This window comes from Alicyclobacillus suci, assembly GCF_017329615.1.
GTDB classification, from domain to species: Bacteria; Bacillota; Bacilli; order Alicyclobacillales; family Alicyclobacillaceae; genus Alicyclobacillus; species Alicyclobacillus suci.
On the sequence record NZ_JAFMTW010000002.1, the window covers coordinates 114,316 to 170,116 of the forward strand.

At 52.3% G+C, this 55,801-nt stretch carries 69 protein-coding genes (2 of these 69 running past the window's edge); 58 read left to right on the forward strand and 11 right to left on the reverse strand.

The window, feature by feature from the left end; translation table 11 throughout:
• From xseA to spo0A, 11 genes are all read left to right on the forward strand, one after another.
• A protein-coding gene (gene xseA, locus J3482_RS02075; protein WP_146822786.1) for an exodeoxyribonuclease VII large subunit crosses the window boundary here: on the forward strand, positions 1-96 show its 3' portion. It extends 1,245 nt beyond the left edge of the window; only the last 96 of its 1,341 coding nucleotides appear in the window; its start codon lies off the left edge, out of view; it ends in the stop codon at positions 94-96.
• Positions 68-307, forward strand: a complete 240-nt coding sequence (xseB, locus tag J3482_RS02080) for an exodeoxyribonuclease VII small subunit (protein WP_021295661.1) — start codon at positions 68-70, stop codon at positions 305-307. The genes xseA and xseB overlap by 29 nt, the downstream gene beginning before the upstream one ends.
• Before the next feature lie 17 nt (positions 308-324).
• Complete coding sequence (locus J3482_RS02085) at positions 325-1,197, forward strand: polyprenyl synthetase family protein (RefSeq protein WP_146822594.1); 873 nt, start codon at positions 325-327, stop codon at positions 1,195-1,197.
• 735 nt (positions 1,198-1,932) lie between these two features.
• Positions 1,933-2,508 (forward strand): CNNM metal transporter family protein, encoded by a 576-nt coding sequence (locus tag J3482_RS02090; protein WP_223204105.1) that lies wholly within the window; start codon positions 1,933-1,935, stop codon positions 2,506-2,508.
• A 12-nt stretch (positions 2,509-2,520) separates the two neighbouring features.
• A complete protein-coding gene (gene dxs / locus J3482_RS02095) occupies positions 2,521-4,401 on the forward strand; it encodes a 1-deoxy-D-xylulose-5-phosphate synthase (protein ID WP_146822592.1) in 1,881 nt (626 codons plus the stop codon).
• Entirely contained in the window at positions 4,401-5,243 is an 843-nt protein-coding gene (locus J3482_RS02100; RefSeq protein ID WP_206921990.1) for a TlyA family RNA methyltransferase, read from the forward strand. Before dxs ends, J3482_RS02100 begins: the two co-directional genes overlap by 1 nt.
• 11 nt (positions 5,244-5,254) lie before the next feature.
• Entirely contained in the window at positions 5,255-5,779 is a 525-nt protein-coding gene (locus J3482_RS02105; RefSeq protein WP_146822588.1) for an SAM domain-containing protein, read from the forward strand.
• A gap of 15 nt (positions 5,780-5,794) precedes the next feature.
• A complete protein-coding gene (locus J3482_RS02110; RefSeq protein ID WP_146822586.1) occupies positions 5,795-6,655 on the forward strand; it encodes an NAD(+)/NADH kinase in 861 nt (286 codons plus the stop codon).
• A gap of 27 nt (positions 6,656-6,682) precedes the next feature.
• Positions 6,683-8,371, forward strand: coding sequence for a DNA repair protein RecN (gene recN, locus J3482_RS02115; RefSeq protein ID WP_146822585.1), 1,689 nt, complete (start codon positions 6,683-6,685; stop codon positions 8,369-8,371).
• Positions 8,372-8,456: 85 nt separating this feature from the next.
• Entirely contained in the window at positions 8,457-9,731 is a 1,275-nt protein-coding gene (gene spoIVB, locus J3482_RS02120) for a SpoIVB peptidase (RefSeq protein WP_206921991.1), read from the forward strand.
• A 196-nt stretch (positions 9,732-9,927) separates the two neighbouring features.
• Entirely contained in the window at positions 9,928-10,731 is an 804-nt protein-coding gene (spo0A, locus tag J3482_RS02125) for a sporulation transcription factor Spo0A (protein ID WP_146822782.1), read from the forward strand.
• Positions 10,732-10,915: 184 nt separating this feature from the next.
• On the opposite strand, the gene J3482_RS02130 is transcribed toward spo0A, so the two are convergent.
• On the reverse strand, positions 10,916-11,242 hold the full coding sequence (locus J3482_RS02130; protein ID WP_146822583.1) for a winged helix-turn-helix transcriptional regulator: 327 nt from the start codon (positions 11,240-11,242) through the stop codon (positions 10,916-10,918).
• 199 nt (positions 11,243-11,441) lie between these two features.
• Between J3482_RS02130 and J3482_RS02135 the strand changes: the two genes are divergently transcribed.
• Positions 11,442-11,789, forward strand: a complete 348-nt coding sequence (locus tag J3482_RS02135) for a hypothetical protein (protein WP_146822582.1) — start codon at positions 11,442-11,444, stop codon at positions 11,787-11,789.
• 86 nt (positions 11,790-11,875) lie between these two features.
• Here the strand turns inward: J3482_RS02135 and J3482_RS02140 are convergent, their stop codons facing one another.
• Positions 11,876-12,253 (reverse strand): hypothetical protein, encoded by a 378-nt coding sequence (locus J3482_RS02140; protein ID WP_146822581.1) that lies wholly within the window; start codon positions 12,251-12,253, stop codon positions 11,876-11,878.
• A gap of 224 nt (positions 12,254-12,477) precedes the next feature.
• On the opposite strand from J3482_RS02140, the gene hemQ reads away from it, so the two are divergent.
• Together hemQ and J3482_RS02150 are read left to right on the forward strand one after the other, a co-directional pair.
• Positions 12,478-13,236 (forward strand): hydrogen peroxide-dependent heme synthase, encoded by a 759-nt coding sequence (gene hemQ / locus J3482_RS02145; protein WP_146822580.1) that lies wholly within the window; start codon positions 12,478-12,480, stop codon positions 13,234-13,236.
• Positions 13,237-13,416: 180 nt separating this feature from the next.
• Positions 13,417-14,574, forward strand: coding sequence for a M20 family metallopeptidase (locus J3482_RS02150; protein WP_236017806.1), 1,158 nt, complete (start codon positions 13,417-13,419; stop codon positions 14,572-14,574).
• Between the two features lie 357 nt (positions 14,575-14,931).
• Here J3482_RS02150 and J3482_RS02155 read toward each other — a convergent pair whose 3' ends face one another.
• Positions 14,932-15,708 carry a M48 family metallopeptidase gene (locus J3482_RS02155; RefSeq protein WP_206921992.1) on the reverse strand — a complete coding sequence of 259 codons (777 nt, stop codon included), beginning with the start codon at positions 15,706-15,708 and terminating at the stop codon, positions 14,932-14,934.
• Positions 15,709-15,815: 107 nt separating this feature from the next.
• Here J3482_RS02155 and J3482_RS02160 point away from each other — a divergent pair, with 107 nt between their 5' ends.
• Positions 15,816-16,334 carry a hypothetical protein gene (locus J3482_RS02160; protein WP_146822578.1) on the forward strand — a complete coding sequence of 173 codons (519 nt, stop codon included), beginning with the start codon at positions 15,816-15,818 and terminating at the stop codon, positions 16,332-16,334.
• A gap of 111 nt (positions 16,335-16,445) precedes the next feature.
• Here the strand turns inward: J3482_RS02160 and J3482_RS02165 are convergent, their stop codons facing one another.
• The 3 genes from J3482_RS02165 to moaD all read right to left on the reverse strand — a co-directional run bounded on the left by J3482_RS02165 (position 16,446) and on the right by moaD (position 19,085).
• Positions 16,446-16,949 (reverse strand): permease, encoded by a 504-nt coding sequence (locus tag J3482_RS02165; protein ID WP_146822577.1) that lies wholly within the window; start codon positions 16,947-16,949, stop codon positions 16,446-16,448.
• 16 nt (positions 16,950-16,965) lie between these two features.
• Positions 16,966-18,309, reverse strand: a complete 1,344-nt coding sequence (locus J3482_RS02170; RefSeq protein WP_146822576.1) for a glycosyl hydrolase family 18 protein — start codon at positions 18,307-18,309, stop codon at positions 16,966-16,968.
• A 74-nt stretch (positions 18,310-18,383) separates the two neighbouring features.
• Positions 18,384-19,085: a molybdopterin converting factor subunit 1 gene (gene moaD / locus J3482_RS02175; RefSeq protein ID WP_146822575.1), complete on the reverse strand. Its 702-nt coding sequence runs from the start codon at positions 19,083-19,085 to the stop codon at positions 18,384-18,386.
• Positions 19,086-19,147: 62 nt separating this feature from the next.
• Here moaD and moaC point away from each other — a divergent pair, with 62 nt between their 5' ends.
• The 14 genes from moaC (at position 19,148) to J3482_RS02245 (ending at position 32,274) form a co-directional block, all read left to right on the forward strand.
• A complete protein-coding gene (gene moaC, locus J3482_RS02180) occupies positions 19,148-19,663 on the forward strand; it encodes a cyclic pyranopterin monophosphate synthase MoaC (RefSeq protein ID WP_146822574.1) in 516 nt (171 codons plus the stop codon).
• A gap of 157 nt (positions 19,664-19,820) precedes the next feature.
• Positions 19,821-20,909: a Leu/Phe/Val dehydrogenase gene (locus tag J3482_RS02185; RefSeq protein WP_146822573.1), complete on the forward strand. Its 1,089-nt coding sequence runs from the start codon at positions 19,821-19,823 to the stop codon at positions 20,907-20,909.
• A gap of 177 nt (positions 20,910-21,086) precedes the next feature.
• Entirely contained in the window at positions 21,087-22,082 is a 996-nt protein-coding gene (gene lipA / locus J3482_RS02190) for a lipoyl synthase (protein ID WP_146822572.1), read from the forward strand.
• Positions 22,083-22,094: 12 nt separating this feature from the next.
• The gene (lipB, locus tag J3482_RS02195) at positions 22,095-22,757 is read left to right on the forward strand and encodes a lipoyl(octanoyl) transferase LipB (RefSeq protein WP_146822571.1); all 663 of its coding nucleotides are present in this window, start codon (positions 22,095-22,097) and stop codon (positions 22,755-22,757) included.
• Between the two features lie 164 nt (positions 22,758-22,921).
• Positions 22,922-24,031 (forward strand): M20/M25/M40 family metallo-hydrolase, encoded by a 1,110-nt coding sequence (locus J3482_RS02200; RefSeq protein ID WP_188332215.1) that lies wholly within the window; start codon positions 22,922-22,924, stop codon positions 24,029-24,031.
• A 102-nt stretch (positions 24,032-24,133) separates the two neighbouring features.
• Positions 24,134-25,537, forward strand: coding sequence for an amino acid permease (locus J3482_RS02205; protein WP_146822569.1), 1,404 nt, complete (start codon positions 24,134-24,136; stop codon positions 25,535-25,537).
• Positions 25,538-25,606: 69 nt separating this feature from the next.
• Entirely contained in the window at positions 25,607-26,089 is a 483-nt protein-coding gene (locus J3482_RS02210) for an NUDIX hydrolase (RefSeq protein ID WP_236017810.1), read from the forward strand.
• Entirely contained in the window at positions 26,065-27,261 is a 1,197-nt protein-coding gene (locus J3482_RS02215; RefSeq protein ID WP_146822567.1) for an endonuclease Q family protein, read from the forward strand. Before J3482_RS02210 ends, J3482_RS02215 begins: the two co-directional genes overlap by 25 nt.
• A gap of 62 nt (positions 27,262-27,323) precedes the next feature.
• The gene (gene spoIIM / locus J3482_RS02220; protein ID WP_223204104.1) at positions 27,324-27,995 is read left to right on the forward strand and encodes a stage II sporulation protein M; all 672 of its coding nucleotides are present in this window, start codon (positions 27,324-27,326) and stop codon (positions 27,993-27,995) included.
• Positions 27,996-28,018: 23 nt separating this feature from the next.
• Positions 28,019-28,345, forward strand: coding sequence for an RNHCP domain-containing protein (locus J3482_RS02225; RefSeq protein WP_146822565.1), 327 nt, complete (start codon positions 28,019-28,021; stop codon positions 28,343-28,345).
• A gap of 23 nt (positions 28,346-28,368) precedes the next feature.
• A complete protein-coding gene (locus tag J3482_RS02230) occupies positions 28,369-28,602 on the forward strand; it encodes a hypothetical protein (RefSeq protein ID WP_146822564.1) in 234 nt (77 codons plus the stop codon).
• Positions 28,603-28,726: 124 nt separating this feature from the next.
• A complete protein-coding gene (xerD, locus tag J3482_RS02235) occupies positions 28,727-29,614 on the forward strand; it encodes a site-specific tyrosine recombinase XerD (protein ID WP_146822563.1) in 888 nt (295 codons plus the stop codon).
• A 79-nt stretch (positions 29,615-29,693) separates the two neighbouring features.
• Entirely contained in the window at positions 29,694-30,875 is a 1,182-nt protein-coding gene (locus J3482_RS02240) for a phosphopentomutase (protein WP_146822562.1), read from the forward strand.
• Between the two features lie 142 nt (positions 30,876-31,017).
• Positions 31,018-32,274 (forward strand): D-alanyl-D-alanine carboxypeptidase family protein, encoded by a 1,257-nt coding sequence (locus J3482_RS02245; protein ID WP_206915384.1) that lies wholly within the window; start codon positions 31,018-31,020, stop codon positions 32,272-32,274.
• A gap of 84 nt (positions 32,275-32,358) precedes the next feature.
• Here the strand turns inward: J3482_RS02245 and J3482_RS02250 are convergent, their stop codons facing one another.
• Complete coding sequence (locus tag J3482_RS02250) at positions 32,359-33,654, reverse strand: helix-turn-helix domain-containing protein (protein WP_146822560.1); 1,296 nt, start codon at positions 33,652-33,654, stop codon at positions 32,359-32,361.
• A gap of 174 nt (positions 33,655-33,828) precedes the next feature.
• Between J3482_RS02250 and spoIIAA the strand changes: the two genes are divergently transcribed.
• From spoIIAA to J3482_RS02350, 21 genes are all read left to right on the forward strand, one after another.
• Positions 33,829-34,173, forward strand: a complete 345-nt coding sequence (spoIIAA, locus tag J3482_RS02255) for an anti-sigma F factor antagonist (protein ID WP_146822559.1) — start codon at positions 33,829-33,831, stop codon at positions 34,171-34,173.
• A 32-nt stretch (positions 34,174-34,205) separates the two neighbouring features.
• A complete protein-coding gene (gene spoIIAB, locus J3482_RS02260) occupies positions 34,206-34,640 on the forward strand; it encodes an anti-sigma F factor (protein ID WP_206921997.1) in 435 nt (144 codons plus the stop codon).
• Between the two features lie 16 nt (positions 34,641-34,656).
• Complete coding sequence (sigF, locus tag J3482_RS02265) at positions 34,657-35,412, forward strand: RNA polymerase sporulation sigma factor SigF (RefSeq protein WP_146822557.1); 756 nt, start codon at positions 34,657-34,659, stop codon at positions 35,410-35,412.
• A gap of 181 nt (positions 35,413-35,593) precedes the next feature.
• The gene (spoVAC, locus tag J3482_RS02270) at positions 35,594-36,049 is read left to right on the forward strand and encodes a stage V sporulation protein AC (protein ID WP_146822556.1); all 456 of its coding nucleotides are present in this window, start codon (positions 35,594-35,596) and stop codon (positions 36,047-36,049) included.
• A gap of 15 nt (positions 36,050-36,064) precedes the next feature.
• On the forward strand, positions 36,065-37,087 hold the full coding sequence (locus J3482_RS02275; protein ID WP_146822555.1) for a stage V sporulation protein AD: 1,023 nt from the start codon (positions 36,065-36,067) through the stop codon (positions 37,085-37,087).
• A gap of 1 nt (position 37,088) precedes the next feature.
• The gene (gene spoVAE / locus J3482_RS02280; protein ID WP_146822554.1) at positions 37,089-37,451 is read left to right on the forward strand and encodes a stage V sporulation protein AE; all 363 of its coding nucleotides are present in this window, start codon (positions 37,089-37,091) and stop codon (positions 37,449-37,451) included.
• Positions 37,452-37,462: 11 nt separating this feature from the next.
• Positions 37,463-38,110: a stage V sporulation protein AE gene (locus tag J3482_RS02285; protein ID WP_146822778.1), complete on the forward strand. Its 648-nt coding sequence runs from the start codon at positions 37,463-37,465 to the stop codon at positions 38,108-38,110.
• A gap of 4 nt (positions 38,111-38,114) precedes the next feature.
• A complete protein-coding gene (locus J3482_RS21215) occupies positions 38,115-38,249 on the forward strand; it encodes a hypothetical protein (RefSeq protein ID WP_262927005.1) in 135 nt (44 codons plus the stop codon).
• Positions 38,250-38,424: 175 nt separating this feature from the next.
• A complete protein-coding gene (locus J3482_RS02290; protein WP_146822553.1) occupies positions 38,425-39,108 on the forward strand; it encodes a spermidine synthase in 684 nt (227 codons plus the stop codon).
• 57 nt (positions 39,109-39,165) lie between these two features.
• Positions 39,166-39,783 carry a site-2 protease family protein gene (locus tag J3482_RS02295; RefSeq protein WP_146822552.1) on the forward strand — a complete coding sequence of 206 codons (618 nt, stop codon included), beginning with the start codon at positions 39,166-39,168 and terminating at the stop codon, positions 39,781-39,783.
• 54 nt (positions 39,784-39,837) lie between these two features.
• The gene (locus J3482_RS02300; protein WP_146822551.1) at positions 39,838-40,590 is read left to right on the forward strand and encodes a segregation and condensation protein A; all 753 of its coding nucleotides are present in this window, start codon (positions 39,838-39,840) and stop codon (positions 40,588-40,590) included.
• A complete protein-coding gene (gene scpB, locus J3482_RS02305; protein WP_146822550.1) occupies positions 40,568-41,128 on the forward strand; it encodes an SMC-Scp complex subunit ScpB in 561 nt (186 codons plus the stop codon). Before J3482_RS02300 ends, scpB begins: the two co-directional genes overlap by 23 nt.
• 65 nt (positions 41,129-41,193) lie before the next feature.
• Positions 41,194-41,814, forward strand: a complete 621-nt coding sequence (locus tag J3482_RS02310; protein ID WP_146822549.1) for a DUF2953 domain-containing protein — start codon at positions 41,194-41,196, stop codon at positions 41,812-41,814.
• A gap of 2 nt (positions 41,815-41,816) precedes the next feature.
• Positions 41,817-42,248, forward strand: coding sequence for a GerW family sporulation protein (gene ytfJ, locus J3482_RS02315; protein WP_146822548.1), 432 nt, complete (start codon positions 41,817-41,819; stop codon positions 42,246-42,248).
• A gap of 93 nt (positions 42,249-42,341) precedes the next feature.
• The gene (locus tag J3482_RS02320; protein WP_146822547.1) at positions 42,342-42,935 is read left to right on the forward strand and encodes a nucleoside recognition domain-containing protein; all 594 of its coding nucleotides are present in this window, start codon (positions 42,342-42,344) and stop codon (positions 42,933-42,935) included.
• Entirely contained in the window at positions 42,935-43,486 is a 552-nt protein-coding gene (locus tag J3482_RS02325) for a spore maturation protein (RefSeq protein ID WP_146822546.1), read from the forward strand. Before J3482_RS02320 ends, J3482_RS02325 begins: the two co-directional genes overlap by 1 nt.
• 31 nt (positions 43,487-43,517) lie before the next feature.
• Positions 43,518-44,342, forward strand: a complete 825-nt coding sequence (locus tag J3482_RS02330; protein WP_146822545.1) for a pseudouridine synthase — start codon at positions 43,518-43,520, stop codon at positions 44,340-44,342.
• A 48-nt stretch (positions 44,343-44,390) separates the two neighbouring features.
• Complete coding sequence (locus J3482_RS02335) at positions 44,391-44,885, forward strand: YhcN/YlaJ family sporulation lipoprotein (RefSeq protein WP_021295609.1); 495 nt, start codon at positions 44,391-44,393, stop codon at positions 44,883-44,885.
• Positions 44,886-44,990: 105 nt separating this feature from the next.
• Positions 44,991-45,695, forward strand: coding sequence for a response regulator transcription factor (locus J3482_RS02340; protein ID WP_146822544.1), 705 nt, complete (start codon positions 44,991-44,993; stop codon positions 45,693-45,695).
• On the forward strand, positions 45,692-47,476 hold the full coding sequence (locus J3482_RS02345) for an ATP-binding protein (RefSeq protein ID WP_146822543.1): 1,785 nt from the start codon (positions 45,692-45,694) through the stop codon (positions 47,474-47,476). Before J3482_RS02340 ends, J3482_RS02345 begins: the two co-directional genes overlap by 4 nt.
• 7 nt (positions 47,477-47,483) lie before the next feature.
• The gene (locus tag J3482_RS02350) at positions 47,484-47,651 is read left to right on the forward strand and encodes a hypothetical protein (RefSeq protein WP_188332214.1); all 168 of its coding nucleotides are present in this window, start codon (positions 47,484-47,486) and stop codon (positions 47,649-47,651) included.
• Positions 47,652-47,728: 77 nt separating this feature from the next.
• Here the strand turns inward: J3482_RS02350 and J3482_RS02355 are convergent, their stop codons facing one another.
• Positions 47,729-48,151, reverse strand: a complete 423-nt coding sequence (locus J3482_RS02355) for a helix-turn-helix domain-containing protein (RefSeq protein WP_146822542.1) — start codon at positions 48,149-48,151, stop codon at positions 47,729-47,731.
• A gap of 121 nt (positions 48,152-48,272) precedes the next feature.
• On the opposite strand from J3482_RS02355, the gene J3482_RS02360 reads away from it, so the two are divergent.
• Positions 48,273-48,959, forward strand: a complete 687-nt coding sequence (locus J3482_RS02360; protein WP_236017815.1) for an SIR2 family NAD-dependent protein deacylase — start codon at positions 48,273-48,275, stop codon at positions 48,957-48,959.
• Positions 48,960-49,158: 199 nt separating this feature from the next.
• Positions 49,159-49,527, forward strand: a complete 369-nt coding sequence (locus tag J3482_RS02365) for a hypothetical protein (RefSeq protein ID WP_021295603.1) — start codon at positions 49,159-49,161, stop codon at positions 49,525-49,527.
• A 21-nt stretch (positions 49,528-49,548) separates the two neighbouring features.
• On the opposite strand, the gene J3482_RS02370 is transcribed toward J3482_RS02365, so the two are convergent.
• Positions 49,549-50,214: a PrsW family glutamic-type intramembrane protease gene (locus tag J3482_RS02370; RefSeq protein WP_146822540.1), complete on the reverse strand. Its 666-nt coding sequence runs from the start codon at positions 50,212-50,214 to the stop codon at positions 49,549-49,551.
• Positions 50,215-50,277: 63 nt separating this feature from the next.
• On the opposite strand from J3482_RS02370, the gene J3482_RS02375 reads away from it, so the two are divergent.
• From J3482_RS02375 to J3482_RS02390, 4 genes are all read left to right on the forward strand, one after another.
• Positions 50,278-51,093: a DUF2797 domain-containing protein gene (locus J3482_RS02375; RefSeq protein ID WP_206915382.1), complete on the forward strand. Its 816-nt coding sequence runs from the start codon at positions 50,278-50,280 to the stop codon at positions 51,091-51,093.
• A 65-nt stretch (positions 51,094-51,158) separates the two neighbouring features.
• Positions 51,159-51,335: a hypothetical protein gene (locus J3482_RS02380; RefSeq protein WP_188332213.1), complete on the forward strand. Its 177-nt coding sequence runs from the start codon at positions 51,159-51,161 to the stop codon at positions 51,333-51,335.
• Between the two features lie 113 nt (positions 51,336-51,448).
• Positions 51,449-52,168 (forward strand): S1C family serine protease, encoded by a 720-nt coding sequence (locus J3482_RS02385; protein WP_223204123.1) that lies wholly within the window; start codon positions 51,449-51,451, stop codon positions 52,166-52,168.
• A 131-nt stretch (positions 52,169-52,299) separates the two neighbouring features.
• Positions 52,300-52,617 carry a rhodanese-like domain-containing protein gene (locus J3482_RS02390; RefSeq protein ID WP_321198833.1) on the forward strand — a complete coding sequence of 106 codons (318 nt, stop codon included), beginning with the start codon at positions 52,300-52,302 and terminating at the stop codon, positions 52,615-52,617.
• Here the strand turns inward: J3482_RS02390 and J3482_RS02395 are convergent.
• Positions 52,569-52,946, reverse strand: a complete 378-nt coding sequence (locus J3482_RS02395; RefSeq protein ID WP_146822536.1) for a hypothetical protein — start codon at positions 52,944-52,946, stop codon at positions 52,569-52,571. The two genes, J3482_RS02390 and J3482_RS02395, sit on opposite strands and share 49 nt — an antisense overlap.
• Positions 52,947-53,072: 126 nt before the next feature.
• Between J3482_RS02395 and J3482_RS02400 the strand changes: the two genes are divergently transcribed.
• The gene (locus J3482_RS02400; protein WP_146822535.1) at positions 53,073-53,801 is read left to right on the forward strand and encodes a class I SAM-dependent methyltransferase; all 729 of its coding nucleotides are present in this window, start codon (positions 53,073-53,075) and stop codon (positions 53,799-53,801) included.
• A 343-nt stretch (positions 53,802-54,144) separates the two neighbouring features.
• Here the strand turns inward: J3482_RS02400 and J3482_RS02405 are convergent, their stop codons facing one another.
• On the reverse strand, positions 54,145-54,843 hold the full coding sequence (locus J3482_RS02405; protein WP_146822534.1) for a metallophosphoesterase: 699 nt from the start codon (positions 54,841-54,843) through the stop codon (positions 54,145-54,147).
• Between the two features lie 149 nt (positions 54,844-54,992).
• Here J3482_RS02405 and J3482_RS02410 point away from each other — a divergent pair, with 149 nt between their 5' ends.
• Positions 54,993-55,801 carry the 5' portion of a UvrD-helicase domain-containing protein gene (locus J3482_RS02410; protein WP_206921993.1) on the forward strand. The gene runs 709 nt beyond the window's last position, so only the first 809 of its 1,518 coding nucleotides appear in the window; the start codon lies at positions 54,993-54,995; its stop codon lies beyond the right edge, outside the window.

Sequence of the window (55,801 nt, forward strand, 5' to 3'; positions counted from 1 at the left end):
ATTCGCATCCGCGTGGCGGATGGGACGGTGTCTGCACACGTCAATGACGATGGAGGTACTTACGCGCGTGGAGAGCAAACCAGACTTGACATTTGAGGAAGCCATGAAGAGGCTGGAGGACATCGTCCGCCAGTTGGAATCGGGCGCATTGCCCCTGGCCGAGAGCTTGGAGCGGTATCAGGAGTCGATGCACCTGGTCAAATTTTGCCGTGAGCAGTTAGATAAGGCCGAGTTTAAACTGGAGCAACTTTCGATGGATGGTGATGAAGCGCCTTCCGAGCCGACTGAAGAAACTTCCATAGAATGAGGACCGGTGAAGACGAAATGTCCTACTTAGAGATGTGTAAATCTGACCTCAATGAATACTTGAAATCGGCCTTGGTCACAGACGGGCGAGCGAAAACGCTGTATGAGGCGATGAACTACAGTCTGTTGAACGACGGCAAGCGATTGCGTCCTGCGCTGTGTATGGCGACTGCGGAGACGTTTGGCGTGAGTCGCGAAGCGGTGTTACCGGCAGCGGCTGCGTTAGAAATGATTCATAGTTATTCTTTGATTCACGATGATTTGCCGTGCATGGACGACGACGACTTGCGCAGAGGTCAACCGACGAATCACAAGGTGTTTGGTGAAGCGATGGCGTTGCTGGCAGGGGATGGTCTGTTGACGGAGGCGTTTGTGCAGCTGTCGAGACCGCTATCCGGTGTCAGTCCAGAGCGGCAAGTGACGATGTTGCACACACTCGCCCTGCGTGCGGGCGCATCCGGGATGGTCGGAGGACAAGCAGTGGATGTCGAATTGACCGGGCAGGATGGTACACTCGACGATGTTGCGTTCATCCACCTGCATAAAACCGCACGGTTGATTCAGGCGTCTATTGAAATTGGTGCATTATTTCCGGAACTGCCGGATGAACACGTCCGTGCCTTGTCGGTGTACGGGGAGTCCTTGGGGCTTGCGTTTCAAATGATTGATGACGTACTGGATGTCGTCGGCTCACAAGACGAGTTGGGCAAAACACCTGGTAAAGATGTAGCGGCCGCAAAGTTGACGTATCCGAGATTCATCGGCGTCGAAGAGACGAGGAAGTTGGCTGCGCAAGTGATTGAGCGCGGCGAACAAGCGCTTTTGCGCGTGGGCATCGTATCGAGTAGCCTGCAGGAACTTCAATCGGTCGTGCTGGAGCGAACGCATTGAGGTTTCGATTGCGATTGACCTTTGTTATGTAAACTGCGGAACGGCTGCCAATAATGTATTCTGCGGGTGGGTGTCGAATATGATATAATGAGGACAGTTGAGATATTTATGATTGGGTGGCGCAGTATTCTAGTCAGCCGTCCGTGCCTGAAGGCGGGGCTAAAAATCCGTCAAAGGGCACATCGATGAAGTTCCTGGTGTTGGCTTGGGGCGCCCAGCCTTGGGCTTATGCTGGGAGTTAAGAAAGTTGGGTAGTCCGCAATGGCATGTGGAACCTAACCCAGCTTTCGCGGAGGCCCAAGTGCGTAGCTCGCAGTCTACAATTTTGTGGAAGGGTTATGGCTTGGGGTATGAACCTGCATGCGGAGGCAATCTGTGTGCAGTGTAGCCTGCCTTGAGTGGTGCTGAAGGATCCTAGGTATTCAGGCAAGTTGCCGCGGCCACGGCAACTTCGCCGGTGCTGGGTGAAATCCGTACTGCAAAAGAGGCTAGGGTGCGGTAACGGCTGCCGCGGAAAACGCCTAGACTGTTCACTACAACGTGAGACATCTTGAGGATTATAGTGTGGACTAAGTGGTAATCTAGTCCGACAGTCGGCGACGCTGTCGAGTTGTGCTTAAAGGGAAACCGCCGAAACGGCGACGTTTGGGTGCGCGACTGGGAAAACCTACTGGACCTAAGCCACAGCGTTTACTCAAGATGTTGCCACCCACTCTCACTACTACATATGGAGACATGATGAAGAAATCTTCGAAGTCGAAATCCAATTATAAATTTATTGTGTTTATCGCCGCACTGACTTTACCTATCAGTGCGGTTTTCGATACATCCACCATTTTTCTCAATTCGACGACCTGGTACATCGGTGCGATAATTGTGATTGGTATTGTCTTTATCGGCGCGTTGTTCGACATGATTGGCATGGCGGCTGCGGCCGCTCGTGAAACCCCTTTTCACGCGATGGCCTCTAAGCGCGTGTATGGCGCGCGAAGGGCCATCAGCATTGTTCGAAATGCCGAAAAGGTCTCTAGTATCTGCAGTGATGTCATTGGAGATATCGCCGGGGTACTCAGTGGTGCGGGTGCGCTGGCTGTGAGTGTACAATTGTTGCAGTCGATTCATGCGTCCGGTTGGAAGGATGAAGCTGTGAAAATCGCCATTACGGCTGTAATTACATCGTTAACTGTCGGCGGGAAGGCGATTGGCAAGACTGTGGCGATTCATTCTCCGACGCCCATTATATTGATGGCAGCCCGAATTTGGGAAACCGTGTCCTTTGTGGACCGCCGTGTACAGCGGCGAAAAAAGTGAGGCGAACATCAGATGAATTTACTGGATGAAATTAAGCAACCTGAGCAGTTAAAGCATTTGACAACTTCCCAACTCGTGCGGCTGGCAGAAGAAGTACGGGCATTTCTCGTCGAATCGGTATCAAAGACGGGCGGTCATTTTGGTGCAAACCTGGGGGTCGTCGAACTGACTTTGGCCCTACATCGCGTATTTGACAGCCCGACCGATAAAATTGTGTGGGATGTTGGACATCAGGCCTATGTACATAAATTATTGACGGGTCGACGCCCTGGCTTTGCTTCCTTGCGGCAGTTTGGTGGGATGTCTGGATTCCCAAGGCGAGATGAAAGCGAGCACGACCAGTTTGGCGTGGGGCACGCCAGCACGTCGATATCCGCTGCACTGGGGATGGCCGTTGCGCGCGACTTGCAAAAGCAAAACCATCATGTTATCGCCGTCATTGGGGATGGCGCGTTGACTGGTGGCATGGCGATGGAGGCACTGAATCACGCAGGCCATCTTGGCACAAATTTGTTGGTGGTGCTCAATGACAACGAGATGTCTATCTCGGAAAACGTCGGGGCCGTGTCCAAATACCTGACCAAGCTGCGTTCAGATCCGGCGTATGCCAGGGCGAAAGCCGATTTGGAGCAAATTCTTCGCCGCCTTCCGGCGATTGGCAATCGATTGACGAATACCTTGGAACGCTTGAAGGACAGCATGCGGAATTTGATTGTGCCAGGACAGTTTTTTGAGGCGTTTGGCTTTCGCTACCTAGGGCCGGTCGATGGGCATGATTTACCGACGATGATTCGCACGTTGGAAGATGCGAAGCGTCTCAAAGGCCCCGTCTTGTTGCATGTCATAACGCAGAAGGGCAAGGGTTACGCGTCGGCAGAACAGGCGCACGACAAATGGCACGCTTGGCCGACGCCGAAGGGGGACAAGTCGGTCAAATCCTATAGCCAGGTGTTTGCCGATACGCTGTGCGAACTCGCGGCCAAAGATCCGCGCATTGTCGCTGTGTCGGCGGCCATGCTGCCAGGGACAGGACTCACGTCGTTTCAGGCGGCATTTCCTGAACGGTGTTTTGATGTCGGTATCGCTGAACAGCACGCGACGACATTTTGTGCAGGACTCGCGACGCAAGGCATGCGGCCCGTGTTTGCCGTGTACTCCACCTTCCTGCAGCGCGCGTATGATCAGTTGATTCACGATGTCGCGATTCAGAATTTACCGGTGGTGTTCGCTGTTGACCGCGCTGGACTCGTCGGTGCAGACGGCGAAACGCATCAAGGCGCATTCGACGTTTCGTACATCCGCACATTGCCCAATGTCACCATCATGATGCCGAAGGATGCCGTTGAATTGCGGCAGATGATTCACACGGCGTTCACCATCGACGGGCCGTGTGTGGTTCGCTATCCACGCGCGGACACGCCGCCGTTTGATGTTGCGGGATCCATGACACCATTGCCTATCGGTCGGGCGGAGGTCGTACGGGACGGATCAGATGTGGCGATATTCGCTCTCGGCCCGATGGTGAGCGTCGCGCAACAAGCCGCGCAGCAACTGAGTGACGCGCACGGTGTGGCTGCGAAAGTTATCAATTTGCGTTTTGTAAAACCTTTGGATGCGGCACTCGTGCTCGAGTGTGGTCGGCAGATGCCGATTGTCAGCGTCGAGGAAGCGTCGGTGCCGGGGGGGGTCGGGTCTGCCATCTTAGAAGTGTTGGCGCAACATGACGTCCTGACGCCAGTGCATTGTCTCGGCTTGCCTGATGCGTTTATACCGCATGGCAGTCGCAAAGAATTGCTAGAGTCGATTGGCCTGACGGTCGACGGGGTGGTTGCCGGTTGCCTTCAGGTTTTACAGGCCACGAAGACAGACGCACAAGCGACGGTGGAGAAATAATGGCCCACATGCGGTTAGATGTGTTGCTCCACAGTCGTGGAATATATTCGAGTCGGGAGGCGGCGAGGCGGGCGATTATGGCCGGTCTCGTCAAAGTGGGCGGCGTGCGCGCGGACAAGCCTGGGACCAAAGTGAAAGAGGACGTCGTTATCGACGTCGATAAGCCCTTGCATCAGTTTGTCTCCCGCGGTGGGATGAAATTGCAGCAAGCGTTGGATGACTTCGCCGTCGACGTCTCGGGCTGTGTGGCGATTGACGTCGGAGCCTCCACGGGCGGCTTTACCGACTGCCTGCTGCAACATGGCGCGTCCCTTGTCTACGCCGTCGACGTCGGGTATGGACAACTCGCGTGGACCCTGCGAAACGACCCGCGCGTCGTGGTGATGGAACGGACGAACTTCCGCCATGTAGATGAGACGTTGTTTGATCCAAAACCGCGGGTTGCGGTGATGGATGTTTCCTTCATCTCGACGAAGTTATTGTTCCCGAAGCTCGCATCGATTTCAACGCCCAAGGCTGATGTGTTCAGCCTCGTCAAGCCGCAATTTGAAGCGGGGCGTGGCGCGGTTGGAAAGGGCGGGATTGTGCGTGATCCGAAGGTTCATTTGCAGGTACTTCTGGACATGCTGGATCATGTCACGTCCATCGGTTGGTCCTGCCACGGGCTTACGTATTCCCCAATATCCGGTGGGGATGGGAATATCGAGTTTTTGGCTTGGTGGAAGATGGAGCACAGTGCGTCGGCGACAGATTGGCGCACTGTGGCGAAATCTGTGGTCATAGATGCATGGCAGGCACTTCAAGGGGAACAAGTGGAAGACCAACTCGCTCCTCGCACCTGAGGGACAATCATGTGACAAGACAGGACGACGAATCCGTGATTGCGGCAGTAGGGCTGTTTGGCGCATTTTGGTGTATGTGGTGTGTTGCAAAATCCCTTGTCGGGGCGTGGCCGCGAAAGCAGAAGGAGGCTTCCCTGGATGGGCTTTTGCAGCGCGGCTTGCAGTGGCTCATGGACAACGGGTACGACGTGTTGAAAGTGGAAAAGACTGCAAAGTATACAGGGTACATCGATGAATGTTCAATTGGTTATCAAGAGGCTGCCGACTTTATTGCGCGAAAGAATGGTCGTGAGTACGCTGTGATTGTCGGTTTGGAGGACCTTTCACACGACGAGATCTGTCGGCGCTATTTTCCGCTATTTGCGATTCTCGATGTGCAGGAGTTGATTTTTCTCAATCTGCGCGACGAGTCCGTTCATTATGTCGACTTTCAGCTTCACCGGCCCAAGCGTTATTACGTTCGGCACTTGGTGTATCGGGGTCTTTGGTTCTCGGGCGGCATCCTGTTTGCTTTTGCTTTGCTGCATCGCACGTGATGGGAGGGGAAAGCCGTGCGGAAAATCGCACTTTTGTACAACCCAAGCAAGGAGCAAGCATGTTCCATCCGGGACGAGTTGAATCGTCTGTTGACCGACGGCGGTATTGCGGTGACCCATATCGCAGTCGATCACGCCACGAACATCCTGGCGGTCGACCCGGACATACGCTTTGTCGAATTGGCGATGGTCCTTGGCGGCGATGGCACGCTGCTGGGTATTGCGCGTCAACTTGCACCGTATCACATTCCTCTATTGGGTATCAATATCGGGCATTTAGGATTTCTGACAGAATCAGAACCATCGCAGTTGCGGCCGGCCGTCGCGCGGATTTTGCAAAATGAGTACAACCTCGAGCACCGCATGATGCTGGAGGCCGAAGTTGTTCGAAATGGGCAATCGCTCGCCAAGTTTTCCGCGTTGAACGAGGTCGGGACAGGCAAAGGCTCGTTTGCCCGGATGGTCACTGTAGACGTCCATGTGGACGACGTATATGTCGATACATATCGCGGAGATGGGGTCATTATTTCGACGCCGACGGGTTCTACCGCGTATTCACTGTCTTGTGGGGGGCCGATTGTCAGCCCGAATTTGCAAGTGATGGTGGTAACACCTGTTTGCCCGCACACATTGTTTTCGCGGCCTTGTGTGATTGATGCCAATCAAACGGTGCGGTTGACCGTACAGGCAAGTCATTCGGATTTAGGGATGACGGTGGATGGACAAGATGGCCTTCACCTGGTGAGCGGTGATGAGATTATCGTCAAACGAGCGCCATACGAAACGACGTTGGTGCGTTGGCCGGATCGCGAGTTTTTTGGGGTTCTGCGCAGCAAATTACATAATGGCAACGGCGACGGGCCAAGCACGGCGTAAAATGACCGTCGCGAGCGGGGTGATTCGATGTTGACCGAATTGTACGTGGAAAATTTTGTGCTGATTGATTCGTTGCGTTTACAGTTTGGGCGTGGCTTGCACGTGTTTACTGGCGAAACTGGCGCAGGTAAGTCATTGTTGCTGGATGCCACGCGACTCGTGTTAGGCGGGCGGGCGTCGGCGTCGACCGTTCAGCGCGGAGCAGATAACGCGTATGTCGAAGCGGTGTTTGAAGTGCCAGCCAAGACACTTGCCGCCAATCTGTTGGCAAACTGGGGAATCGGGACGGAAGATGGAACGGTCATCCTCTCGCGTACGCTTTATGCGAATGGTCGCACTACGTGCCGTGTCAATGGGCGGACGGTCACTGTCCAAATGCTGAAGTCACTCGGCGACGCGTTGGTTGAAATGCAGGGTCAACATGAATCACAGACGATGCTGACGATGCGTTATCAGCGTACGTTGCTGGATTTATACGGCAAACATGAGGATTTGGTCGACGCGGTGGCCCTGGCGTACCGTCAGGTTCGTCGCGCGCGCGAACAGCTTGCGAAAGCGCAGGTTAGTGAGCGGGAGCGGGCGCAGCAAATGGACATTTTACAGTTTCAAATCGCGGAAATTGAGGCGGCTGGCGTCGAGCCAGGTGAGGAAGAAGCACTGCGTGCTGAAAGACAGCGTTTGCTTGCATTTGCCAAACTGCAGACGCACATTGATGCCCTGTTGTCGGCGCTTGAAGATCCGCGCGTGGGGGCGATTGCTCAGCTTGCCGCGGCGTATGAGGAATCCGCTGTACTCTCTACAAAGGTTAGCGAATTATCCGGGATTGATGAAATGATCGCATCTGCGCGCGCCAATGTCGAAGAAGCTGCGTTTACGACGAATAAATTTGCGTCGCGATTGCATGTAGATCCGAATCGTTTGCAAGAGATTGAGGATCGATTGGCCAATATTCGCGCGTTAACGCGCAAGTATGGGCCAACTTTGGATGAGGTCTTTGTGCACTTGGCCACCAGTAAAGAGGCACTGCAAGAACTGGTGAAACACGAAGAGACGATTGCGGCTTACGAAGACGAGGTACGGGTCGCAGAGAATCACTACGTCGAATTGGCAGGTCGCCTGACGATGGCCCGGGAGCGCGCTGCAAAACGTCTACAGGCAGAAGTGCAGGCTCGTTTGCACGAGTTGCACATGGTAGACGCTCAATTTGTCGTGTCGGTGGAACGGCGTCCGGACGAGTGGTCGGAAGATGGTCAGGACGTTGTCGACTTTTTGTTTAGTGGAAACCCTGGTGAGACGCTGGCGCCACTCCAAAAAGTTGCATCGGGCGGTGAATTATCGCGCACACTACTGGCGTTGAAGTTGGTGGTGGCGGATATTGACGAAGTGGAAACGCTCATCTTTGATGAAATCGATGCGGGTGTCAGCGGCGATGCGGCGCTCCGGGTTGCGCAAATGCTCCGCACACTTGGCAGAGATCGGCAAGTGCTTTGTGTGACGCACTCCGCGCAGGTGGCAGCTGCCGGCCATGCGCATTTTCAAATTGTCAAGGAGACGCTGGCGGGACGGGCGAAGACGACTGTCGGCAAATTGGGAAGTACCGCTCGCAAAGAGGAGATTGGGCGGCTTCTTGGGGCTGGCGTTTCCGATGACACAGCGCTTCGGCATGCGCAAGCGCTGTTGGAAAGCTTCCGAAAGGACACCATGGCCCACACGTAGGTGGGAGCTTTTTTGCATTATAAGACGGCTCCCTACGGGTACCTTAGGACTACGTTCTGAGGTTGCGTCAAGGGGGGAAGGCAACATGGCTGGTCGCCTGCGCACGATTCGGTTTATTGGACTACTTGCGATTGCTGTTACATGTTTTACACCCGCTGTACAGAAAATGGCTTCCACGCCGACGGAAGTCAACCTGGTTTCCGGCGACACTGTCGCTGTCCCGACGGATGATACACATACGTCGAATTCATCGTCGACTCATTTCTCCACTCAGACGGCATCCTCGACGTTGACCGTCACGTCCACGAGCCCCGGAGATACGGATATCTTCGGCAAGTATTTTGGCATGATCCCATGGAAGACACACGTTCATGCCGAACCCGCAGCGCGCGTGATTGTAGGCGGGCAGGCAGTGGGCATTCGCATTCAAAGTCACGGTCCAGTCGTCGTTGGCTTTCGCCGGCTGACGGACGGATCATCCCCTTGTGCCAGCGCCCACATGCAAGTGGGGGACCGTATTGTCTCCATCAATCATCAGCATATTGAGACAGCGGCAGACTTGCAACAAGCGCTTCGAAAACAGGCACAAGCGGTTCATCTGACAGTCGTTCGCGGAAATAGTGTCAAAGAAATTCAGGTATCCTTTAAGGATCCTGGCGTACACCAGCTTGGTCTATACGTCAGAGATCGGACGATAGGTGTTGGAACGTTGACATTTTACGATCCGCTACATCACACGTTCGGCGCCCTCGGGCATCTGATTACAGATGCCGATACCGGTAAACCTGTCGTCGGGCGTGGAGGATTGTATCCGGCGGCGATTACGGGATTGCAGCCAGGTGCGGCGGGGTCGCCAGGGGAAAAACGAGGTACGTTCTCTTCCGCGAGTACACCGCTCGGACACATTGACGTAAATACACCGTACGGCGTATTTGGGTCAATGTTGCAGCCGCCGGCACGCACATCGGTTCCCGGTGTCATCGATGTCGCTTTACCCGAGCAGGTACATGTTGGACCGGCCAAACTGTATACTGTGGTGCATGGCCAACAAGTCGAGGCGTTTGACGTGCAAATTGACAATGTCGCACGGCAGCCGTCACCCGCTACGAAAAGTATGATTGTCCGCGTCACAGACCCTCGCCTCCTCCATCAGACCGGCGGTATTATTCAGGGGATGAGTGGTAGTCCACTCGTTCAAGACAACCGTTTGATTGGTGCGGTTACGCACGTATTCGTTTCGGACCCAACGCGCGGATACGCGGTATACGCGATGTGGATGTTGAAACAGACCGAGCATTTGACAGATAACACCTCATCTTCTTCCGTCACTTTTATCCATCGTCGAAATTACGCGGTATGAAAATGATGTGTGTGTAATAAACTGGTATTTGTGACGACGAAGAGTCATCGCCGAGATGGCTCTTTGTCGAATTATGTTGAATCAGACGGGATACTCACGAAAAGTATTACATAGATTTGGCAGGAGTGGCGCCCCAATCGTCGAATCCTATAGACTGTTAGATGTACGTCAGGGAGGGAGTCTGTCTGTGTCGTTAATGAAGGTGTTACTCGCGGACGATAATCATGAATTTGCTGACTTGCTTGGTGAATTCATTTCATCACAGCCAGATATGGAGCTGTGTGGAATCGCGTATAATGGGAATGATGTACTGAATTTGGTTCGGGATACTCAGCCAGACGTCCTTGTACTCGATATCATCATGCCAGTCCTCGACGGCATTGGCGCGCTTGAACGCTTAGGTGACGCTGGTGGCAAAATGCCGAAGGTGATTATGTTGACAGCGTTCGGTCAAGAGACCGTCACGCGGCGAGCGGTTGAACTTGGTGTCTCATATTTTATCTTAAAGCCATTCGATATGCCGCTTCTAGCCGACAGAATTCGCCAAGTGGCGCAAGGCCATGCCGCACCTGTCGCAGCTACGCAGCAACAGTACAACCCAGTCTATTCGGCCTCTTCCAACAGTACGCAGACGCCGCCGCGGCGTTCGGTGGATGCTCAGATAACGCAAATTATCCACGAAATTGGGGTTCCGGCGCACATTAAAGGATATCATTACCTCCGTGAGGCGATTGGCATTGTTTATGATGATGTAGAAATTCTCGGGTCTATCACGAAGATTTTATACCCACGTATCGCGGATAGGTATAAAACTACACCGTCACGCGTCGAGCGCGCCATTCGCCATTCAATTGAGGTGGCATGGGGCCGTGGGAACATGGACGCCATCCGTAAGGTGTTTGGGTATACTGTGAGTGCGTCCAAGACAAAGCCGACGAATTCAGAATTTATTGCGATGATTGCGGATAAACTTCGGATGGAGCATCGCGTTAGCTCCTAATTTGGTTGCACGCGTGACGCTATTTTAGATAACCTTGGATACATTGGGGCGCGAGACGATTCCTCGTGTCGAATTCCTAAAAAACCTCCCAATGTGCGGGAGGTTTTTTAGGGCACTTGGGTGTAGCCTTCGCCGCAAAATTACCATCGCATCGCAGGTCTTCGGCATCCAACATGCGGCATATCTAATCTTTGTTGGCGCCTTCACACCATTTATCGGCCCACGATTGAATGGCAGCTAAAGCAGGCGTTAAGTCTTCACCTTTGTCTGTGAGTTTGTACTCGATACGAACCGGCGTCTCAGGATATACCGTACGCAGTACAATACACTTTTCCTCGAGTTCTTTGAGGCGCTCGGTCAGCATTCGCGCACTCATACCTGGTATGATTTCTTGTATTTCAGAAAAGCGTTTTGCTCCGTCCATCAGCGCGCGAATAATCAGACCCGTCCATCGCCGCCCCAGTAAACTAAATGCTTCTTCGAATTTTGGACACATCGTTTGTAACTGCATTTCGACTCATCTCCATGTGTTTATTTTAGCATGACCTCTTGACAGATGTAACTCATACATTGCAACTGTATAGTGGTTATTCGTGCGCCGTCACGGGCGGATGATATCGTGTTGTCTCGCTCGAGAAATGTGCTGTTTTTCATCGCCTGTTTCGGGCAAAATAGATGGTGAATCGTTTTTTTACAAATGGGGTGTCCACGTGAAAGATTTAGATTGGGATGCTGTAGGGCGTTCCGACGTGTTTGCTGAAGAGGTGACGGATGAGTCTGGCAAAGCCGTTGCCTTAGCGGGAATTGATATTGATTTGTTGAAATTTGAACGAGATGATGACGGGGAATTGGTAATCATGGATGGAGAAGTCGGTCTTGACGACATGCGTACAGTGGTCACGGTTCGGGCGTGGCTCGACGAACAACAGGAGTTGGACGTGGAGATACTCTATCACGAAGACGATGCAGAATGGTTGGATAACAATGAAGATATCCAAGGTGAAATTCAAGGGGCCATTCAAGACTTGACCCAGTATTTTCTCGGCGAAACGACCTAACTGGGCGCCTGTTGAGCCGTGCGATAGGATGCGAGCAGACGCATGGCGGTTGATGATGGGTCTGCTCGCAAGTTTTTGCAACTCCGTTAGGATTGCAGCGCGTTTACTGAACGTTTTCGCTTTGTGTTTTCGTGATGCCGTTTGTTTCTTCGTCGGGACACCATACAGCCTAGTATCAGGACAATTGAGATGCCACACCAAATCCAAATCGTGTCGTCGAAATAGATGATTGCGACGCATGCCGACCAAAGGGCGGAGACGGCGAACATGGCAAGCGCCACCCATCGGTTCCAGAAGACAAGTCCCGCCCCAAGCAGGGCAGTGAACGCCACAATCAGCTCCGCCACGCCGGTTGCGGCTAGCTGAGGAATGTCGTTTACGGCGCCTGCGCGCGCTATCCATAGGCCACTGATGACAAGATACGCTCCGCATAGCGCAGCGATAATACAAATCGCTGTCCTCATTTCGTCACATCCTTCTTCATTCGAGGCTATCAGCCGTCTGATCTTCGACAATTTCTTGGAATGCCTTTGATGTAAAACTATGAATCTCGCGCGCAGTTTATGTCCAATTTCGTAGACTTCATAAAATCGGCGCCGGCGGTGTAGTGAAACGGTTTCGTCTGTGAGAACCTGGTTGATATAATGGCAACAGGGCAATTTAATACAGGAAAGAAGGTCCTTTATCGATGGGTGCACCACACACGCTCGAAGGTTGGTATGTGTATCACGAATTTCGGTCAATCCGTTGGGATAAATGGAAAGCGTTGAGCGCTGCGCAACAACAAGTTATCTTGCGGGAATGGAGCCATTTCGCAGATGAACAGCGCAAAGTTCAAGCTGAGCGGCAAGGAAGCTATGGCCAGTTTGTGATTGCTGGCGGCAAGGCGGACTTATTGATTATCCATATGCGTCCGACAATCGAAGCATTGAGCGAACTCAAGGCTCAGATGGCGCGCACGCGCTTGTTTGATGTGAGCCAATCTACATATTCCTACATCTCGGTGGTAGAGTTGGGGGGCTACAACGCGAGACCGGGTGTCGACATCGAGCAAGATGAAGCCTTACAGGCTCGGTTAAAGCCGGAAATGCCAACACATTCACACGTCTGCTTCTACCCAATGAACAAACGTCGTCTCGGCGCTGACAACTGGTTTATGCTCAGTGAAGCGGAGCGGCGGGAATTTATGAAGGCGCACGGTATGATTGGGCGCCAGTACGCGGGCATTGTCAAACAGATCATCAGTGGCTCCGTCGGCTTGGACGATTGGGAGTGGGGTGTCACTTTGTTTGCCAATGACCCACTTCAGTTTAAGAAACTGGTGTACGAGATGCGTTTTGATGAATCCAGTGCGCGATTTGCGGAGTTTGGTCCTTTTTATGTCGGACATCAAGTCGACGATACTGCACTTGGCGCCTGGCTGACGGGTACGCGGGCGGAATCCTAACGATTCGCCTGCGTTTTGCACAATAACCCTCAAGCTCGTGCGAACCGTTTGAATATTTAGCTCTTCTCGTGCAATTCGTGGTAACGTGGAGAGTGAATTGAGAGAGTGAATTGATGGAAGTGATTACGATGCTTGAGGGGGCGAGGTACTTTGGGACTGAGCGTATTGTCAATTGATGAAATGGTAGCCTCGGTGGAACAGGACGTCATTGCGTGGCGACGGTATTTACACGAGCATCCCGAGATATCGTTCCAGGAGGTTGCGACGGCGCAGTTCGTGTATGATTTGTTGTCCACATTTCCAAATCTGACATTGACCAGACCTACGAAGACGAGTGTTATCGCGCGTTTGGTCGGTGCTCGACCGGGAAAGGTGTTGGCTTTGCGCGCAGATATGGATGCGCTGCCGATAGAAGAGGAGAACGACGTACCATATCGCTCCAAAAACCCTGGGGCCATGCATGCGTGCGGTCACGATGGACATACCGCAATGCTACTCGGTGCGGCAAAAATCCTCGCACAACACCAGGCGGACATCGCCGGAGAAATTGTGTTTGTCTTTCAACATGCGGAAGAACTGTTGCCGGGCGGTGCGGCAGAGTTGGTTGAAAAAGGTGTATTGCGCGGTGTCGATGCGGTTGTCGGTCAACACCTTTGGCAACCTGTGCCGTCTCAGACGATTGGGTTGCGCGCGGGTGCGCTGATGGCGGCGCCAGACACTTTTTACATTACCATCATCGGCAAAGGTGGACACGCCGCGCAGCCTCATTTCAATGTCGATCCCATTGCGATTGGCGCACAAGTCGTGACCAATTTGCAGCATGTGGCGTCGCGTTTGACAGATCCGCTTGAACCTTTTGTCCTCAGTGTCACGAAGTTTGTCGGGGGCACGGCGGATAACGTTATTCCCGGATCTGTGGAGATGTGTGGTACGGTTCGCACATTTAAAGACGAACTGCGAGATGAGGCGGCTGTATGGATGGAGCGTATCATACGCGGTGTTACCGAGGCACACGGTGCGGCTTATCAATTTGTTTATGAAAAAGGGTATCGGCCAGTCGTCAATGATGAACAGGTGACGGCGTTTGTTCGCGAGGTACTGGAAGAAGCGTTTGGCGAAGATGTCGTCATGCCGACGGTACCGACCATGGGTGGAGAAGATTTTTCGGCGTATCAGACGGTTGCGCCGGGCACATTTTTCTTTACGGGGATTCAAAACGAGGAAAAGGGCATTATCTACCCACACCATCACCCGCGCTTTGACATCGATGAGGACGCTTTGCGCGTGGGTGTCAAAGCGTTCGTGGCAATCGGGTTAAGGTTTGGCGACAGAGATTAATTTGCCTAGTCACTATACTATCTGATAACGGTTGGGTTGGCTGAGAAGCCACCCTGCCGTATTTTTTTGTCAAGATGTTGATTTCGTTAAAAAAACACGACAGTACGACAATTGGTCGCGAGATGTTACGGGCGTTTGCCCCATTCCCGTTATGCTTGCACCACATAAGCTACACCAGATTCCTGCGAGGGGGTGTCGAGATGTACGGAGCATTTGGTGGGTACACCCGTTGGGCCGTTGTATTCCTCATTATCTTCGTGCTGTTTATCCTGTTGGTTCCTTATGCAGCACCGACCACAGCTTGCTAATGACAAGTATGGGGGACTGGCTTTGGTGTGCGGTCCCGCACGCCAAAGCCTATTCTTGCCGAATCAATATGCCTTCTGGTTGGATATCGTACAGTCGTTCACCGTGTATCGTCAGCCATTTTCGGTGTTGGTCGTAGTTTGGCATCATCGCTCGGACGAGGGCCCAAAACCGCGGACCGTGGTTCATTTCCGTCAAGTGTGCCAGTTCGTGGATGATGACGTACGATTGAACCGCTTGGGGCGCTTGGATGAGGCGCCAGTTTAAATTGATATTCCCCTTGCTCGAACAACTCCCCCATCGACGTTTTTGCTCTTTAATGACAATTTGCTTAGGAAGGCAGTGAAATTCTCTTGCCAAATCCTGCGCGAGCGCGCGTAAGCGCGTTTTTGCAAGTATGCGCAACCAGGTGTACACGGCATTGTGAAGTTGCCCATTTTGCAAAGCATCTGGTATGAGAATTTGCCTGCTAGCAACCGCCCATTCGATGACCTGGTTTGTGTGATGCGCTTTTAGGATGCAATTTTGTCCATACAGCCAGATGGTGTCGCCCGCTTGAATGGGGCGCATGATTCGTTTGGTCGCCGTGTTGAGCATGTCGAGAATCCAGTTCTGGTGCCGGTCAATGACTTGTTCAATTACGCGTTGAGAGATGTGTTTGGGAGCGCTCACCTGTAAAACACCGTCAACCACACGCAAAATGACGCGCACCTGACGAGCGCGCGCAGGCGTGCGCTGATAGTGAATGCTGGTTCCGTCAGAGAGGGTGATATATGTCAATCCACTAGCCTTCTTCCTCATGTCTTGCGCGACATCCCGATAACTCATCCCGATAACTCGTACGTATTCGCCAAACTTGTCGGTGTCTGAGGCATAACTGTGTACGTGTGGCACAGACTACATGGCAATAAGCCATTAGAAACGGAGTGTACGCCATGAAGGTCCGTACCTTATGTGCTGTTGCCATCACCAGTGCGCTGCTCGTGGGATGCGGGCACCCGGATAATGACAGCGCCAACCGACAAGCGGCTATGGCCAGCCAGGAGTTGCCGTCCTCGATTGCGGACAAGCCCGCACAGTTGCAGCTTCCCCACTGGCAGAACCGAGTTAATCCACATTTTGACGTGCGAAATAAAAATGGGCAAGTGATTTTTTATTCAGACGACAAATTGTGGAATGGGCACATCATGAATTTGTATTACGTTCCCCGCGACAACGTGGTCGCTCATAACGGGGAGTACAGTTTGCGTTCCACTGCGCCGTTGCAGCGCATCGCTACCACGCACATGGAAAAGGACCAGACATGGTCTGTTGCCTGGAACATCAAAGGGCATGAACTGCCGAAGGTGTTCTATGTATTAGCGAGGACCGATGTCAACCAGACGACGATTGAGAAGGTGACGTGGCACCAGCACGCGCTGCGTATCTCGGGCGGAGACAGTCCTGTGCAATAACGTTTGCATGTTGGATTCGGTCAATCTATCTATCTTGTCGGCGTGCCCACAAAGCGATTGCGACAGAACCCCCAGGCGATTGGGGGTTCTGTCGATGTATCTATACTTAAATTAGTTTCGTGGCGGAAATTTGGCCCACATGATGTCGAACAGCATGCCGCCGATGAACGCCATGAGAATGGAAATGACGGTCCGGTAGACGGTGAACCGCATACCCAAAAACGGCAATTCGGCGGGAAGCCTTGTGACGGAGACCAATTGCCACGACGTCATGAAGGCGAAAACTGCGCCTGGCGTTGCGTTTGCGGCAAGCAAGCCCGCGGCTAATGGGTACATGGCCCAGCGCGATCCCGTTCCGAAAGCCCCCAGTACCGCAGCGATGAAGATGCCCAAGATTCCCGATTCGGCGCCGAATAGGCGGGCGACGAGGGCGGGATCGACCAATTCCGAAATCAGGCCGGCTGTGAACATGGAAACGACAATCCAAGGCGTTGATTGCAACAGCATTTCCAGCGACGATTCTAATCCGTCGGCGGCGACACCTGGCCGGATGAGTGCCAGCGCCAGATAGGCGATGAGTGTTGCGCCACCGAGATATATCAACGTTTTCTCCATGTGCACCCCTCGCCGTTTAGGAGAGTGTGTCGCGCAGTGCGCTCACGACCGACGACCACGTTTGTTTGTCGGACCAGTCAAGCGACCAGACGGCCACACCCGCAAGTCCATTTTCGTTCACCAGTGACAAGTCGTCCGTATAGGTCTTAGCCGTGGGGTACCACATTTCCATGTACCCATCGGCCTGTGGCTGGCGCGTATACATTAAATCTAGTTGCTGATTAAATGAGCCGGTCCCTGCGTGATAGTCGTCCAGTGCGCTCTTGATACTGTCGTCGCTCACACCAACGGCTTTATCGGCAACGTGTCCATCTTTGTAGACGTGCCACAGACGCGTATAAAAGGGCATACCGAGCACCAATTTGTCCGTCGGGACGCCTGTGTCCAATAAATCGTTGACCGATTGTGTGACCCACGGCAGGTCGGCGACAGGACCCGGGTCACTGTCCCCGTCCCAGTGTTCGTCATAGGCCATCAAGACCATTTCGTCGACGTCGTCAGACAGCCCGGCGTGGAAAAACGCGGCGCTGTCGTTAAACGGTTCGATGTCTGGCGCGACGTCCACCGACAAATTGATGCCTTCGGGCGATAGCGTGTCATGCAATTGTTTCATGAACGCAGTAAACGCGTCTCGGTCGGCTGCCGCGACGTTCTCAAAATCGACGTTGATGCCATCTAAATGATAGAGTTTCGCTTGGTAATTCAGTTCGTCGATGAGATTGTTGCGGGCTTTGGGGTTTGTCAGTACAGCGTGCGTCAGACTGGCACTATAGTTGTTGTCGACGAGAACCCAAACTTTGATGTGATGCTCGTGCGCGTATTTCACGACATCTGGCAGCACTTGGCCTGAGATGTTCCCCGAGGCGTCACTCAATCTGAACCACTGTGGCGATGCGACGTTGATTCCAGGGTTGTCTTTAAGCATTTGGATGCACGCGGAGGTCGACGTCGATGCGAGCCAACCCATAGCGATTTTATTGGTGGAAGCGGCCCACGTCGTGATGGATTGAATTAAGGCGGACTGCCCACCGGTACTCGCAGCGGCTTGCGTCTGTGTTTCCGGTAGTTCTGCCGTCAACATCGTCAAAGGGTCCGTAAAAGGCAAGTGTAAGGTGCTGCTGACTGCGCGCAGAAGGGTTGGATTGGCAGTCGCCTCGTCTTTGACGTAGTCGGTGGTGCCAATGAGTTGACTGAGCTCTACGTCGGCCAGTTTTGTGGCCTCCAGTGTGGAGATGCGGCGGAGATCTGGTTGGCCGAACATGCAGAGTACAGCGCCGAAGCAACCGGCGGCGAGGATCATCAGCGCGACGGTTGCTGCGACGAATTGTGCGGCGGCGTGGCGTAGTTTGTGGGGGTTCATTCCGGTCAGCGCTCCTCGACTCAAGATTTTCTACGAGTCTATGAAGGAGCTGACGGAATTAGAAGATTCGTAGTCTAGATTTTATCGACATCGGTGCTTTGTGCGTTCGCTTGCCAGACTGAATCGCCGTCGACATAGACTTCCTTTTTCCAGATAGCGACCTCTTTTTTCAATCGCTCAATCAGCAGGCTGGCTGCTTCAAATGCCTGCTTGCGGTGCGGGCTTGAAGCGCCGCAAATGACCGCGATGTCGAGCGGCGTAAGTTTGCCGATACGGTGCCATTGGAGTGTTGTGATACCCGGAAATTGTCGCTCGATGTCTTGTTGAATTTGATGCATTTGCGACAGTGCCATCGAATCGTACGCTTCATAGGACAAATAAAGCGTCTGCTTATCGCGCGTCCATTCGCGCACGGTACCGACGAAGAGGACGGTGCCGCCATGGTTGACGTCCTCCAATTCGCGATACGCGTCCTCCACGACGAGCGGCAGTGGCGAAATGCGCAGGCGGGTGTTCTCCTCTAAGCCTGGCGATCCGCCACCAACCGGCGGCAATAGTGCGATTTCGTCGGTCTCCTGAAGTACCGTTTGTGCAGGGACTAGCACTTGATTGACAGCAACCATGACTTTTTCTAGGGAAGGCTTCGCCTCTGGGTACGCTTCACAAAGAATGGACAACAGCTGAGCCACTGTCGTTCCGTTGGGGACCGTTAGCGTGAGTTCACGTGTTTGAAAGTGTTCGCGTACATTGGCAAACAGTACGATGCGTAGTTGCAAGTTGAGTCACCTCATGACAGAGTAGTGGCTGTATACATACCGGTTACAGGGAGGAACAGTGTATGTCATCAGAAGCCGGATTTACACATTTTACGCAAGATGGTCGACCTGTGATGGTCGACGTCTCCGATAAACCATCGACGAAGCGGGTAGCTGTTGCGCAGGCGCGCGTGCGCATGCAATCTACCACGCATGAAGCTATTGTACATCAAGCGGTGCGCAAAGGGGACGTGCTGGCAATCGCCCAACTCGCTGGGATTATGGCGGCGAAAAAGACGTCGGAGCTCATTCCGCTGTGCCATCAGGTGCCCCTTCATCACGTTGCCCTTGATTTAACATTTGAAGACGTGGGGACATCAGAGGATGGCCTAGAAGCTGTGTTGGTCATTGAGGCGCAAGTCGATACAGCCTATCAAACAGGTGTGGAGATGGAGGCCCTGACAGCTGCTAGTGTGGCGGCGCTCACAGTGTATGACATGTGTAAGGCGCTAGACCGGGCGATGGTGGTCGAGCAGGTCAGGTTGCTATATAAGGACGGCGGTAAGAGTGGCGTCTTTCAGACACCAGAAAAGGCGTGATTAAAAGGCGTAACACGACATTCTAAATCTTCTTTCTATCTGTCGATTCTGTGATGGTACCGTTTTGATTGATTGCTTGCACTTGTCTTTTCCTAGAGCTAGTAAATCAAGTATGATAATGATGGCACGTAGATCGTTCGCTCTAGGGGGAATTGGGATGGAGATATTTTCGTACCTCGGCAAATACGATTATGAACAATTGGTTTTTTGCAATGACGAGGCATCTGGCTTGAAAGCGATTATCGCAATCCACGACACCACACTTGGGCCTGCTTTGGGCGGATGCCGGATGTGGACATACGCGCGCGAGGACGACGCGATTCTCGACGCCCTCCGTTTGGCGCGCGGAATGACCTACAAAGCTGCCGTCTCGGGACTCAATCTCGGCGGGGGCAAAACGGTTATCATGGGCAATCCGAAGACAGATAAATCCGAAGCGATGTTCCGAGCACTTGGGCGTTTCATTCAGGGATTGGGCGGACGATATATCACTGCTGAGGATGTCGGCACAGATGTGCACGATATGGATTTGATTCACATGGAAACGAACTATGTCACAGGCATTTCGCAAGCCTATGGCTCCAGTGGGAATCCGTCACCGGTCACCGCATTTGGCGTATTCAGAGGCATGCAAGCGACGGCGAAAGCTGCGTTTGGCACAGATGACTTGGCAGGACGCCTTGTGGCCATTCAAGGACTTGGCAGCGTCGGCATGCAATTGGCGAGACACATCAAGAATGCGGGTGGGGAACTGATTGTCGCAGACATCAATGAAGATTCCGTACGCCGCGCGGTCGATGAACTCGGCGCTAAGGCAGTGACCGTCAAAGATATATTCGAAGTCGAATGCGACATTTTCGCGCCGTGCGCTTTAGGTGCCGTCATCAACGATGAGACGATTGACAAGCTCCGCTGCCAAGCTGTCGCTGGCTCGGCGAACAATCAATTGGCGGAGGAGAAGCACGGCGACGCGTTGCATCGCAAAGGCGTGGCGTATGCACCTGATTATGTGATTAATGCGGGTGGATTGATGAACGTCGCCGATGAATTAGAGGGGTACAACGCGGATAGGGCGCATGCCAAGGTCGACAACATTTACAACATCATCAGCAACATCTTTGCGATGTCTGCGAAAGACAACATTCCAAGCTATTTAGCAGCTGACAGACTCGCTGAACAGCGCATTGCACAGATGCGCAACGTGCGCAGCAACTATCTGCGCGATGAGAAATCACTTCATCGTTAAGCTATTTCCTCAGGCGGCCCCGACACTGGCGGTTAGGCGTTTTGTCTCACGCTGGGCGGTGGTCGCCTGACTTTGTTCTCGTACCCGGACTTTTGTACAATACGATTAAGGGGATTTCGATACTAGGCCACTTCATGCGCGTGGCAAAACCAATTTACTGTTTAGGATGATGCGTGTATGTCGCAATCAAAATTGCAGGAAAAGCAGAAAGCAAAGGCTCGGATGATGGAGGCGCAGAAGTTGTCGCGCCCAGACTGGCTGAAGATTAAAGCGAAGACGGGCGAGAACTATAAATCTCTGAAGGAGATTATGCGAACCCAGTCTTTACATACCGTTTGCGAAGAGGCCCAGTGCCCAAACATTTTTGATTGTTGGGAACAGCGCACTGCTACGTTCATGATTCTCGGCGATATTTGCACGCGTGCATGTCGATTCTGTGCGGTCAATACAGGGCGTCCTACAGAGTTGGATTTGCGTGAGCCCAAGCGGGTGGCGGATGCGGTGGTTGCGATGAATTTGCAACACGTCGTGGTTACCAGTGTCGCGAGAGACGACCTCGCGGATGGGGGCGCTTCGGTTTTTGCAGCGACAATTCGAGAGATTCGCAAACGTGTTCCGGCGTGTGGGATTGAAGTTTTGATTCCCGATTTCGGAGGCAATTGGGATGCATTAAAGGTCGTTATGGATGCGTCTCCGGATATTTTGAACCACAACGTTGAAACCGTTCGTCGGTTGTCCGATAGGGTGCGTTCGCGCGCGAAGTACGACCGCACGCTAGAGCTGTTGCGGCAAGCTAAACGGATGCGCCCGGACATCCGCACTAAGTCCAGTATCATGGTGGGACTTGGCGAAACGATTGACGAAGTCTATGAGACGATGGACGACTTGCGCGCGGTGGGGGTCGATATCGTTACGATTGGTCAGTATTTGCAGCCATCGGAGAAACATTTGTTAGTGGAAAAATTCTACACGCCGACAGAATTCCTTCGGATGCGCGGTGAGGGACTCAAACGCGGATTTGCTCATGTGGAAGCTGGTCCGATGGTTCGGAGTTCGTATCACGCGCATGAACAGGTGTTGCGGGCGGATGGCAAACCGCTGCAATCGCTTCAGGGCGAAGAACGTCAGACGCACTTGAACAATCAAGCGTCAGCCCAGGCGTCGCAAGCGTGAGGAGGTGTTCTGGTGGCCACGGCAGTTCAATGGATTCAACTTGGACATTTGCACTACGATGACGCGCTGGACATTCAACTCAAGCGGGCACAAGCGCTTCTCGAAGGTGAGGATGACCGCCAGACGGTTTATACGGTAGAGCATCCGCCGACTATCACCATTGGCCGAAATGGGAGTATGGAGAATGTGCTGGCGGACGAATCGTTTCTCAGCGAGCATGGGTTTACGATTCGAGAGGTAGATCGGGGTGGCGACGTCACATATCACGGGCCAGGGCAGTTGGTGGTCTATCCTGTGTTGCATTTGGCACCGTGGGGCAACGATGTGAAGCGGTACGTTCGCAATCTCGAAGAAGCGGTGATTCGCGCGTTGGCTGAGGTCGGCATCCAAGGGGCGCGAGATGAGGCGTATCCAGGTGTTTGGGTCGGTGACGCAAAGATCTGTGCCGTCGGTGCGCGGGTGAAAAAGCGTCATTCGGGTGAATTTGTTACGTATCACGGTATTGCGCTTAACGTGGATACGGACTTGAGTCATTTCCAGACGATTGTACCATGTGGCATCGCAGATAGAGATGTGACTTCCTTGTCGCGCGAATTAGGGCGGCCAGCAGATCTCCTTGATTGGGAGACGAGGCTGAAACGGGCGTTCTTTGACGTCTTTGAGTTTGAGGCGTAAGGTCGTGTGCACAATGGTGGACGGAACTGTAACGCACAGGAAGCGGCGTAGGCACACCGGATCAGACTCTGGTGTGCCTCTCTGTTTATGTTCGATAAACACGTGTTACTTACAAACCGCTGTGGGTAGACTGAGGATGTATCTTGTGATAGGAGTGTATCAGATTGAATCGAGATGTCGTAGAACACTTGTTTTTATCCCTTGTACAAATTGATAGCCATTCTCTCCACGAAGGGGCCATGGCCGAGCGCTGCCGAAAGGAACTGGTTGATTTGGGCTTTCACGTGGTGGAGGACGAAGCCGGAACGGCGCTCGGCGGGGAAACCGGGAACCTGATTGCCGTTTTACCTGGCTCGCCTGACCGACCGAAGGTCTTGTTGGCGGCCCACATGGATACGGTACAGCCCGGACAAGGCGTTCGCCCGCGCGTGGATGAAGCGGGTGTCGTATGGAGCGATGGAACGACAGTGCTTGGCGCGGACGACAAAGCGGGGATTACAGCGATTTTCACAGCACTGAGGGAAATTCGAGAACGTGGCATTGAACATGGGCAAATTCAAGTGGTCTTGACCATTGGTGAAGAAATTGGGTTGCAAGGTGCCAAACAGTTGTCTCGGGCGCATTTAGATGCGGATTTTGGGTTGTCGCTCGATTCCAGCGGGGAGATAGGGACCATCGCGATTGCTGGGCCTGGTCAGGCAAAATTTGAGGCTACGATTACGGGCGTGCGTGCGCATGCGGGCGTCGCCCCGGAAAAGGGGATTAGTGCCATCAAAGTAGCGGCTACAGCCGTTTCAAACATGCCGCACGGTCGGATTGACGATGAAACCACCGCGAACATTGGCAGTTTCGTCGGACAGGGACCAACGAATGTGGTGGCCGACAAAGTGACGATTGTGGGCGAGGCACGCAGTCGCAACCCGGAGAAATTATCCCGCGTGATGTCGCAAATTGAGTCGGCATTTGAGGAAGCGGCTAGAAGTGCAGGTGCACAAGTCGCATTTCAGCATCAGGTCATGTACGAAGGATTCGACTTTCCAGAAACGGCGCCATTGCGCCAACGTATCGAGCGCGCGATGGAGCTTGCGGGCTTTACGCCGAAGCCGGTAAAAGTGGGTGGAGGCAGCGACGCAAACGTGATACAGACGCTGGGCGTCCCGATTCTCAATATTGGGATTGGCTACGAAGATATTCACTCCACGAACGAACACATTGCACTACAGAACATCATCGACGCGGCGAAAGTAGCGGTACAGTTTTGTGCGCTCCCGTGATTGTCGTGGAATAGATAGGTAATCAAAACGACGGCGAAACATAGGATGCACTGTTCTGGAAAACACTACCCCCCGTAAATGAATTCCGCGGGGGGATGAAGGGTGCAGAAGACGACATCACTACGCACTACGCCTCGGCAAAAGACGATGGGTATGCCCGTTCAAGCTAAGGCGACGATGCGTCTGGCCGAGTTGATTTTGGTCGGCGTCGGCGGGATTATCGGGGCTGGGTTCTTTCTTGGTAGCGGTTTGCCAATCCGCACAGCAGGTCCTGCTGTAATGATTTCCTTTTTAATGGGTGGACTCATCACGGCTCAAGTCGTCGGTGCACTGTCGTCAGTTGCGATGGATCACCCAGTCGAAGGCGCCTTTAAAGTGTATGCCGACATGTACTTAGGCCGTTTCCTTGGGTACATGCAGGGATGGACGTATTATTTAACCAGCATCTTGACGATTGCGAGCGAGGCGGTGGCATCGGCCATTTTTGTTCGCGTCTGGTTGCCCGGCGCGCCACTGTGGGCGCTGTCCTCGGGCTTTGCGGCGATGATTATCCTGATGAATGCGTTTGGCGTTGCAAACTTTGGACGAATTGAATCGTTGATGAGTGTGATTAAGATTGCTGCGTTGGTCGGTTTCGCGGCGGTCATTCTCTTAATGCTGTTTGGTGTGCGGCCGCATACGCTCACAATTCCCGTGACGATGAGTACTGGTGGGGGTTTTTTCGCACATGGTGTGGGCGGCATCTTCCAATCAATGCTTATCGTCATTTTTTCGTTTGCTGGCATTGGCGTTTTCGCTACGGCGGCAGTTGAACTGAAGCATCCCAAGAAATTAGACACCGGTGCAATTGTGACAATCACGTGTTTGACGGTGTTGTATCTTTTGTCCATCGGAACGATGTTACTGGTCTTGCCTTATGAGCGGGTCAGCACGAATATTAGTCCATTTGTGCAGGCGCTACGGTATATTCACATGAACATCTTGGCGAATGTCTTGAATGCTGTGATTTTAGTTGCGGCCTTCAGCGTCATGGCTGGCGCTGTCTTCTCCGCCAACCAAATTTTGGCCAGTCTCGGTCAGAGTGGGGAAGCACCTCGATTGACCACGCGCACGAGTAAGCAGCGACATGTACAATACGGTGCTCTTTTGTTTACCGCGTTCGGCATTGCGATTTTTCTTACGCTCTCGTACGTGCTGCCGTCGAGCGTGTATAATTTCTTAGTGAGTGCGTCAAGTTTCTTGACCTTTTTTAATTACTTTATCATGTTGGCGACGTTTCTCGCGTGGCGGCGCCAAAGTAGACATAAACCCGTCTCGCGTTTGGCGTTTGGCCAACCAGTTGCGACGGTTTTGACGATGGCCGTGGTGGTGTTTCTCGCTGGTTATGCCTTGTTTCAGCGCGAACAACGACTTGGTTTTTATGCTTGTTTGGGGATGACCGCCTTCATTTCAATGGGTTACTTTTTTACCCACAAATTTCAGCGGCATCGTTTGGAACAAAACTGATGCGAGGAGTGTGTGTTTGTGACACAGCAAGAGCGCACGATACACGAAGAACATTTGTTCACCGGGCGGATGATTGAACTCAAAAAGTTGACCGTCGAGTTACCCAATGGTCGACAAAGCACACGTGAGGTTGTCGTGCACCCTGGGGCCGTCGCGATTCTCGCCGAGCCTGTACCGAATGAGGTGATTCTCGTTCGCCAATACCGCAAGGCGTGTGAGACGTCCTTGTGGGAAATTCCCGCTGGAAAATTGGAGCCAGGGGAGGAACCGATGGCCGCAGCTCGTCGTGAGTTGTCGGAGGAGACTGGCTACACGGCAGGTCGTTTGGAGAGAATTTATCAATTTTATACAAGTCCAGGTTTTGCAAATGAGAAATTGTACGTGTTTTACGCGAACGAACTTACAGCTGGAGAGGTTCATCTAGATGAGGATGAATTTGTAGAAACCCGACAATTCACGAGAGACGAGGCCACCGCGATGATGCAACGCGGCGAAATCGAGGACGCAAAGACCTTGGTTGCGCTCTTATGGTGGTGTCAGACACACCGGTGAACGAGGCCACGACTTTACACGAATATGACGCCGATTTTCACATCCATGTTGGCCGTGCGCTTGGCAAGCCCGTGAAAATTGCTGCAGGTGCTAGTTTGACGTTGGAGAATTTGCTCCATCATGCCGCATTCGTCAAAGGGCTCGACATCATCACAGTCATTGATGGCGTGTGTGACAACGTATTGGTTGAAGTAGACCGACTCACGCGGGTGGGCGAGCTCGCGTCCGTAGCCGGTGGTGGTTTGATGTATCGGGATCGGATGTTAGTGTTGCTCGGCGCTGAGGTGGAACTGGCAGGGCCCTCGGGAAACGCTGCTCATTTCGGGTGCTGGTTTGCGGATTACGAGCACGCGCGGGATTTTAATCAATGGTTAAAAACGGTGCAAAAGAATACACAGTTGTCTTCGCAGCGGGCGTGGACCGATGCGCTGACGCTGCAGACCGAAACTCATGCCCGCGAGGGCTTATTTATTGTCCACCACGCGTTTACGCCGTTCAAGGGATTACTTGGAAGTTGTGTTCGCCGCGTGGGGGACTTTCTCGATTTAGGGCGCGTGGATGCGTTGGAACTCGGATTGTCCTCGGATACGGAGATGGCCGACAGGTTGAGTGAATTGTCTCGTCTCACGTTTGTGACGAACTCTGATGCACATGGCGTCGCAAACATCGCCCGCGAATACAATCGGGTACAAATGGCCGCCTTGAACTTTCGCGAAGTTGCAAAAGTACTCAACCGCGTGGATGGTCGAGGCATTGCGGCGAATTACGGGTTGCATCCAGAGCAGGGAAAATATTATCGGACTCGCTGTCGCGCGTGTGACGAGTTCGTGCAGGCAGGCGGGTGTCGGTGTGGTACCACTTTGCATCATGTGTATGGCGTCAAGGATAGACTGGAAGACATTTGTGATTTACCGGATGCGGTGCACCCAGCACACCGCCCACCGTACTTTCACCACATCCCGTTGCTCGACATCCCTGGTTTGGGCCCCGGCGCCTACCGCAAACTGTTGGCTGCCTATGGGACAGAGTTGGCCGTCCGGCGCACGGCGGACGAATCGGGGTTGGTTGACGTCGTTGGGGAACGGCTGGGGCGCTCGATTGCCAGAGCACTAAACGGGGATATCCACTGGGAAGTGGGGGGCGCAGGGACGTACGGCAAGGTGATTTTATAGTCTACTTGGACAAAGTGGCTCATAGATTTTGAATGAGAGACTTTGTTCGGGAGGGACATTCATTGAAGCCTCGTATCGCAGCAGTGATTACACCCTATATTCACTCGTCCATCCGCTGGCATAGCTTGCTCCAGTACGTTCGGAGCAAAGTCTCACGGCACCTGCACTTGTGGACCTTTCTCGCGGGTGTGACGGTTTGTGGCCTCGTCTTTGGTGCAATTGTGGCTGGGCAACTTGGGCAGACGGACAGGTTGGTACTCGGCAATGCGCTTTCGCACTTGTTTGTCGCCATCAAACAAAACCAACTTGCATCTGGAACCCAGTTGTTCACACAGCGACTGATTGCCGATAGTCAGTTACTAGCACTCATCTGGCTGTTTGGGGTGTCGGTGATTGGCATTCCATTTGTCATCGCGGCTATCTTTCTACGCGCGTTTACCGTTGGTTTTGCGATTGGTTACACGAGTTTGCAATTTGGCTGGAAAGGGTTTTTACTGTCTGGCACAGGTATATTTTTGCATCAACTGGTGATGTTTTTGACTTTGTTCGTGGCGGCCGTCACGGCGATTCGATTTTCGCAGCAAGTGCTGCTTCGGTCGCTACCAGTATCCAAACTTACGCTGCATTTGATGAAATACACGGGTACATTCGTGTTGTGTGGCGGGGGATTGATGCTTGGCGCTTTTATTCAAGCGTTTGTCGTGCCACACTTGTTGACGAGCATCCTCGTGTAAGGAGCATACCAAGGAGTATACCCATGAGACAATTTACGCATCGCAATGAATCGTTTACTTGTGCCAACTGCGGGTTTTCTGTGGAACCTAGTGAGCGTAGTTGCCGCAATCACTGCCCGCGCTGCCTCTATTCTGTGCATCTGGATATTCACCCAGGTGACAGAGCGGCGAATTGCAACGGGTTGATGAAACCCGTGCGGGTTGAATATCACAGTAAAAAAGGGTACCAATTGGTTCACCGTTGTCTGAAGTGTGGACACGTGTCGAAAAATATTGTCCAACAGGATGTACTTGTGCAACCGGACGACAGAGAGGCAATTCTTCGGCTGATGTCACATCCAGAGGACTAAAGTTGCGAGTTGAGGTGACGGGTATGGCAGGGTTTATATCGTTTCTTCGGACACTCGTGGTCAGCTTTGTGATTGCGGCCATCATGGTTTTACTCCTACGTGCGGAGACCTTTTTTCGATCCCGTCCGTTTACACAAGCCCCAACACCTCCTTACGTTTCAGTGTTGACGCAGATGCCCTCGCAATCGACCGCTCCGTGGCGGGTGTGGGTGGCTGATGTGCTGTCCGCTATCCGCCTTGGCGATGGGTGGGCGTAGAGGAACTTCATGGTGGCGTCGGATTTAGTCATTTCCTGTCGAAACGAGGGAAGGACTTTCGATGGCTTGCGTGGAATACACTACAAGACATTTCGGGAGTCGGATAGGCTAAAGGAGTTTCGCCATGGACGAATGGATACAACGCTTTGTAGAGTACTTGACGGTGGAGAGAGGACTATCCCCCAATACCCTCGAGTCGTACGAACGAGACCTACATACATTTCAGTCGTACCTGGCCAAGCGTGGGTCGTGTGTGATTCAAGAGATACAACAGCATCACATCGCTGCCTATTTAGGCTACTTGCATGAGGCAGGAAGGGCGAACGCCACCATCTCGCGGAACCTTGCGAGCATTCGCTCTTTTTTTCATTTTTTGGTGCGAGAGGATTTTATACTGCAGGATCCGACGATTCACGTGGATACGCCAAAGATAGAGAAGAAGCTACCCCGTGTGCTCACGCCGGAGGAAATTGAACGCTTGTTGCGTGCCCCAGATCAATCGACCCCCTCGGGGATGCGCGATTATGCGATGCTGGAATTGCTTTATGCTACGGGTATTCGGGTGAGTGAACTCGTCTCCTTGAAGGCGACAGACGTTCATTTGAGTAGTGGGTTTTTGCGATGTATGGGAAAGGGTGGAAAGGAAAGAATTATTCCTATTGGGGAATATGCGGTGCAGGCATTGGACAACTACCTGCAGCAAGCGCGTCCACACCTTGTTCGCAAGACGAAGGACGACGCGTTGTTCCTCAACCATCATGGTACACAGATGTCACGCCAGGGGTTTTGGAAAATCCTAAAGAAATATGCACAGGAAGCAGGAATTCTGAAAGACATAACGCCGCATACGCTGCGCCATTCGTTTGCGACCCATTTGCTGGAGCGGGGTGCCGATTTGCGCGCGGTACAAGAAATGCTGGGGCATGCGGATATTTCAACCACGCAGATTTACACACACGTCACGAAGGGGCGGCTCAAAGAAATCTACGCCGCTGCGCACCCGAGGTCTTAGTGGTGCAGATGGCCTGACGTGGTGAGTGATATGTTTTGGTCGATTGGGTTGATGAATCTGGTTTTTCGGAGTGAATGGAATGACAGACAAGCGACGTTTGATATGGATAGTGCTCGACAGTTGCGGTATTGGTGCGGCGAAAGATGCAGCGAAGTACGGAGAGCCAGATGCAGAAAGCAATACGTTTTTGCACGTGGCTGAGGCCGTGGGTGGGCTGCGTGCCCCGAATCTAGCCAAGTTGGGCTTGTCCCGAATAGTGAGTATCCCTGGTGTCGACTCGAGTCACGCGGTCGGTGCATATGGAAAAATGCAGGAACAGTCGCATGGTAAAGATACGACCAACGGTCATTGGGAATTTGTTGGCGTGATTTTGGACAAGCCAATGCCGACCTATCCGCATGGCTTTCCAAAGGAGATTATTGAGCCGTTCGAAAAGTATGTCGGCAAGCAGGTGCTCGCGAATAAACCTGCTTCTGGCACGGTCGTCATTGAAGAATATGGGGAAGAGCATCTCGCCACGGGACGCCCCATTGTTTATACCTCTGCGGACAGCGTGTTCCAGATTGCTGCTCACGAGGATGTTGTACCAGTGGATACGCTGTATGACTGGTGCAGCTATGCCCGTTCGATTTTGACGGGAGAACATGCGGTTGGTCGAGTCATCGCTCGTCCATTTCGCGGGAAACCCGGAAATTTTGAGCGGACGGACCGGCGTCGTGATTTTTCGCTGACGTTTGGCGACACCGTGTTGAATGCGCTGCAAGATGCCCAGATACCTGTTATCGGGATTGGGAAAATCGGGGATATTTACGGTGGCTCTGGCATTGATGAGGCGATTCACACACACGACAATACCAATGGCATGGAAGTTCTCATGAAATATATGGAAAACGTTCAGCGCGGGTTGCTTTACGCCAATTTGGTAGACTTTGATTCTAAGTACGGACATCGCAATGATCCAGAGGGGTTTGCGCGCGCCATTGAGGTGTTTGACGAACAGCTTGGCGCGTTGCTTCCGAAGCTTCGCCAAGACGATGTGCTCTGTATTACGGCAGATCACGGTTGTGACCCGACTGTGCCTGGCACGGATCACACGCGCGAATATGTACCACTACTATTTTTCCGGCCGGGTATGAACCGGGCTGTCGATTTGGGTGTGCGTGAGACGTTTGCTGATCTTGGTGCAACGGTAGCCGATTACTTTGGTGTTCAAAATCCACGTGCAGGAACGAGTTTTTGGTCGGCATTGGCTTCTGAGTAAGTTCGTCGACGTAACAGGAGAGTGCGTCTGATGTATTGCGAATTCGCGATACATCAGGCGTGCTTTTATATTTTGTCATGGCTGAGCGCACAATAACTTCGGATTATCCAACTGCGTAGATTCAATCCGAGGAGGGTTAGCCATGCATCACTGGAAACAAAGCGTTACCGCTGCGGCCGTGTGTGCCATTGTGCTAGGTGCAAGTATCGCCGAACAACCGGCCGCGTCGGCTGCCGTCAATCAACCGACGACGCCCGGCAGTTTGACAAGACTCGTTCCCATCAATAGTACCTCCCCTAGCAGTATGACAACGATTCCTGACCTTGCGAAACACGCCCGCTCTGCCGTCATCTTGGATGCCACAACTGGCAAAGTGCTGTACTCGAAAGATGCGCATGAAAAGCTTCCCATGGCTAGTATTACAAAAATTATGACGATGCTGCTGATTGTGGAAGCGATTGACTCTGGGCGGATTAAATGGACAGACCAGGTGAAGACCAGTGAATATGCGGCGAGTATGGGCGGATCGCAAATCTTCTTGGAACCTGGGGAAACCATGACCGTTCGAGACATGCTCAAGGGTATCGCAGTTGCGTCGGCAAATGACGCATGTGTCGCTATGGCGGAACACTTGGATGGCAGTGAGGAATCGTTTGTCGCCCGCATGAATCAGCGGGCAAAGCAATTGGGCATGGATGATACACACTTTGCGAATTGTAATGGCCTTCCGGCGGACAACCATTTTTCCAGTGCCCACGACATCGCCATCATGTCGCAAGCGCTATTACAACATCCGGAGATTACTAAATTCACATCCATTTACAGCGATTACTTGCGCAAGGGATCAGACCATCCATTGTGGCTGGTGAATACCAACAAATTGGTGCGGTTTTATGACGGCGTAGATGGTTTGAAGACCGGATTTACACAAGAGGCCAAATACTGTCTGTCTGCGACCGCAAAGAAGGAAGGCTTCCGTGTGATTGCCGTGGTGATGGGCGAGCCAAAACCTCAGGTACGCAACGCGGAAGTGACGGGCATGCTGAATTGGGCTTTTGCGAATTATACATCGAAAGTGTTGTACCCGGCAGGACAGGTCATTGGTCAAGCGAAGGTGGTCAAAGGCGTGAAGGACAAGGTGGACGCAGTGATAGCGACACCTGTTGGGCTTTTGACGAAGCGTGGTCAATCGGGCAAGTATCAAACCAACGTGGTCATGGACAAGGTCAAGGCACCGATTGCAAAAGGACAAAAGGTTGGAGAACTACAGGTCGTCTATCAAGGACGTACGGTTTCAACTGTACCGCTGTTGGCGAAGGATTCAGTCAAGCGAGCGAACTTTATTCAAGGATTTGGAAAAACAGTGAAAAAGATTGTGACCTTTGGCGCAGCGGACTAGCTTGCAATCCATTGTCTGACGACGGCCGCTCGACTCGAATCGACAGCGTGTCGAGCGGCGCAAGATGAGGTAGAAAAATCTCATTCACGCGGAAATATTTCGATTTTTGGGCGGTTTATCTTCGGAGATGACCTTTTCAGCTTCCGCGATGCATTCCGTTAGCACATCCTGTTCTCGGCCCGACAGCAACCAGCATTGTCGTCTTACGTCTTGAAATTCGTACCACAAAGATGATGGTTGCTGCGAGGGGACGAGGCGTCTACCGCGCTCGATTTCTCGTTGCGCAAACTCAATAGATCCGTTGTGTAAATAGACCTTCGCACGCAGCAAACGCAGTTGTGCTTCAATGTGTTGGTCGACGTGATTGCGGCGTAATGCCATGTCGGATGTGGTCAACAAGCTGTCGAAATCCTTGAGTTCCCAATAAATTAAAGTGAGCTCAGAAAGAATGGCGACCATCATCCAATCCTCTTTATCGGGCACGGTGTCACGAAGGGAAAGCATGTACGCGAGTGCCTCTTCATGGCGGCCAGCCACTCGAAGAATGATGCCCCGGTTGATGCGGCATCGCATTGCGCCTTTGCGATTGTCAGCTGTCCCGTTGATGGTAATGGCGCTGTCGTTGTAGGCGAGTGCTAAATCGAACTCCCCGACTTGCATGCAGGCACACGATAATCCTTGATAAATTTTCGCAGTGTCGAAATTTCCACCGAATCGATTTACGAACTGAAGGGTTTGTTCGTACGTTTGCCGCGCGCGTTGCCAATTTCCTTCGTCCAGGTAAATCCTCGCTAGATTGGCGTAGATTTTTACAGCCACAGGCATCTGGATGTCCGGGTTTTGCTCGAGCAATTCAGCCGCGCGCTGCCAGTACATCCGCGCCACTCTATCCCGCTTCAGTCGGCGCAGGACGGTGCCAATGTGATAGTAGCCATGCACAGTGATGGAAATGTCGTTCTTTTCGTAGCCAATTTGAATGACCGATTCGTACATGGCGCACGCCTCTTCAAGCTGTCCGAGATGAAGATAGCAGTTCGCCATCTCATTGTAGATAACTTCTGCCTTGAACTGGGGCGACAACGGCCAAGACAGCGTCTTCAGCAATTTGATGGCGTCTTCATAGAAGCCGCGCTCGATAAAACTTCGTGCTGCGCGATAGTTCTGCAATTCATCCGATTTATCCAATAAATCAGATTCAAAATAAGATAGGTCTACGTTCAATCGACCGGCAATGTGCTGTAGCAGCGCCGCGGAAGGAGTCGCTCTGTCTGATTCGATTTGACTAATCATGCTCGCCGTGACAATCCCATCCGCGAGGGCCTGTTGCGTTAACTTCTGTTTTCTGCGAAGAGTGCGAATCTTTTTTCCGAGCGTATCCATAAGAGCCCCCCAACAGACTTTTACGTTATTGTACTATAATCTGTAAACAAATTGAAACGGGTGATTTGTCGAATTTGGTAGAAACGGTTCTAGTTTTGTCAGGGTGCAGGAAATTTGTTGGTGAAACGCTAATTGTTTCAGCCAAGAGCCGTAAAGAGAAGGGAGATAACTACGGTGCCAGTCAATTCGCGATACGAAAATGGTGTACTTGTGATTCGCTTACAAGGAGAGCTTGATCATCATGCAGTGGAGAAGATAAGAGATGACATCGAGGCACAACTCGCAAAGACCGATTACCAGGGCTTAGTGATGTCGTTCCGCAATATTGAGTTTATGGACAGTTCCGGACTGGGGCTGATACTGGGGCGGTTTCGCAGCATCTCGCAACATGGTGGCCAGATGGCGCTGTGTGAAGTCGGTCCGTCGCTGAAAAAGTTGTTCGAGATGTCTGGATTGTTAAAAGTACTGCCATTATATGAAGCAGAAGATCTCGCTGTAAAGGCAGTCAAAGGAGCGTGAAGGATGTGGAGCGCATCGCGAGCCAAGTGCAAGTGAACAATTACTTGCGGCTGCAGTTCCCTAGCCGTTCGGAAAATGAATCCCTCGCCCGCGTGGCTGTGGCATCATTTGTCGCGCAACTCGATCCGACGATGGAAGAGTTGACGGAACTGAAGACCGCCGTCTCTGAGGCAGTCACCAATGCCATTATTCACGGATATGAAGACCGTGATGGGGAAGTGCGAATTGAGTGTGCGTTGACGGACAACACGGTGACCATCGTGATTGAGGATGAGGGTGTCGGTATTCCAGATGTGGAAGAGGCACGCCAACCGATGTACACGTCTCGCCCAGAACTAGAGCGCTCTGGGATGGGTATGACGATTATGGAGAGCTTTGTCGATTCCTTGGAAGTTGAGTCAATGATTGGACGCGGTACACGCGTTACGATGATAAAGACGTTTGGTGCAGACCGCGTCCAAATGTAGTGGGGGGTCTCGTCGAATGGATCACGCAAAAGAGACTTCCGCGAAAAATAAAAAGTTGACCGATGACGAGGTGCGTTCGCTGATTGAGGCCAGTCACGCGGGTGATCAGGGCGCCCGTGACAAGTTGGTCATACATAACCAGCGGTTGGTTTGGGCTGTCGTGCAGCGGTTTCTTGGACGAGGCTACGATGCGGATGACTTGTTTCAGATTGGCTGTATTGGTCTCATGAAAGCTGTCGATAAGTTCGATTTGTCTTATGATGTCAAGTTCTCGACATATGCGGTGCCGATGATCATCGGTGAAATTCAACGGTTTTTGCGCGACGACAGCACTGTAAAAGTGAGTCGGAGTCTGAAGGAGACGGCCAAACAAATCCGGCACGTGCGCGATAATCTCGCAAAGGAACTCGGGCGACAACCCCACATTACCGAAGTGGCTGAGGCAATGGGCATGGAACCTTCCGAAATCGTGTTCGCGCAAGAAGCATTGCGTGCCCCTACGTCTATCCACGAGACCGTGTATGAAAATGATGGAGATCCTATTTATTTGATGGATCAAATCGCCGATGAAGAAACGCAGGGGCGTTTTGACAAGATTGAACTTCACGAAATTATCGGGCGCCTACCTGAGCGTGAGCGGTACATTGTTTATATGCGGTTTTTTAAAGATAAGACGCAGAGCGACGTAGCCCGTGTATTGGGCATTTCGCAAGTCCAAGTCTCACGGCTTGAAAAGAAAATTTTACAACAAATCAAGGAGCAACTCGAGTGATGTTCGCCTGACATACGTGAGAACTCCCTACACCAGTTTCGGGGCCTGCTTGAATGGCGTCACATTTTTGTGCGCCAATCGGGCAGGCTTTTTGTCGTCTTGTAGGTGGTGTCGGCGTAGTCGCGGCCGATTTGGGCACAATACCGCAGAGAAGTTTCGATTACGCAGGGGGGCATAGTTGATGAGTGTAACCAAGGCTCAACGAGACAACTATCAACAGTTGGTCAAAAAACACCGTCCTGCCCGAACGATTGTCAAGAACACCATTCGTGCATTTATCGTCGGCGGATTGATCTGTGAGATTGGACAAGTCATCCAAACCTTGTTTATCCGCTATGGACATTTCAAGCCGACGGAGGCAGGGAATCCCACTGTGGCGGTACTGATCTTTTTGTCAGCCGTGTTGACCGCCTGTGGGGTATACGACCGGTTTGCACAGTGGGCGGGTGCTGGGTCCGCTGTTCCGGTGACGGGATTTGCCAACACCATCACGTCCGCTGCGATGGAGCATCGCAGTGAGGGATGGATTGCTGGCGTCGGTGGAAACATGTTTAAAATCGCTGGACCAGTCATTGTGTTTGGCGTGGTGAGCGCGTTTTTCGTGGCACTCATCCGCTATATTGTCACACATTTGTAAGCAGGGGGGCCTCGAATGACGAGAATTGGTCGACAAACTTGGGATTTCAGCCGTGGAACAGGCGTCTATGTTGGAGGCGTCGGAACCGTTGCAGGGCAGCTCGAGAGTGCGGGGCCGTTAGGCACAAATTTTGATTTTCACTTGGAAAATGACCGTGTGGACGGTGACACATGGGAGCATTCGGAACAGTCGATGTTTGGGAAAGCGGCCCAAATTGCCCTTGAAAATGCGCGAGTTGCTTCGGAGGAATTGGACGTGCTTGTGGGCGCAGATCTGAATGCGCAGTTGACGGGTTTTTATTTGGGTTTGCGCGCGCATCCTGTGCCAGCGCTTGGCGTCTACAGCGCATGTGCGTCCATTTGTGAGGGATTGGCCATTGCTAGCTTGATTATCCATTCGCAGCATGGGGAACGAGCGATGGTCGGAACATCGAGTCATACGAGTACCGCTGAACGTCAATTTCGTTACCCGACAGAATATGGCGCCCAGAAGCCGCCAACGGCACAGAGAACCGTCACTGGTTCAGGCGTCGCTGTGTTGACGAACCAACCAAGTGCAATCCAGATTACTCACGCGACGATTGGCAAAGTGTTAGATTACGGTATCAAAAGCCCGTGGGAGATGGGCGCCGCGATGGCACCCGCGGCCGCAGACACCATCGCGGCGCATCTGGCAGATACCGGGCGCAAGTTGACGGACTACGATTGCGTTGCAACGGGTGATTTAGGGCATATTGGGCACAAATTGGTCAAGGAATTGTTACACGAAAAAGGCTTAACGGACACCGGGCACCTTACGGACTGTGGGATGCTCATTTATGATTCATCGCAACCTGAAGTGTTCTCTGGGGGTAGTGGAGGTGCGTGTTGCTCGCTGGTCACCTTTGGCCACCTGTTAAAGGAGATGTTGGCGGGCCGTTATCAGCGCATTCTCGTCAGTGCTACAGGCGCCTTGCTTTCTACCGTGAGTACACAGCAAAAAGATTCGATTCCTGGCGTTTCGCACGCGATTGTCTTTGAACGAAAGGACGGAATGTAAAATGCCAACATGGAGTACATTCGTTTGGGCCTTTCTCGTCGGCGGAGGAATCTGCGCAATTGGCCAATTGCTGCTCGATTTCTCCAAACTTACGCCAGGCCATGTCATGGCGATGTTGGTGGTCGCGGGTGCCATTCTCGATGGCATTGGCGTTTATGATCCACTGGTGAAGCTGGCGGGTGCTGGAGCCAGCGTGCCAATCACCAGTTTTGGGAATGCTTTGGTACACGGCGCGCTACAGGAGGCACATCTGCATGGGCTGGTGGGTATTATCACGGGTATATTTGAAGTGACGAGCGCCGGGATTTCGGCGGCCATCGTATTTGGCTTCCTGGCGGCTGCGGTTGCCAAACCAAAAGGATGATGAATGTGCGGATGCACAGGCGCAGGCTGCTGCCAGAAGCGACTCGGCGCGTCATTGTGGTCACTGACGGTGACCACATGGCGTTTCGTGCGCTGCGTGTCGCCGCACGCCGCACGGGCTGCCGATTAATTTCGAGAAGCGCGGGAAATCCAACGCCCTTGTCCGCGATTGAATTGGTGCAATTGATTCGCAAAACGCCTTATGACCCGGTCGTTGTCATGCTCGATGACAACGGAGATGGCAATGAGGCCGGAGGAGAACAGGCGTTGAGTGTACTGCTAAACCATCCAGACATCCGAGTGATAGCGACGCTTGCGGTCGCCTCAAATACCAATCGGGTACAAGGCGTAGCGATTGATTTTAGCATTGATGCCAGTGGGAACCGGGTTGAGACGGCAGTGGATAAAGACGGGGTACCCTGTCCCAGTTATCTGATTCACGGCGACACAGTCGATATTTTGCGCCGTGTTGACGCACCCCTTGTCATCGGCATTGGCGATATTGGGAAAATGAATGGGAAGGACGCACCAGAGCGAGGCGCGCCCGTGACGACCGCCGCACTGGAATGGATTCTCCTGAGCTCAAAATCGTCCACGGCGGGTGCCCACAACGTGACATCCGCGGTAGCATATCGTGAAGGGAGAAACAAGCGGAGGTGATTACGTGCGTTTCCTGTTATTTTTACCACAACTGTTCCGCTTTTTCGGGATGTTTCAGACGTTTATTGGTGTCGTGCGACCAGCCTGGCCGTTTTTATCCCGCTTTTGGCAGCGGACACCGGCATTATCGGTTGGCTAATGGGACAGTTCATTTCGCCTCAGTTGTCGCGCTTTTGTATCCGTCCTGGGTCACCTGTATTGTATACTAGGGACAAATCACACCGAGACGGGAATGAGCCACTATTTCTATCATCTACTCAGAGCCGGGGACGGTACATGCCCGGATTGATGTTGTACAAAAAAACCAACTTCGCATGATGCGGTTTGGCGGGCGAGGCGGCTGGCAAGGTGCAGTCGACGAAGCTCGGCCAGACCGACCGGTTTTTCCGTACCAACGCGCATTTTCTAGTTTAGTCTGGACGTTGCCAATGGTTCAGTCTTTCTTGTCTATTGGCGTTGGCACCGGGACGGCGTTAAACTCCGTTCGCCGGCACCACGAAACTGCAGAGCTATATGGCGTTGAGATTGACGAGGCAGTTCTCAACGTCGCGATTCACTATTTTCATGCCCCGAATCACCGCGAGGCAACCTACTATGTGGGAGATGGATTTGCGTACATTCGAGCAGAGCTCCCGTTTTTGTATGATCTCATCTTTGTCGACGCCTACATGCGAAACGCCATTTATCAGCCCGCGCTTGACCCAAACTCGCTAGCGCCACTAAAGGCGAAACTGATGCCTGGCGGGGTTATTGCGTACAACCTGATAACATCAAATTTGCAATCCGGCGCGATAGGTGCGTTTATTCAAGCTGCGAAGTCCCAGTTTACCTTTGTGCTAGACCTGCCTGTCGGTATCCCGTTTAGTGATCAAAACCGTTTCGTAGTATTCACGGATGACGCACAAGTGGTCAAACAGTGGCGTAGCCAATTGGGACGAGCCCCCATGCTATTGTGGTACGAACGGTTCACGTGGCCATCGCGCTTGCGGCGAATCTAAGGGCGCTTATGTTATAATGAGCCCTAACGCATTGCGAGTGTTGAGGAGGCACGGGTTTTGATTTTTTCCAATTTGTCATCACCGTTTTACATCCTTACAATATTTATTGTGTTATTTAGCCTCGTCATTCACGAATTTGCACACGCGCTAGTCGCAGACTGGCTGGGAGATAAAACGCCGCGCAGGAATGGTCGATTGACCCTCAATCCCCTAGCGCACCTCGAACTGTTAGGCATTATCATGATATTGTTCGCACCTGTTGGCTGGGCGCGTCCCGTACCGATTAACATGAGCAATTTTAAGCGGCCGCGCTTGTCGATGATTTTAGCGGTCGCTGCCGGGCCTGTAGCCAATCTCATATTGGCGATGCTCGCTTACATCGTGATAGCTGTAGGGAACCTCAGCGTCACCGATTGGCTGACGTCCATTCTGTACCGGATTGCGGAAGTCAATGTGGCGTTATTCGCGTTTAATATCATTCCGCTGCCGCCACTCGATGGTTCGCAAATCCTGCGCAATTTATTGCCTTTAAAGCAAGCTATTACATATAGTCGACTCGATGTCTACGGACCATTTATCATCCTATTTTTGTTTATCATTCCGTACTTCAATACATGGGTGTTTTCTCCGTTCGTCTATTGGCTCAATGGGCTGATTGGCTCCTTGTTTGTCTAATGTACATCGCGTCGAATTCGTGATGAAGATTTTCCGGAGAGGCGTGCGACAGACATGTCATACGAGGTAAAACTCGCTTTATTCGAGGGACCGCTGGATTTGCTAATGCACCTTATCCGCAAAAATGAAGTCGATATCTACGACATTCCAATTGCGGATATTACAGATCAGTACTTAGGCTATTTGCGGGCGATGGAGGAGTGGTCCCTCGAAATCGCCAGTGAGTTTGTAGTGATGGCTGCGACACTGTTGGCGATTAAGTCGAGAATGCTTCTGCCTCGGACGCGTTTTGCTGGCTCCGAGGAGGACGAGGAAGACCCCCGGGCACCTTTGGTCGAACAATTAATTGAATATCAGCGCTGTAAGTGGGCCGCGCTTCAGTTATCTGACATGGCGACCGCACAAGCACAGGTGTATTCTCGTTTGCCTATGGACCTTTCCGCGTACAAGAGCAAGGATGCGCCAGAGTTGACAGGGGTCACGTTGTGGGACTTAGTGGACGCATTTCGCAAGTTGTATATGAGGATGCCGAAGGCGGAACGCGTAGCGGAAATTCGCGGACACGTCGAACGCGTAGAGGATCTCATGGGGCATATCGTCGAGCGCTTACAGCGTTATCAGCGCATCGAATTTTCGCAGCTCATGGATTTTGTCCACAATCGACACACGTTGGTCACGGCGTTTCTTGCGATTTTAGAGCTCATTAAGGACGGCGCGCTCCGCTATCTGCAGGAAGAAGCGTTTGGTCCACTTGAACTGATTTGGATAGGAGAGACGAATCCCGATGCAACGGTTGTCAGCGGTTGAGGCGATTTTGTTTGCCTCTGGAAGTGATGGTTTAGAGACCGGTGATATCGCGCATATTCTCGAGTGCTCTAAGGAAGAGGCGCGTTTGTTGTGCGAGCAGTTGCGCAGTGCCTTGGAAGAAAGAGGCGCCGGTATTATGCTTCAGGAGGTTGCTGACACGTGGCAGCTTACAACCAGACCGGAATATGCGCCCTATCTGAAACGTATGGCGCAGGCGCCGATGCAGTCGAGTTTATCTGCTGCGGCACTTGAGGTCCTTGCCATTGTGTCGTATAAACAACCGATTACCCGAGCCGAGATTGACGAGATTCGCGGCGTTCAATCTGAACGGGCGCTCGCCACGCTCGTCCATCGTCAGTTGATTCGGGAAGTCGGTCGTCAGGATGCACCAGGCAGACCGATTTTATTTGGCACCACAGATCAATTTTTGCGCCACTTTGGACTAAAGTCCCTAGCGGAATTGCCTCCGTTGCCACCCCCGCCGACAGAACAAGATATCTCTTTGTTCGCGTTGCCTTCGGAAATCGCGCGAGACTGAAGCTGTGTGCATAGGAGACCGCCAGATCACACATAATGTCATCGACGTGAAAAGGTGGCATCGAGATGATTTGGCTTTGTATAGTCTTGGCAGTTCTCATATGCCTCGCCATGTTGTTGCTACTTCCCGTGGAGATTCGCATTCATTATGAACACTTACAGGAGGATGACCGGGGGACTCTGGAAATCCGTTATCTGTTTGGGTTGGTGCACTTAAAGCGAGAATTGACGAAGATGAAGGTGGGAATCACCGACGAAGGGCCTACAGTAGGTGCAAATACGGAATCGGACAAGCACGCGTCGAAACGCATGCTTTCCGCAGCAGAACTACCCGACGTTTTCCGGGACCTTCGTTCGATTTGGAATTTCCGGCGCACCGCCGGGCGCATTCTCGGCCGTTTTGGGCGCCATCTGCACGTACAAGTCATCACACTTGAGGCCAACGTCGGATTCACAGACGCCGTGCTGACGGGAACTTCAATTGGCTTTTTGTACATGGTTGTTGAAATGGTATTTGGCTGCGTATCGCAGTATTGTAGACTTCATCAAGTCCCAACGGTTGCCATTCATCCGGTGTTTAATCAGTCCGTCTTGCAGGTGCGAACACAAAGCATAATGAAGGTGCGCTTGGGTTACGCTATCAGCGCAGGCATCAGGCTTCTCGTAGCCTGGAAAAGGAGGACGTAACGTTGGATCATCCAATTCAAGGCCTTATGCAAACCGCGATGTCGAACATACGTGAAATGGTTGATGTGAATACCATTATTGGCGATCCCGTCGAGACCCCGGATGGAACCGTCATCCTCCCAGTTTCCAAAGTGGGATTTGGCTTTGCCGCTGGCGGTAGTGAGTTTAGTCCTGGACCATCGCAGGGAAGTGGTGGCGCGGACGGTGAACATCCGTTCGGCGGCGGATCCGGCGGCGGCGTCTCCATCACGCCAATTGGCTTTCTCATCGTTCACGGGAATAACGTCCGGCTGTTGTCCACGGACAATCAAAATCAATTGTACGATAGGCTCATCGATATGGCGCCATCGGTGATGGAGCGCATTCAATCGTTTATGCAGCCCAAAGGTAAAATGGGCGGGCAACAGATGGGTCAAACGCCACCGGTGGTGTAAGGCGTCTTCGGAAAAAAGAACAGGTTTTAGAACGCGCACGGCTGGCATACCCATGGACAAGGAAGGTTTGTCCGTTTGGGGGTGTGACCAGCCGTGATAGATTTTATCTGGCTTGTATTGTTTTTGGCAGGGATTGTAACGGCCATGTTCACCGGGAACATGAGCAAGGTCGCCGACGCCATCATCCATGGGTCCGAACGCGGTGTAACGCTGTCGATTGGCTTGATTAGCGTCATTGCGTTGTGGTTAGGGTTGATGAACATCGCCGAAAAGGCAGGTGCCATCGCATGGCTATCGAGGCTTTTACGTCCGATTGCGCGGCGGTTGTTTCCGTCTGTTCCAATCGAGCACCCTGCAATGGGTGCCATCCTCGCAAATATGAGCGCCAATCTACTGGGGATTGGCAATGCCGCAACGCCACTCGGTCTGAAAGCGATGCATGAACTTCAAACCTTAAATGAAGACAAAGAGACGGCCAGTGATGCGATGTGCACGCTTTTAGCCATCAATACGGCAAGTATTACGCTCATTCCTACAACTGTGATTGCGATTCGCATGCAGTATCATTCCCATGAACCGACGGCTGTTGTCGGAACGACACTCCTTGCGTCAGCCATTGGCACCGCTTTTGCCATTGTCCTTGATAGGGTCTTTCGCAAGTTGAGTCGCCGGCGGAGGGCTGCCTAATGCAGACCATGATGAGCGCAGTTAGCGAATGGCTGTTGCCGTTGATTGTCGGCTCTATCCTCCTGTTTGGATTTATCAAACGGGTACCGATTTATAACACATTTGTCGATGGCGCGAAAGGTGGATTTGCAACTTCCATTAAACTGATTCCACATCTCATTGCAATGGTTGTGGCTGTGGCGGTATTTGACGCATCGGGCGCTATGAACATTCTCGTCAAGTGGCTTGAGCCGTGCTTAACGTGGTTGCATATTCCGCCGGAGGTCGCTCCGATGGCACTTTTGCGGCCCATCAGCGGACAAGGGTCGCTGGCATTTATGATTAATATCTTTGAGCAACCAGACAAGGGGCCCGATTCGTGGTTGGGTATGCTGGCGTCGACCATGCAAGCATCCTCAGATACGACACTGTATATCCTCACTGTGTATTTTGGCAGTGTCGGCATCCGTAGATTCCGGTATGCGATGGGCGTCGGTTTGTTAAGTGATTTTGTCAGCGTCCTGGCATCAGTCTTCGCTGTGTCCTTGTTGTCTGGTATGATACACTTCTAGGACTGTATTGTACCTGAGCAGGAGATGAAGCATGGAACGTTTACAAAAAGTATTGGCGCACGCAGGGGTGGCTTCACGACGAAAGTGTGAACAGCTGATTGCTGAGGGGCGCGTGACCGTGGATGGGCAGACGATTACCGAAATGGGCTATCTGGTCGATGCAGAGAAACAGACCATCGCGGTTGACGGCAAGCCGGTCGCGGCAGAACGAAAAGTCATCCTTTTGTTGAATAAACCGACTGCTTATATGACAACTGTGTCCGACCCAGAGGGAAGAAGAACGGTGATGAGCCTTCTTCCACAAGTCGCTGAGCGGCTATATCCTGTCGGCCGCTTAGATTACGACACGAGTGGTTTATTGCTATTCACGAACGATGGGGCATTGACAGAACGCCTGTTGCATCCGTCACGCGATATCGAGAAGGTCTACCGCGTGACGGTCGAGGGGAAAGTCGACAAAGAAGCTCGGCAGCGCTTGGCTGAAGGGATTGAATTGGAAGATGGACTCACGGCGCCCGCACAAGTCGAAATGCTGCGGCAGGGTGACGAGTCAGTTGTGCAAATCGCGATTCATGAGGGTCGCAATCGGCAGGTGCGACGCATGTTTGAAGCGCTTGGCTTGCCCGTGAAACGACTCAAGCGCATCGCTTTTGGGCCGATTGCGCTTGGTCATTTGAAAACCGGCCAGTGGCGTTTACTGGAGCCAGCCGAGTGGAAGGCGTTGTACCGCAGTGTTGAACTGACGCCACCTCCATATGCACGTCCGACATTCCCGAAAGTTGAGCGCAAGGAGCGTCCTGCCCGGCGCGGGAAAAGACCATCGCGACACGGGACGAGGAACCGTAAAAAATCTTGAATTGAATGTTTCAGTTCATTGCATGCTAAACCCGAAGGGGTGAGCTGCATGAAAATCAGAATGGCATTCGCAGGGGCCGCACTCACAGCCGTACTTTTAAGTGGTTGCGGTGCAAACGTCAACAATGGCTCGCAACCTGCGGCAGATGTGATGAATGCGACACAGCATGTCACGAAACAGGCTCCAACTGGCGCGCTGGGCGATAAACAACATGTGCAAATTGCCCGAACCATCGCCGATGGGTTGGTTAAGCGAGGCTATGCAAAACAAGCGTTTGCGTTTGTCGTCGGGAATACCGCGTACGTCGCTATCAATCAAAAGCATCCAACCAAGACAAATTTGGGGATGCGACAAAAGAACGCCATTGTCAAAGCGGTAAAGCAAATAGACCATCGCGTCAAGACAGTGTACGTCAGCGCCAGCCCGGATGCATTTCACCGGTTTCAGAGTTTCGCAGGGGATATGAAAGCTGGGAAACCGGTTAGCGCCGTGTGGGACAACTTTCGTACGATGGTCAGTCTCGTGTTTCCGACCGGGCATTGACCGTAGAGTGTCGAGCGGCAAGTCTTAGGGCTTGCCGTTTCTTTAGTTGTTGCGGGTGTGTCGACCACTTATAATGGACATAACTTGAGTAACGGGGGGTTTGGCATGCCGCAGCCACGTATTTTAGTTGTTGACGATGAAGAGCGAATCCGTAGGTTGGTTCGCATGTACCTTGAACGAAGCGGATTTGAGGTCGTTGAGGCGGAAGACGGTGCAAAAGCTGTAGAGGTGGCGCTGGAACAACCATTCTCGTTAATCATTCTCGATTTGATGTTACCCGGCATGGATGGTCGTGACGTGTGTAGCCAAATTCGTCAACACAGTGATGTTCCGATTGTCATGTTGACTGCGGCTGGTGACGAGATGAACCGCATTCACGGTTTTGAGCTAGGTGCGGACGACTATGTCGTCAAACCATTTAGTCCACGAGAATTGATTATGCGCGTGAAGGCGTTATTGAAGCGCACAGGTGAAAGTGAATACGCGAAGGCAGAAATGCATCAGGCGCTAACCTTCCCGGGGCTCGTCATTCATATTGACGCGCGACGCGTTGAAGTAGACGGTAGCGAAATTAGTTTGACGCCTAAAGAATTCGACTTGCTGGTGTACATGGCACAACGCCCAGACAAGGTGTTCAGCCGTGAAGAATTGTTGCGCGACGTTTGGAATTATCAATTTTATGGAGATCAACGCACCGTGGATACTCACATTAAACGGCTTCGCGAGAAACTTGGGCAGGCTTCGGAACCGGTGAGCCAATATATTGTCACAGTTTGGGGCGTCGGCTATAAGTTCGAGGTTGCCTTGTGATTCGCAACAGCGTCGCGTCTAAATTGTGGTTGACCATCGTCGCGATGGTCTTTTTAGTCTTGGCACTATTAGCCGTGCTTCTGCAACAATTTTTTGTGAAGTACGTCGTGCAGCGGGAGACTGGGCAGCTCACCAATCTTGCGACTTCGATTCACCAAATATTGCCGACGGAAGATCCAAAGACAGCGTTGAGCGTACTGACCCAAGTATCTAAGAATGTGATGCAGGCGGATGTCGTCGCAGCAGTTCCCATGACGAAGCAGCCGCAATTGGTGTCAGCTTATGCCCACTTTACAGCGGCACAGCGGAAGAATTTTGATGCAGGACAACCTGTCGTCGTTCGGTCTGATGCCGGAGGTAAGAGCGAGCTGTCGGTATATGAAAAATTGCCGAGTTCAACGCAGACACCTGGTATGGTCGCTGTGTCACAAGAGATGAGCGTGCTCGAACAACCGGTTCACCGCATGCAGAACTTAATTATCTTTGATACGTTGCTGGCTATCGTTCTTTCGACAGGCCTGGCATTTGTCGTGTCCAAGAACTTGTCGAGACCGCTCGTGGAAATGAATAAAGCTGCGGAAGAAATGGCCAGAGGCCACTTTTCGCAGCGCGTTGCGGTCGTGACGCACGACGAGGTTGGCCGTTTAGGAAATACATTTAACGCGTTGGCCAGTGAACTGGCGAAGACGATTGAACAGTTGTCTATTGAGCGAGATCAGTTAAGTAGTATTCTGACGTCTCTCGAGGATGGCGTGGTGGCGACGGATCGAGAAGGTCGTGTCACGTTGGCAAACCCGCCAGCTTTGCGTCGTCTGCGTTCGATGTCCGTCGCTGAACAAGGTATCGCGGTGATGGAAAAACTTCCAGATAGGCTCATGATGTTGTTTTCGCATGTTACGGATTTTGAAGAGCCGGTCGTTCAGGAAGCTACGTGGGAGGGTCGTTCACTGTCCATCACGATGCTGCCGTTATACGGTGTAGATGGGACGCAAATGCGTGGGACGTTGGCCGTGATTCGCGATGTGACAGAGGAACGCCGCTTAGACCGACTGCGGAAAGATTTCATCGCGAATGTTTCTCATGAGTTGCGCACACCTCTGAGTATGATGCAAGGGTATGCTGAAGCGTTGCTCGACGATATCTCCGACGACCCAGAGATGCGACGTGAACTGACTGAAATTATTCACGACGAAACGCTCCGCATGAAGCGGCTGGTCAACGATTTGTTAGACTTGGCGCAGCTAGAAAGCGGACAATTTCAGATGAATATGGATACGGTGGACTTCTCGCAGGTCATGCGCCGCGTGGCCCGCAAGTTTCAGGCTTTGGCGCAGGACTTTGGTGTGGATTTCGAACTTCGCATCGCAGATGCGGCGATGCTGATGCACGCCGACGTGGACAGAATGGAACAGGTCTTTACCAATCTGCTCGACAATGCATTTCGGCATACGTCCGAAGGAAAAATCGTGTTTTCTGCCGATATCAGTGGGCGTCACGTCTATGTGCGCGTCAGTGACACGGGTGCAGGGATACCAGAAGAGGATGTCCCTTATATCTTTGAACGGTTTTATAAGGCGGATAAGGCCCGTACGAGATCTCGGTCGGGAACTGGATTAGGTCTGGCCATCGCACGGCACATTGTCACCGAACACGGTGGCGATATTTTAGTAGAGAGCACAATAGGTGTCGGAACGACATTTACTGTGATCTTACCGATTTTACAAGCAGACAGCGCAGAGGAAGCACAGCAGGCAAACGACGAAGCGCTAGACAAGGAGTGAGGACGACGTGGCTTGGGTATACTACCTTCGTTTGGTTTCTACCAAGTTTGAGGCCACTTGTCTCGCGGCACGAGTGGAGGAGGGGACGTTATGGGCAACCAAACGTCTCCCCCGCTACGTCGGCGTGTTTCAAACGAACAAGGGGCGATTTGGCGTCAAGGCGTTTTGGGACTGACGGGCATTGTGTATGGCTCGCGCCACAGCTACAACCTCACATGTGGTGTAAGGATTTTGAATGGGTGCCGCGCGACATCACAATGCGCTGGTCTCTGATTGATACGTATCAGTAAGGCGCTTTCTTTGTGTCAGAAGTTCAATCAGTTTCGCCAGAAAATGGGCATCTTCTTCAGGTAGGGTACTCATCCGTTGCGCTGCTTCCAAGTAGGGGAGCGCGGATTCATTCAGGATGAAATTTTGTAACGGCAGTGGCAATTCATCAGCAGAATTGCGCATTTTTGGTATGACGAATGTCGTTTCGTCGTCACAGAGCGCACTGAGCGGTACCCCCAGTGCGCTCGCAATTCGTTGTGCGTATTCGAGCGACGGATGCCGTTTGTCCCGCTCAATGGAAGAAATATGGGGTGTGGAGATGCCGCAACGCAGGGATAACTCCTGTTGGGACCAGTGACGGGACAGACGAATGCTTCTCATTCGCTTACCAAAGTTTTCGTTCATGTTTTTTCCTCCTTAAATAGCAATTTACGGCGGTTAATGCAAATATATATAGGCTGTTGTTGGATGTAAATAGAATATTTGAAATATAACTTACTATTTTGAATAGGTGTTAGCCATTGTGATGTATGAATTAGGTACTGCAAACACGAATGAACTGGATATTCAAGGTATGACCAATCGTTTGAATCACAGAAATACCGTTGCGTTGACCGGTGCAGGCATCAGTGTCGCAAGTGGCCTTCCACTTGGGAATGAAGCGGTGAACGGGATACCGCTGAATGCGTTGTTTTTACTGGATACCTGGCTACAGCGGCCAAGCCACGCGTATGATGCCTACCGCAGCATATTATCCCGTTGGCGTCAGGCTTCTCCAAACGCTGCGCATCGGGTGCTAGCTGCTCATCAGATTCGCATCATTACGCAGAATATCGACGGATTACACCGAGATGCAGGAAGCCGCGACGTTATTGAATTGCATGGGAATCTTCGGGAACTGGTCTGTTTGACGTGTGAAAGCGTGTTTTCGAGTGATTTGGCGCTGCAGCAAAGAATCCCGTCGTGTCCGACCTGCGGCAAACAATTGTTTCCAGGGTTTATTATGGAGGGATATCCGGTTCGACATATCGCGCGCGCGGTCGAATGGGTTGCTGCGGCGGAATATTTACTCGTCATTGGGACGCAGTTGGCGATGGATCCGGTTCGCCGCCTGCGCGAAATCGCACGGGAACGCGGTGCGGACGTGTTTTGGGTCAGTGAGAAGGCAGAGTACTGGCTGCCCGCCTTGTTCGGAGAAGGGATCCAATCTTGAACTGAAATCGACAATTTACTCGAATTTTGTTGGGAAATAGGGAGAATCCTATTTCCTTCTGTTGCTTGCTTCGTTATAATGGGGACAGACTTTCCCATATCCTCTTGCAAAAACGCCCCCTAATCTGGTTGGTTCACCACAGGGGGCGTTTTGCATGTAGGATGATGTGTGTGGGGATACGCGCCCGGGAGTGATACATTTGTCGCATTATGCGCTGGTGCTGGAACAAAGTCGCAAGGCGAAGGCTGCGCGAAATGTCTATGATCATCTGCGTGCAAAAATAAAGGACCCAAAGCGTATCATCGCAGAGCTTCAGTTGGAAAACGCGTTGGGCGTCGAGGGCGTGCGCGTCGAGCCAGCTGATAAATACCGCGTTTTGAATGTGCGCCTGCATGATGAACACTTGAGTCCATTTTTTCGAACGAATATGAATCTATTCCAACTGTTGATGATTGACGAACATACCGAAATGGCCGTCTATAGAGCGGAAAAAGGCTGGTTATTCGTATTCGAGGGCCTCGCACCTGGCCCGTCGCCGTTCGGGCAAAACGGGTTCGATATGCGCTGAGTGCAGGCCAAACGATAAAGCTCATACGGCGTAGCGATTGAAAGTGCGAGCGGACCGGACGCGGGCCATAATCCGAGCAGATGTTTCGACGAGAAACAGCAAGAAAGCGACCAAAACTAGGTCCATGAAAACGGTGGAGCTTAATGCAAATGTGTCGTAGACGCCATGTGTGGCTGCTGGTATCACGTACGCCAGCCATTTCGACTTACCCTCGAATTTCGCCTTTGCGAACCAATAACCCATGATGATGGCGAACATGAGGTGTGCGGGTACAGCGGTAACGGATCGGACGATGGCCGTCATCAGTCCCGAACTCGTGACATACATGACGTTTTCGACGGTTGCGAAGCCAAGGCCGACGGCTGCAGCGTAGACGATACAGTCCACGGGCCCGCGCACCAGTCGACTTTGATAAACTGTGCGGTCAAAAATGGATGCCTTCAAGAACTCCTCAATCATGCCTGCGACAAAAAATGCAGTAATCAGTCGGCCTTCAATTCCGCCACTCGCAAATCCGCGTGAGCCCATCATCAGGCGCTCGATGACACCTGCAGGAAAGACGATGGCGGCCCCTAGAATGAAGAGGCGGAATACTTGCCGCTTCGGTTCGGGGTGAAGTTGGTCCCGTGTGTACATGAACACGAGTAGAAGCAGTCCAGGAATTACGGCTAGCGCCACATAGAACATAAGCGTACCTCGTTTATGGTAGATTTCTCGAACACCTATAGTGTGCGCAAGGGGGATTCGATTATGTTAGCTGGAGATTTGCGTTCGCTAAATCAGGTCTTGCGGGAGCCAGTGGAATACACGTTGGAACTGGCTGAGTTGACACAGCCGCTAAACGCTTGGATTGGCGCGCGAGTACATATTGCACATACTGGGGTCAAGCGTTGTGTCGCCTGTGGCCGCCAGGTCAACAAATTGTTTCAAAACGGGTATTGTTTTCCCTGTGTCCGCAGTTTGGCGGAGTGTGACTTGTGTATCGTCAAGCCACATGAGTGCCATTTTCACTTAGGAACTTGTCGAGATGAGTCTTGGGCACAAGATCATTGTATGATTCCACATTACGTCTACTTGGCGTGGAGCAGTGGCTATAAAGTTGGCTTGACCCGTAAGGGTAGAGAACTCAAGCGCTGGATGGATCAAGGCGCTACCGAGGCGATGGTCATTGCTGAGGTCCCGACTCGCCGGATTGCCGGGGAACTGGAAATGGAGATTGCAAAATATATGGCAGACAAGACGGATTGGCGCAAAATGCTGCGGGAGGATACCGTGCCCGATAGATCCTTAAAGGAAGTGCTGCTCGATGTCTTGGACAAGCTCAATCCGGATTATCATCAGTATTTAGTCGAAGAGAAATGGATGCCGCAGACTATCCACTACCCTCGGACGCCCGAGTTCACGGTTAACCTCAAGTCCATGAACCTCGACAAAAGTCCAGAAGTAATGGGCACATTACGAGGCATCAAAGGACAGTATTTGCTGTTTGACGAAGGGGTGCTCAATATCAAGAAATATGCCGGTTATCATGTGGAGATTTCAGCAAACGTTCCCGTTGAGGCTTAACCTGTGACTTGAAGCATGCGCCGCTGGTCGCCTGGGCAAACTACCCCCGCAAAGGGGGATGAAGGATGTCGTGGGTATATGAGGCGCGGTTGTACGATTCAAAGTCTGTGGCATCCTATGTGGCCATGTGTGTTCGTGACGACCATCTTCTCACAGGCGCCAGCGATTTAAAGGTTCAGGTATATCGGACCAAAAAAGGAAATTATGGCGTTCGGTATCGCAAATCCGACGCTGTGGAATAGGTATTGGCGGATTCCAACGGCATGCCTCACACCATGCGCGACGACGGAATACACTGTACAACGTTCAACCGGATGACAGTGTGTTGGTGGTCATGTAGGGGGTGATGGCGTTGGTGAAAAAACCTCAAACGAGTGCGCGAACCAAACGTGCGTCCACCGGTACGGGACTACCGAACTTCGTAGCACTTGTTCAACGCTATAAAAAAGCCGTAATGGGTATCGAAGTGGTTCAGACGATGCCAGTGCGCGGGTTCGGATCACGGCCGCTCTTGCCGTGGGACAGAAGCCAGCCTCGGTCAGGGCGCCCCGCGATGAATATCGGAACAGGGTTTGTCTTTCATCCGAAGGGATATATTCTTACCAACGAACACGTTGTGAGCGACGGGGATAGGATTATGTTGCGCGTCTTTGGCAAAAAAGAGCCAGTTGAGGCCCAGGTAGTTGGCCGCAATCGCACGCACGATATCGCCGTGTTGCGCGCAGACATTCCAGTTCCGTCGCCAATTCTACGAATTGGCCAGAGCAAAGATGTGCATGTCGGCGAATGGGTGTTGGCGATTGGTTCGCCTTTGGGACTTGATAATACCGTGACCGTTGGCATTGTGAGCGCGAAAAATCGACCGCTGCAGATTGGCGACAGGGACTATCCAAACTTGATTCAAACCGATGCAGCTATCAACCGTGGGAACAGCGGCGGGCCGCTGATCAATCTGCGCGGTGAAGTGGTTGGCATGAATACGGCTGTTTCGCAGAGCTCCCAGGGAATTGGCTTCGCGATTAGCGCGGATATCCTGAAAAAAGAAGTTGACCAAATTCTGAAGCATGTCACCTAAGGCGAGCATCATCAGATAAAACGTTTCCAAATCGCTTAAGCCTTGTTCAACGATATGGTACAGTGAGGAATGAGGCAAGCGGACGGCGAGTCCGCTACACCATCAAGTGTTTTAAAGGGGTATGTGAATTGGTGGAGCGTGAAGGAATCGTTCAATACAGTGCAGACGAGTTAAAAGCGATTTTGGCTGAGGGCAGTGCTGTCGTGATCGACGTGCGTACCCCTGAGGAATATGAGGAGGGACATATTCCGGGGGTACCATTGAAACCCATGCAAGAAGTGGGCGAGTGGATGCGGGAATTGTCACCTGACCAACGGTACGTATTTGTCTGTCGCAGTGGAGCCCGCTCGCAGCGTGTGGCTCAATTTTTAAAGGCCAATGGGTTTGAAGACGTCGCTAATTATGACGGCGGCATGCTCGCCTGGGATGGAGAGTTGTCTTCGAAATAACGCCGCAGGAAAAACAATTGTCGCGGATTTGTTCGATAGCACAACTCCAACACGGCTTCGGTGCTTAGTTCATCGAGGCCTATTTTTTCGTCGATTTCAGCCGTGACATCGCGCAGCCGGACGCTGGCACCACGCTCGACAACCGCGTCGGATAGTAGTTCATCCCAAGAGTGGCGGGACACGACCCGTCGCAAGAAGTTGTGGCGGGCGCTTTCTGAGAATACTCGAAATTGGCCTGTCCGATATGTGATTAGCACACCTGCTGGTGTGAAGATGTAATCTCCTGCCTCTTCGACACTGATTTCCATAATACGTGTGATTTCTGGCATATAGACCCTCCTATGAATGCTTCCACTGTACGTCATCAGGGGGGCGGTCGCAAGTAACGATAGACGCTCGCCCATCCGCTTTCTCGCGTATAGGCATACGATGGCGGGAAAGTGAGGTGCGGGGTGTTGAAGTATCACGATATGTTGGCTCGGCTTGGTATCGCGCACGCGCATCCGGGTGGCGGTTCAGTGTCCGAGATGTGGATGAATGCAATCAATCTCCCGGACGGGGCTCGCGTGCTCGACGTTGGTTGTGGCAACGGTGCCACGGCGTGCGCGTTGGCGCGTCGCTGGAATTGTCAAGTCACTGCGCTCGATATCCGCGCGAAGATGCTCGAAAATACGATGGTTAAGGCGCGGCGGGAAGGGGTCTCGATTCACGCCGTATTGGCGTCCGCTGAGGAACTCCCCTTTCCCGATGAATCGTTTGATTTTATTGTGTGTGAGTCGATTCTCGTTTTTGTTCGGCTGCACAAAGCGCTTTCGGAGATTCGGCGCGTCTTAAAACCGGAGGGTCAAGTCGTTGATGTGGAAATGATGACGCTGCGTCCGGTAACGCCGGAGTGGCGCGCGGAGGTACACAATCTCTATGGTGTACAGCAGGTGTTGGATTTAGCGGGGTGGCGAGGAGCATTTCGGATGGCTGGCTTCGACTGTAAGGTATTGCGATCCGGCACAATCCAATCCCTTCCCATCACAGATGGGCAAAGGGATGAGGGGGCAGGACAGCTAGATGCACTGCGCGACCCGCAAATCTTACAGCTGATTGAAGCGAATGGTCGTTGGATTGAGGAAAATCAGCAGACGATGGGGTATGGCGTATTTTTGTTGACCTCGCCAAGAAAGAGAACATAAAGCGGACGATTCCAGGGGATAGTATCGACTGACACCGGAATCGGCACGCAAGCGATGATTGAGGTATGTGTTGTGCAAGTACTGTGCGAGATGACGATGATGCAGCCGGTAGGAAGGCTGGTATAGCCTTGTACAAAATGGCGAACGGATGTCGACCATCAAGTTTTATGCTGCGGAGGAACTCGTACACGATGTCGTTTCACGATGTCGCGCTGCGGATGGCAGACACCGCAACGAGCGCGATGTCGACGCATGGCACATCCTTTTCATCGATTGCGATGCGCGAATGGGTGTTTACATGCCGGCGGCGATTAGCCGCCGGTCGATTTGTGTTAGAGGCGTATCAAAAATTAATCTCTCCGAGGGCGAATGGTTTGAACTGAAGATAATCAGCGCTCACCAATTGATAACGTGTACCGTTGCGTGTTCCGTTAAACGCGAATCGGTGACTTGCACCGTGTAGGTGACCGTACACGCACAATTGGACGCCGTACGATTCGAGTACCTGCGTAAACACAGTCTCTTCACCGTCGCCGCCTGTCGGGGGATAATGTAACATGCAGACAATCGGGTGGTTGTGTTTAACGGCGTGATCGAGTGAGAGTTTCAGTCGATGAATCTCACGTTGCAAAATGTGTTCATCTTCTTCGCTAAAGTTAGGGTGGTTAGGGAGAACCCATCCGCGCGTACCCGCTATAGTTAGACCGTCCAATGGCAAACTATCATTTTGAATTGCGTACATATCTTTAAGTAAAATTCCTCGAACTTTTCCGATTCCGCTCCACCAGTAATCGTGATTGCCACGAATCATCACTTTCTTGCCTGGGAGCTCGCTTACCCACTGCAAATCTGGCGCGGCTTCGTCAAGCGTCATCGCCCATGAGATGTCGCCCGGAATCAGCACGGTGTCGCTGGGGGATATCGTCGCTGTCCAGTGCTGCTGGATTTGTTCGGTGTGGTTGGTCCATGTGTCACCAAATACGTCCATTGGTTTATTGACTGTCGTGGCAAGATGAAGGTCACCGATTGCGTATAAGGCCATGTTCTGGAAGCCCTCCTCTGCGTGCCCATGATACCATGGAGAGCCACTGTTGTTCGAGTTGCATTGACAAAACAATTCGATTTCACACGATAGATAATGGTGTTATGGCACGCTTCGTGAGATGCTATGCGCCAAGGAGCTGGGGGACGATGGGTGATTGGACAGCTGAACAACAAGCCATTATTGAGGAACCGCTGTGTTCAACGGTCGTTATCGCCGCACCGGGCAGCGGGAAGACATCGGTTTTGACGGAGCGAATTGTTCATGTTGTGCGCCGCGACAACATTGCCCCAAACAGGATTTTGGCAGTAACTTTTACGCGCCAGGCTGCGGCACATATGCGGCGTAAGTTAGCCTTGCATCCGGCATTGTCATTTCGTTCCACCGAGTCGCTGCGGATTGGTACCTTTCATGCGCAAATTTTTCGGGCAATGCTCGAAGTTCGCCCGGACATTCCCGTGTTGCTGAATACGCGGGAGCAATTTGCCTACATGGCTTCAGCTTTCGCTCGCGTGGTCGGCGCGGCAGAAGGGATATCGCGCTGGGCAGTCACGGAGTTGCTGACGGAGTACTCGTGGCTGCTGGGGCGTGGTCAGGTATCGCCTTCACGTAGACTCAAAAGAATCTTTCATACGTACGCGCGACTGAAAAAGAAGCACAATCGGTGGGACTACGATGATATCCTTCTGGCTGCTGCAAATGCGATTGATCAGGGAACCCGTCTTCCGTTTTTTGAAAGACTGGAATATTTGTTAGTCGACGAGTTTCAGGATACCAATACGGTACAGTGGGTATTGGTAGAAGGAATTCACCGCCGCTACCATTTACCCGTGTTTGTCGTGGGTGACGATGACCAATCCGTCTATGGGTTTCGGGGCGCGTCTCCTGACTTTTTACAGCGGGCGTCCACGTCTCTTCAAGGCGCTCGACAGATGCTTTTAACGAGAAATTTCCGCTC

Excerpts from the sequence above, each read along its gene's own strand:
- J3482_RS02085 (WP_146822594.1), top strand. The coding sequence starts at position 325 with ATGTCCTACTTAGAGATGTGTAAATCTGACCTCAATGAATACTTGAAA.
- J3482_RS02090 (WP_223204105.1), top strand. The coding sequence starts at position 1,933 with ATGATGAAGAAATCTTCGAAGTCGAAATCCAATTATAAATTTATTGTG.
- dxs (WP_146822592.1), top strand. The coding sequence starts at position 2,521 with ATGAATTTACTGGATGAAATTAAGCAACCTGAGCAGTTAAAGCATTTG.
- J3482_RS02100 (WP_206921990.1), top strand. The coding sequence starts at position 4,401 with ATGGCCCACATGCGGTTAGATGTGTTGCTCCACAGTCGTGGAATATAT.
- recN (WP_146822585.1), top strand. The coding sequence starts at position 6,683 with ATGTTGACCGAATTGTACGTGGAAAATTTTGTGCTGATTGATTCGTTG.
- spoIVB (WP_206921991.1), top strand. The coding sequence starts at position 8,457 with ATGGCTGGTCGCCTGCGCACGATTCGGTTTATTGGACTACTTGCGATT.
- spo0A (WP_146822782.1), top strand. The coding sequence starts at position 9,928 with ATGAAGGTGTTACTCGCGGACGATAATCATGAATTTGCTGACTTGCTT.
- J3482_RS02130 (WP_146822583.1), bottom strand. The coding sequence starts at position 11,242 with ATGCAGTTACAAACGATGTGTCCAAAATTCGAAGAAGCATTTAGTTTA.
- J3482_RS02140 (WP_146822581.1), bottom strand. The coding sequence starts at position 12,253 with ATGAGGACAGCGATTTGTATTATCGCTGCGCTATGCGGAGCGTATCTT.
- hemQ (WP_146822580.1), top strand. The coding sequence starts at position 12,478 with ATGGGTGCACCACACACGCTCGAAGGTTGGTATGTGTATCACGAATTT.
- J3482_RS02150 (WP_236017806.1), top strand. The coding sequence starts at position 13,417 with ATGGTAGCCTCGGTGGAACAGGACGTCATTGCGTGGCGACGGTATTTA.
- J3482_RS02155 (WP_206921992.1), bottom strand. The coding sequence starts at position 15,708 with ATGAGTTATCGGGATGTCGCGCAAGACATGAGGAAGAAGGCTAGTGGA.
- J3482_RS02160 (WP_146822578.1), top strand. The coding sequence starts at position 15,816 with ATGAAGGTCCGTACCTTATGTGCTGTTGCCATCACCAGTGCGCTGCTC.
- J3482_RS02165 (WP_146822577.1), bottom strand. The coding sequence starts at position 16,949 with ATGGAGAAAACGTTGATATATCTCGGTGGCGCAACACTCATCGCCTAT.
- J3482_RS02170 (WP_146822576.1), bottom strand. The coding sequence starts at position 18,309 with ATGAACCCCCACAAACTACGCCACGCCGCCGCACAATTCGTCGCAGCA.
- moaC (WP_146822574.1), top strand. The coding sequence starts at position 19,148 with ATGTCATCAGAAGCCGGATTTACACATTTTACGCAAGATGGTCGACCT.
- J3482_RS02185 (WP_146822573.1), top strand. The coding sequence starts at position 19,821 with ATGGAGATATTTTCGTACCTCGGCAAATACGATTATGAACAATTGGTT.
- lipA (WP_146822572.1), top strand. The coding sequence starts at position 21,087 with ATGTCGCAATCAAAATTGCAGGAAAAGCAGAAAGCAAAGGCTCGGATG.
- J3482_RS02210 (WP_236017810.1), top strand. The coding sequence starts at position 25,607 with ATGATTGAACTCAAAAAGTTGACCGTCGAGTTACCCAATGGTCGACAA.
- J3482_RS02215 (WP_146822567.1), top strand. The coding sequence starts at position 26,065 with ATGGTGGTGTCAGACACACCGGTGAACGAGGCCACGACTTTACACGAA.
- J3482_RS02225 (WP_146822565.1), top strand. The coding sequence starts at position 28,019 with ATGAGACAATTTACGCATCGCAATGAATCGTTTACTTGTGCCAACTGC.
- J3482_RS02230 (WP_146822564.1), top strand. The coding sequence starts at position 28,369 with ATGGCAGGGTTTATATCGTTTCTTCGGACACTCGTGGTCAGCTTTGTG.
- xerD (WP_146822563.1), top strand. The coding sequence starts at position 28,727 with ATGGACGAATGGATACAACGCTTTGTAGAGTACTTGACGGTGGAGAGA.
- J3482_RS02240 (WP_146822562.1), top strand. The coding sequence starts at position 29,694 with ATGACAGACAAGCGACGTTTGATATGGATAGTGCTCGACAGTTGCGGT.
- J3482_RS02245 (WP_206915384.1), top strand. The coding sequence starts at position 31,018 with ATGCATCACTGGAAACAAAGCGTTACCGCTGCGGCCGTGTGTGCCATT.
- J3482_RS02250 (WP_146822560.1), bottom strand. The coding sequence starts at position 33,654 with ATGGATACGCTCGGAAAAAAGATTCGCACTCTTCGCAGAAAACAGAAG.
- sigF (WP_146822557.1), top strand. The coding sequence starts at position 34,657 with ATGGATCACGCAAAAGAGACTTCCGCGAAAAATAAAAAGTTGACCGAT.
- spoVAC (WP_146822556.1), top strand. The coding sequence starts at position 35,594 with ATGAGTGTAACCAAGGCTCAACGAGACAACTATCAACAGTTGGTCAAA.
- J3482_RS02275 (WP_146822555.1), top strand. The coding sequence starts at position 36,065 with ATGACGAGAATTGGTCGACAAACTTGGGATTTCAGCCGTGGAACAGGC.
- spoVAE (WP_146822554.1), top strand. The coding sequence starts at position 37,089 with ATGCCAACATGGAGTACATTCGTTTGGGCCTTTCTCGTCGGCGGAGGA.
- J3482_RS02285 (WP_146822778.1), top strand. The coding sequence starts at position 37,463 with ATGCACAGGCGCAGGCTGCTGCCAGAAGCGACTCGGCGCGTCATTGTG.
- J3482_RS02290 (WP_146822553.1), top strand. The coding sequence starts at position 38,425 with ATGATGCGGTTTGGCGGGCGAGGCGGCTGGCAAGGTGCAGTCGACGAA.
- J3482_RS02300 (WP_146822551.1), top strand. The coding sequence starts at position 39,838 with ATGTCATACGAGGTAAAACTCGCTTTATTCGAGGGACCGCTGGATTTG.
- scpB (WP_146822550.1), top strand. The coding sequence starts at position 40,568 with ATGCAACGGTTGTCAGCGGTTGAGGCGATTTTGTTTGCCTCTGGAAGT.
- J3482_RS02310 (WP_146822549.1), top strand. The coding sequence starts at position 41,194 with ATGATTTGGCTTTGTATAGTCTTGGCAGTTCTCATATGCCTCGCCATG.
- J3482_RS02325 (WP_146822546.1), top strand. The coding sequence starts at position 42,935 with ATGCAGACCATGATGAGCGCAGTTAGCGAATGGCTGTTGCCGTTGATT.
- J3482_RS02330 (WP_146822545.1), top strand. The coding sequence starts at position 43,518 with ATGGAACGTTTACAAAAAGTATTGGCGCACGCAGGGGTGGCTTCACGA.
- J3482_RS02335 (WP_021295609.1), top strand. The coding sequence starts at position 44,391 with ATGAAAATCAGAATGGCATTCGCAGGGGCCGCACTCACAGCCGTACTT.
- J3482_RS02340 (WP_146822544.1), top strand. The coding sequence starts at position 44,991 with ATGCCGCAGCCACGTATTTTAGTTGTTGACGATGAAGAGCGAATCCGT.
- J3482_RS02355 (WP_146822542.1), bottom strand. The coding sequence starts at position 48,151 with ATGAACGAAAACTTTGGTAAGCGAATGAGAAGCATTCGTCTGTCCCGT.
- J3482_RS02360 (WP_236017815.1), top strand. The coding sequence starts at position 48,273 with ATGTATGAATTAGGTACTGCAAACACGAATGAACTGGATATTCAAGGT.
- J3482_RS02370 (WP_146822540.1), bottom strand. The coding sequence starts at position 50,214 with ATGTTCTATGTGGCGCTAGCCGTAATTCCTGGACTGCTTCTACTCGTG.
- J3482_RS02375 (WP_206915382.1), top strand. The coding sequence starts at position 50,278 with ATGTTAGCTGGAGATTTGCGTTCGCTAAATCAGGTCTTGCGGGAGCCA.
- J3482_RS02380 (WP_188332213.1), top strand. The coding sequence starts at position 51,159 with ATGTCGTGGGTATATGAGGCGCGGTTGTACGATTCAAAGTCTGTGGCA.
- J3482_RS02395 (WP_146822536.1), bottom strand. The coding sequence starts at position 52,946 with ATGCCAGAAATCACACGTATTATGGAAATCAGTGTCGAAGAGGCAGGA.
- J3482_RS02405 (WP_146822534.1), bottom strand. The coding sequence starts at position 54,843 with ATGGCCTTATACGCAATCGGTGACCTTCATCTTGCCACGACAGTCAAT.